Consider the following 55,877-nt stretch of genomic DNA (forward strand, 5'->3'; position numbering starts at 1 on the left):
TTATAAAAAAATATATGAGTGAAGCTTTTTTACTCAGATAGTTCTTCTATCTTTTATGGCTTTTGTCAAAGAGAGCATATCTACGTTTTCTAGACTTACACCGGTTGGAATTCCTTGAGCTATTTTTGTAAAGTTTAAGCTCAAATCTTTTAATTTGTCTTCTATATATAGTATTATTCCATCGCTATTTATGCTGGGTGTAAATGCAAAGATGATCTCGGTTGCGCTATTTTTTGTTATCATTTTTTTGAGAGAGTCTATTTTATCTACATCGTCAAATACAAAATACACTCCATCAAACGAGTCTGATTGCTCTATCGTAAGTATATCTTTTGGAGTCTCTACTATGCAAATGACTTCTTTTTGTCTATCTTCACTGCCGCAGATATTGCAAATTTCATTTTCGCTTATTCCTCCGCATACTGCGCAATGTCTTAAAAAGCGCACGGAATCTTCTATAGTATGGGCTAAATTTAGCCCTAAAAACGAGTCCCCAAGCGACACGCTGTATGCGTATTTTAAAGCTGACTTTTTACCGACTCCTGGTATTTTTTCAAAGCACGATACTAAGGCGTCAAATTTTTCAAGCTTTAGTTTTGGCATCTTCTATCTTTTTAAATTTAATACAAAATATATGATATCCGTCTTCATATTTGTATTCTAAGTTAAATTTATGCATATCGCAAATATGTTCTATGATGTATAGCCCAAGTCCCATTCCAGAATTCTTTGAGCTAGTGTCTCTTATAAATGCTTGCTTGTAATACTCTATAGATTTCTCTAGTTTTGGACCTTTGTTTTTTATCTGAATTCTATCATCATCACATATTATAAACGCATGTTTATCGTCTGAATATTTCAGTGCATTATCTATAAGGTTTTTTATGGCAAGTGAAAATAGCTGAAAATCAACCCTTAAAACTGGATCGGATTTAAGAGTAAGTGTTACATATTTATCAAAATTGTCTAATAAAAGTATATCTTTTGTTTGGTCTAAGATCAGGCTAAAGTGATATTTTTCGTATTGTAAAGAGTAGCTTTTGCTAAGTAGTTGTTCGATCTTAGCAAATTCATTTATTAGTATATTTAGCCTTTCAAATATCGCGATAAGTCTATTTTTTTGTGTTTCATCTTCACACATCTCACTTACTATCCTACCTTTTCCGATAGGAGTTTTTAGCTCATGCATAATGGTTCTTAAAAAGAGCTGCCTAGACATAATGAGCTCTTTTATTTTGCAAGCCGCATTGTTGAACTCATACGCGACTTCCGCGACTTCATCATCTCCTTTGACTATATTTTTACAGCATATACTATCCATATTTCCGGCTGCAAATTTTCTGATATCTTTTCTGAGTTGTTTTAATGGAGTAAGACTTCTAAATATTGATATGTATAAAGAAATAAAAAGTGCAATAGTAAGCAAAAACCCTATGATAAGTGAGTCGTTTCCGCTTTTTAGGGTGTTTTGCAGTATTATTGTCACGCTTTGATTTTTGATCTTTAAAAACAGATCATTATCGTAAAATATCGTTTCTACTCTGCCAAGTGGCGTGTCGGCTCTTTCTATTAGATCACCGTTTGCTAAAATATCTTTTTTTAAATTTAAATCAGTAACGTATGAGAGATTGAAATTTTTAAAATACTCCTCCCAGTCTTCTGGCATATTTGATTTTTTATAAAGTGCAAGCAACCAGTTTATGGCATTGTACTGATTTTCCTTTACTTTATCGAGCATACTTTCATGCTGAAGTTTTGCAAACATCGAAAATAAAATACATATAACACTAAAACCAATAGCAAAAATAACGGTTATTTTTGTACTTAAAGAATATCTCATCCTACTAATTTATAGCCGATTCCACGAACTGAAAATATATGTTTTGGTGATTTTGAACTATCGCCTATCTTTGTTCTTAGACGTCCTATTATTACATCTAGGCTCTTTGAGTCTTTGTCTTTTAGGCTCTTGCAGTGATACACTAGTTGTTCGCGGGATACAGAAAAACTATGTTGCTTTATGAGGTATTCTAGTATTTCGTATTCTGCTGGAGTGAGCGTTAAAACTTCGTTGTTGTATGAAATCTCGTGTCTTTTTTCATCGACTTTAAATGCGCTATCAGTAGCTACTTCTTGAATTTCATTTGTTTTTTTATATCTTCTGATCAAACTTATTATTCTAGCATGCATCTCTTTTGGATCATAAGGTTTTGGTAGATAATCATCAGCCCCTATTTGTAGACCTACGACTCTATCATTTACGTCGCTTCTAGCTGAACTGATAATGATAGGAATGTCGTATTTTTCTCTGATCTCTTTGCATACTTCTAGACCATCCATTCCAGGTAAGGTAAGATCTAAGATAAGCAGATCATAGTTTTTTATACCAGCGCTTATTCCTAAATATGGATCTTCATAATTTGTAACTTTGATATTAAATTTTAAAAGATATTCAGATAAAATTTGAGCAAATTCCGGATCATCTTCTATCATCAACACGTTTATCATTTTGTGCTCCTAATATTTTTAGTAAATATTATATCAAAAAATGGTAACATCTTTTAATTAAATTATTAACTTTAAATAAATTTGAGCAATAATTTTATTTTTTATAAATCATAAGAGGGGATATTATTAAATTAAATTGAACGGTTAGCATTATATAAGTATTTTTTTGATAGAATATGCGATTTAAATTTAGATAAAAGGAAATGATTTGGAGTTTGATTACTACGAAATTTTAGAGATTTCACGTGACGCAGATGCTGAAGTTATAAAAAAAGCTTATAGAAAACTAGCTCTAAAATATCATCCAGATAGAAATCAAGGCGACAAAGAAGCTGAAGAGAAGTTTAAACTCATAAACGAAGCTTATGAGGTTCTAAGCAATAGTGAAAAACGAGATATTTACGATAAATACGGAAAAGACGGATTAAATTCAAATGGATTTAGCGGATTTGACAGTGATTTTGATTTGGGCGATATTTTTAGCTCATTTTTTGGCGGTGGCTTTAGTAGTAGATCTGGAGGTAGAAGAAGCTCGGATAAATACAACTTAGATATCGAAACTATCGTAAATCTTGAGTTTAACGAAGCTGTTTTTGGATGCGAAAAAGAGATAAAGTATAGTTTTAAAACGCCTTGCCAAACTTGCAACGGTACTGGATCAAAAGACGGTAAGAAAGCAACTTGTTCTCATTGTGCAGGACGTGGAAAGATCAGTCATAGACAAGGCTTTATGAGTTTTGTTCAAACTTGTCCGTATTGTAATGGTAGCGGTGAAACTATCAAAGAAAAATGCAAAGATTGTGGCGGCAATGGATTTAAGCAAGAAGAAGATAGTATAAAGATAAGCATACCAGAGGGCGTAGATACTGGGACTCGTATAAGAGTGTCTGGAAAAGGAAACAAAGGACTAGGTGGTACTGGCGATCTTTATGTTAGGGTCAATGTAAAAGATGACGATCATTTTGTAAGAAACGGCGATGACGTTTATATAGAAATACCAGTATTTTTTACTCAAGCAATGCTAGGTGAAACCATAAAAATCCCTACTTTAAGAGGTGATGCGGATCTTAAACTTCCAGTTGGAGCAAAAGACAAACAGCAATTTATTTTTGAGAATGAAGGCGTAAAAAATGCACATACGAAAAAAAATGGTCGTCTTGTAGTCCAAATAGCAATAAATACACCTAAAAAGCTTACTGATGAACAAAAAGAGCTTTTGGAAAAATTACAAAAAAGTTTCGGCGTTAAGAGTGGAACTACTAGTGAAGATGGTATTTTTGATAAGATAAAAAGCTGGTTTAAATAAATTTGGCTCTGATTAATGAGCTAAATTTATAAAAGTTATTAAAATAAATTTTATAAGAAATTTTTGATTTATTAAATTTGATGAAAGTTATAAATTCGGTCGGAGTTTTCGACCGAATTTTGGTATTATAGACCTTCGAAAGGATTTGTTACAACGCTATCACGATCAACTATGTAAGGTATAAGTGCAACGTGTCTAGCTCTTTTTATAGCTTTTTCAACCATCTCTTGATATTTTTTACTTGTACCAGTAAGACGTCTAGGCATGATTTTAAATCTTTCAGATAAACAGTATTTTAAAAGCCCTGTATCTTTGTAATCTATAAACTCAACTTTAGCTTCAGTGTATTTGCAATATTTTTTACTATATTTTCTTTTTTCTGCCATTATTTATCCTTTAAAATGGAATAGTTTCATCATTATCATATTTTTCATCATCTACATTGATGACCGGGATCTTTTCCTCGTAATACTCGCTATTTTGCTCTTTTTTTGGTTGCATAGGAGCTTTGCTGCTGTTACTGTAGTCAAAGTTTTGTCTGCTTCCGACATTCGAGTTTTGTTGGTAGCTATTTTGTGTTTCTTGATAGCTATTATTTTGAGTATTATTTGTTTGAGGATCTTTAAATCCACCTTGATTTCCCCCGAGCATTTCCATATTTTCTACGGTTATACTATGCTTTGAGCGAGGATTGCCTTGCTGATCTTGCCATTGATCAAGTTTTAACCTACCTTCTATAAGGACTTTGCTGCCTTTATTTAGGTATTGGTTTGCGATTTCAGCTTGTCTTCCAAAAAAAGTGATGTCAATAAAGCACGTTTCCTCTCTTTTTTCGCCGTTTGCACCACTAAATTTTCTAGTAACTGCGATACCTGTACTTCCTATGGCTGAGCCACTTTGAGCATATCTAAGTTCTATATCTCTTGTTAGGTTTCCGACTAAAACGACTTTATTAAACATAATCTATCCTTTTTATTCTTCTAAATCACTTGGTTTTTCTGCAGATCTTGTTTCTTTTTTAGCACCTACTAATTTTTGACCTTTGCTTAGTTTTTCCCAAGCAGCAATCTCTCTTTTATTTTCATATTTTACAGTTAAAAATCTTATAACTTCTTCAGTAATTCTTACGTTTCTGACTAGTTCGGCTATAAGCGCTGTTGGAGCTGTGAAGTATATAACTACATAAGTTCCTCTTTCATACTTGTCTATTTTATAAGCAAGTTTGCGAGTTCCCATCTCTACTACGCTGGCGATTTCGCCGCCGTTTTTTGTAATAACTCCTTTTATGAAGTCAACTTTAACTTTAGCTTCATCTTCTGTGAGTGTTGGCTTTAAGATGAATAAAAGCTCGTAATGTTTCATTATTTCTCCTTATGGGTATTTAGCTCTTGATTAAGAGCAAGGATTTGCTTTAAAATAAAAGCAATTTGTATTCTATCATAATCTCACTTAAGATTTTCTGTTTTTTGCTATTAGATTTTGTATGGATAGTATAGAAGATAGTAAAAAACTCTCTTTTTCTATATCTTTTTTTGTTTTTAAATCATACTCGGTTAAATTTAAAAACTGGAAAATTTGCATATAAAGTTCTGTATTTATACCTAAAGCTTGCCTTTTTAGCTGATTTGCAACGTTTGGAGGAGGGAGATATCCGATAGCTTTTTTAAGATCAAATTCGCCATAAATTTTTACATAGGTTTGAATTCTAAAAAGTCTAAAAAATGATGAATATAGTGAGTTTACAAATGCCATTTCATTTAAGTTTGAGTCGCTCACGTAATTCATAAAATCATCTTTTATGTTTTGCAACGATATGATTTTATCAAAAAATGTTTCGAAATTTACTCCGTTTAGGCTAAAGACTAGTTGATTTACTATATTTTCATCAACATTTTTTGTCAAGCTTGCTAGCTTATTTAGTTCGCTACTTGCTAGATATAGGCTTTCATTTTGCAATGTATAAATTTGATAAAGAGCTGCATTTGTAGCATTTACGCCTAGTTTTTGCGCATGATACGAGAGTAAATTTATCGCTTCATTTGGAGTGCCTGGTACAAAAAATCTTGCAAAATTTACTCCAAATGCTTTTTGTGCCTCAAATGAAATTTTATCTTCATTTTCATAAAATTCATAGATGAATGCGCTATTTTCGTTTTTTTTGCATATTTCTATGAGAGTTTTTAGCTCTTTTGTGGGGATATTTTTGTCTGCTTTTATATGTAGCACGTTTGAATTACAAAATAGCGAAGTTTCTGATATATGCGATCTTGCAACGTTAAAATCATACTCGTCAAAATAAATATCTAGTCTATTTTCACCATCAAATTTATCAAGAATCTCTTTAGTAAAAAGCTCAACTTGATAAGCTTCATTTCCAAAAAGTAAAAAATAGTTTGGAAATTTCGGCGAGTTTAATAGGTTTTGTAACTCTTTTTTATACATTTAATTTTTCTACCACTTTTGCGATGATCTTTGCAGAGGCGATATCGACTTCTTTTATCTCTACTAAAACAGGCGTTAAGAGCTCACATGCAAAGCCTTCTATAAATATTTTAGCACCTTTTAATTCATCGTCTAGTTTTGCTATGCTTTCATTTCCTACTTCGCTTATAATGCAGCGGAATTTTTTATTTAAATTCAAAGCCGCCCAGCGAGCAAATTTTCTATCCATAAAGTCCCATGCCACTTTATCTGCTTCACGTTCAAGCTCATTTAATGTTGCGCAAGTGGCTTCTATATCTAAAAGAAGATAATTAAAAAGCTTTATATCATTTTTTAAATTTGCTTTTAAAAGTCTATGCAAAAGTAAATCAGAGTATCTTCTAATAGGACTTGTGAAATGCGAGTAAAGCTCAAATCCAAGCCCGAAGTGTCCTTTTGGCTCACTTGCGTATTCAGCTCTTTTTTGAGCTTTTATGATTAGCTTATCTACATCTTCTCTGATGCCTAGCTCGTCTGCTTTTGTTTGAATTTTAGCGATGAGTTTTACGGTATCGCTTTGATAAGGAACGTCTATGCCTAAAAGCGCTAGATCATCAAGAAGAGTATTTATCTTTTTTAGATCAGCTTGAGCGTGGTTTCTAAATATTCCTTTTTTGATGCGTTTTGCTGCGGCTTTGTTTGCTAAAAGCATACAGTCTTCTATGAGAGCATGAGACTCAGTCTCTTTTTCATAAGAGGTTTGCGTGACTAATCCGTCCGTGAGCTTCATCCGAAGTTCTTTGCTTCTAAAATCAAATCCGTTTTTAAGCCTATTCTCTTTTAGTTTTTTTGTAAGCTCAAAAAGATCAAGTATCCAGCTTTGAATGCTATCTATTGTTTTTGCTCTTAATGCTAATATCTCATCAACTTCATCATAACTAAATCGCTTTTTAGAGTGAATAACTGCTTCAAAAAGCTCTTCTTTGCTAGATTCTAAGTTTTCATCTAGTGTTATTTTAAAAACAAATGCGAGCCTGTCGCAACCCTGTTTCAAAGAGCAGATATTTTCGCTAAGATTTCTTGGTAGCATCGGAATGGCAATATGTGGAAAATATATGGAAAATCCTCTAAATTTAGCCTCTTTGTCGATCGCTGAGTATGGCACTACATACTCGCTTACATCGGCGATAGCTACATATATGGTTCTATTTTTTTTATCAAAATAAATAGCATCATCAAAATCTTTTGCATCTACTGGATCTATTGTGCAAAAAGCAAGCTCAGTTAGATCTACTCTATTTGGATACATACTTTTATCTACATTATCTCCATAGCTCAAAGCCTCATTTTGGCTAGTTTTGCTAAAAGTATCTTTTTTATTGAATATGCCAAGAGATATCTTTTCATCGACATTTGGATCGCTTAGGACGCCTAGGACTTCTGTGATATCATTGTCTAAATTATTTATTTTTAAAACGGTTCCTAGGGGTAGTTCTTTTAGCGATTTTTGGCTAGCTTTTAGGGCTATATTAAGTCCTGTTTTGATGTTTACTCCCATTATGGCCCCGCCAAATTTTTTGGTATAAACTACGCTTGTTTCATTTGCCATTACCAAAACTGCTATAACAACAGCATGAAGTCTTGATTTTTTTGAATTTGTAAGCTTAGCTAGAACTATATCGCCAAAATGAGCGCCGTTTAAATGTCTATTTTCTATGATAAGATCTTGTTTAAAACGCCTATCATAAGAGTATAAAAAACCAGTAGCGTTGCTACTTATGTCTAGTTTTCCACATACATAACCGTCATTCATATAATATCTATTTTTATATTTTTTGACGGCTTTTAGTTGTTCTAATACGCGAAGAATCTCTTTAAATTCGGCTTTTATAAATTTATCATCTACTCCATTTTGAAGAGCTTTTAGGAATTCTTTCACCCTTTGACTTTTTTAACCGCATCTATAAATTTAGCTTGTTCAAAGCCATAAGTATCAAGTAGAGTAAGCGTACTTTCTAAATTTTCATCTGTAAGTTGTCCAAATACATTGATAGCACTTTTGACTATTTTTAGAGCGATAGCACACTCTTTTATAGATTCAGGAGCGTCATCTGGATTGCTTGAATACAATATAGCCTCAACAAGTTCTGTTTCTAGGTTCCATTGCTCAAAAATCTTAGCAGCGACCTCTTCATTTGATATACCAACCATTTTTATTTCTAATTCTGAAAGATCATTTGGACTGCTTATGTTTTTTAGTGCATCTTTAAAAGATGCGTCCTTTTCATGCTCTATTAACTCTTTTGCCACTATGATTTTACCGACTTCCATCATAAAGCTAGCAGGAGATAGTACTTTTAAAAGCTCTCTATTTACGCTTCCGTACCAGTTAAAAATAAGTGCATTTTGAGCGGTTGCCATATTTAAAAATGCTTCACTTGAAATTTTATACGGACTTAAATCTATAGAAAACGTTTTTTTGATAGCTCCGCAGAGCGCAAAGCCTCTTATGGTGGCTAAGCCAAACAACATAACTGCGCGGTTGATATCTGTTATTTCTCTGCTAAATCCATAAAGCGGACTATTTGCTGAGCGTAAAATATTTGCAGTTAGCATAGGATCTGTTTTAATCACTTCTATTAGATCTTTGATATTGCTATCTTCATCACAACAAATTTGTTGTATCTTAGCGACTGTTCCATCAAATGGAGGCAAAGTTTTTATGCTTTTGTATATTGCTTGATTCATATTTTCAACTTTATTGATAAAATTTTTAAGTAATTCTACTACAATGTGCTTTTTATATATCTTAAATTTAGATAATATTTTAAATTTCAGTGATTTTAAATTTCAGTGATAGTATAATTTTAAAATAAATTTTAACAAAGGATAAAGTTATGGCTATAACAGTTTATTATGACAAGGATTGTGATCTAAGTTTAATAAAGTCCAAAAAAGTTGCTATGATAGGTTTTGGTTCTCAAGGTCACGCTCACGCTGAAAACTTAAGAGACAGCGGCGTTGAGGTTGTAGTGGGTTTAAATCCAAAAGGCAAAAGCTGGGCAAAAGCAGAAGCTAAGGGATTTAAAGTAATGAGCGTAAGTGATGCTACAAAATACGCAGATCTTATAATGATACTAACTCCAGATGAGCTTCAAGCAGATATTTTTAAAGCCGAGATAGAACCGAATTTAAGCGAAGGAAACGCTATAGCTTTTGGACACGGTTTTAACGTTCATTATGGTCAAATAGTCCCTCCAAAAGGTATCGACTGCATTATGATAGCTCCAAAGGCTCCTGGTCATACTGTAAGAAATGAATTTATAAATGGCGGCGGAATTCCTGATCTTATCGCTGTATCTCAAGACGCAACAGGCAAGGCAAAAGATCTAGCTTTGAGCTATGCAAGTGCGATAGGTGGCGGAAGAACAGGTATCATAGAAACTACGTTTAAAGATGAAACAGAAACAGATTTATTTGGTGAGCAAGCTGTACTTTGCGGTGGGCTTTGTGCTCTTATAAATGCTGGATTTGAGACATTAACTGAAGCTGGATATGAGCCTGAGATGGCGTATTTCGAGTGCTTACACGAGATGAAGCTTATCGTTGATCTAATCTATCAAGGTGGAATGAGCGATATGAGATATTCTATATCAAATACTGCTGAATACGGCGATTACGTAAGTGGAGTAAGAGTTGTAAATGAAAGCAGTAAAGCTGCTATGAAAGAGATCTTAAAAGAGATCCAAAATGGAACTTTTGCTAAAAACTTTATCTTAGAAAGAAAAGCGGGTTATACAAAAATGAACGCTGAAAGAAAGATCAGCGATGCGAGTTTGCTCAACAAAACTGGCGAAAAACTTCGTGCTATGATGCCTTGGATAAACAAAGGCAAACTTGTAAATAAAGACAAAAACTAATTGGCAAAGTCAAAAAAAAGAAAAAAGCTCCCTAAATTTAAAAAGGGGGCTTTTAAAGTTTATATCGGTATATTTATTTGTATATCTATCATTTTTGCTGTTTTATATCTAGTTACGAACTCAAATAAAAATGTCGTTAAAGATGATCAAAAAACGATTTCCAAGATAGAAGAGTACCTTGATACTCAGAAAAAAAACATATCTAAAAATAGCTCAAAGGATATTAGCACAGCTCATGTTCTTAGCGATTTAAATCTTAGTAAAACTCATAAATCAGAGCAAAATATAAGCACAAACAATACATTTATAAATTTAAAAAAAGATGAAAATGTTAGCCAAAAAGAGACAGGTATAAATTTAAAACAAGACGCAAATATCAGCGATACTCAAAAAGATGTGAATATAAATTTAAAAAAAGATGAAAATCTTAGTCAAAAAGAGACAAAAACGCCAGAAATTTTACATAATAAAGAAAAGCATCAAGCAAATACTAGAGCCAAACTAGCGATCATCATAGATGATGTAGCATACAGAGCTCAAGCAGATAAAATAAAATCTTTAGGCTTAAAAATCACGCCTTCTATATTTCCTCCTACTAAAGCCCATCCAAACACAGTCGCCATCTCTAAAGGTTTTGAGTTTTATATGATACATCTTCCTCTTGAGGCTATGTTTTTTAGTAAAGCCGAGCCAAATACATTAAAAGTAGGCGACTCAAAAAGCAAGATAGAAGATAGGATATCTACTATAAAAAATCAATTTGGCAACGTCAAGTATATCAACAATCACACGGGTAGTAAATTTACTAGCAACTATAAGTCTATGCAGATACTTTTAAGCTCACTTGATAAAATGGGTATATTGTTTGTAGATAGTCTGACTTCAAATACGTCTAAAGTAAGCTATGTAAGTAAGGAGCTTGGGCTAAAATATGTAAAAAGAGACGTGTTTTTAGATAACGATCAAGACGTTTCAAAGATACTAAAACAGCTTAGCTTGGCTATAAAACAAGCAAAAAAAAGAGGGTATGCCATAGCTATAGGACATCCACACGACTCGACATTCGAAGCTTTAAAGATAGCCAAACAAACTATTTTAAAAGATGTAGACGTAGTTTATCTGAAAGACATATATGGACTTTATAACTGAAATTCCAACCAGTCTAAAATTACTCAAAAAACCAGTAGATAAACTTTACTATAAAGGTGATCTTCGGCTTTTAGACTTTCCAAAAATTGCTATAGTTGGTTCAAGAAAATGTTCGCAATACACTAAAAATTTAGTTTATAGCCTAGCTCTTATTCTTAAAAATCATGGTATCTGTGTTGTTAGTGGAGCGGCGATCGGTACTGACTGCGTTGCTCACGTCGGAGCCTATCCTCATACCATAGCAGTTTTTGGCAACGGACTTGAAAATATCTATCCTGCTCAAAATAAAAAAATAATAGAACAAATTTATAAAAACTCACTTGCTCTAAGCGAGTATGAGCCAAGTTTTATAGCAACTCCTTGGAGCTTTTTAGAGCGAAATCGCATCGTAGTAGCTTTAAGTGACGCGGTCGTTGTAGGCGAAGCTGATTTAAAAAGTGGTTCTATGAGTAGCGCCAGACTTGCTTTAGATATGAATATACCTTTATTTGTGCTTCCTCAACGCCTAGGTGAAAGCAATGGGACAAATGAGCTTTTAAAAAATAAAAAAGCTGAGCTAATCACTGATTTTGATGAATTCGCGCTTTTGTTTAAGAGTGAAAAAACATCTGTACAAAGCGGTGATGAGGTACTAAGCTTTATAAAAACTAACTCAAATTTCGATGAATGCTATGCTAAATTTGGCGATATTTTATATGAATACGAGCTTGATGGTAAAATCGTAATAGATGGCATTTACATAAGGATTTTACAATGATAGTCGCGATAGACGTTGGCTTAAAAAGAATAGGAGTCGCTTTTGCTCCTAACAAAGTTCTAGTTTTACCTAGTGAGCCGATACTTCGTAAAAATCGTGTTCAAGCAGCAAATGACACTCTAAAAATGCTAAAAGAAAAAAACGCCAAAACGCTTGTAGTGGGGCTTCCAAAAGGAGGATCTAGCGAAGATGAAATGCAAAGAAGAATAAAGCATTTTATATCGCTTGTTGGATTTGATGGGGAGATAATATATCAAGATGAAGCGTATTCGAGTTTTGAAGCAAGTGCTTTGGTAAAAGATAAAAGAGACGGTAAATTTGATAGTATTGCCGCGATGATAATACTAAAAAGATATTTAGGGATTTTATAAAATGAGTTTTAAAGATGATTTAAGAAATTTGGTTGCAACTGATATCTTTGATAAAGTTTGGGATAGTTTTTTTCAGCCAAAACAAGTTGGATTTTTTATAAATTTACTAAAAACTACAAAACAAGACGCTTTAAATGAGCTTTTAAATTTGGGTGTGGATTTTAGATATAGCGGTTTTGGTGATTTTTACGTTTGTGATTTTAAATTTAAAGAGCTCGTCACAAAATCAGCAGTTTTTAATGAAGGTAGAATTTATTTGCAAAATTTAAGTAGCTATCTATCGCCATTAACGCTAAATCCAAAAACAGGGGATTTTGTCCTTGATATGTGCTCAAGCCCTGGAGGTAAGAGTATAGTTTTAGCAAATTTGATGAGTGGAAGTGGAAATTTGGCTGCGATGGAGGCAAATAAAGAGAGATTTTTTAAGCTAAAGGCAAATTTAAAAAATTACGGCTGCGAATGGGTAAAAACATACAACAAAGACGCTAGAAGCGTGGCTTATACTTGCGCAAATAAATTTGATAAAATCTTACTAGACGCACCTTGTTCGTCGTATTCCTTATATAATGAAAACTTTAAAGAAAAATCCTTTAAAGAGATAAAATCCATAGCTAGACTTCAAAAACAGCTTTTAAATGCGGCCCTTAGTGCTTTAAAAGTAGGTGGAGAGATAGTTTATAGTACTTGTACTTTTTACGAAGAAGAGAACGAAGATGTCATCAAAAACGCTTTGGCTTCTAAATTTGAGATAGAACTAGAAGCTGTAGACTTTGATCTAAAATCATGCGTAAAAAATGAATTTGGAGTTAGGATATTGCCAGATGATCTTATGAGTGCATTTTTCATCTCTAAGATAAAAAAGCTAGGCTAAACTCCACCATTTCCACGCCATAAAGTCTCTTCTACTGTTTTGTTTAATATAGCAAGTAGTGTATCTGAGGTATAAGGTTGCTTTAACGTGTATGTGTCGAATTTTATATCTTCTTGAATTTTATCGAAATTCTCATTATTGCTGATGATGACTACGCTTATATTTTTTCTTTCTTTATATTCTTTAAGCATATTTAATTCTTGAATCGGTAATTTTTTTATAATTTTTGCTTGGATAAAGACTATATTTGGTCTAAAAATAGTATCTGTTATATGTCTTTTGATGATGCTCCAGCTACTGTTTGGCTCTATTTTTATGCCGTAATACTCAAGCTGAGAACGTAGGATATTATAAGAGTTTTTATTGTCTTCTGCTATGATAGCAGTTGTTTGTTTATCTGTGTTTTGGAAATGATATCTTGGTATCTCTTTAGTAGGTGTTAGATTTAGCTCAAAAACAAACTCAGACTCGCTTTTGTTACTTGTATATTTTATATTTGTACCTAGTATCTTTGCTCTGTAGCAAGCTAAAGACAGCTTTTTATAGTATATATTTTTATTTGTTCCTGCTATTGACATTCTTATCATATTGCCATGTCCGGTAAAATCGCCGTGTAATTTTATAGAAACGCTAAATTTGATCTTTCCTTCTATCTCTTCAATATGCTTAAAAACGATAGCTATAGTAGAGTTTTTAGTAGAATTTGTAAGAAACTCGACAATCCCGTGTATCATATATAATATCGTATGATAATCTGCCTTGTAGTTTCTAAAATATCTTATATCATAATCAAACACTACCGTATTATTATTTGTTGCATTGATCTTATGGAGCATTTGAAAATAAAATGATAATTCTTGTACAATATCTCCGTCATGAGGCTTGTGGACGATAGGAGATGTATCGATCTTTGCCATATAAAATGGTTTTTTTATCGTTCGACTGCGCTTAGTCGTAAATAACTTTTTTTGTCTTCTTTTTTGAATTTTTATAAAAATAAAGAACATAAATAAAATAGCTATCATAAGAGATAATAGCACTAATAGTGTACTTTCTAAAGATAAATGAGTTTGTTCGTTTAGTACGGGCGCACCTAGTTTTAAATATTTGTCTATATAGGACTCGGTAGCAAATGCAAAACTCGTCACAAAAACCGCTGCAAATCTCATATTTTTCTCCTAAATTATCAGCATAGAGTCGCCATAAGAGTAGAATTTATATCTATTTTCTACGGCTATTTTATAAATTTCCATTGTTTTTTCAAGCCCTATAAAGCTCGCAACTAGCATTATAAGAGTTGATTTTGGTAGGTGAAAATTTGTAAGTAAATAGTCTTGTCTTTGGGGTCTGTTTTGCGGATGTAAAAATAGATCACAAAAGCCATTTGCTTGTTTTGTTCTAGCGTAGTACTCAATGCACCTTGTAACAGTAGTACCTACGCCTAGAATTTTAGCATTTGAGTTTATGATACCCTCAGTATTTTTTGGTATATCGTAAAATTCGCTATGCATTTTATGATCTCTTATATCATCGCTCCCAACGCCTTTAAAAGTTCCTGCTCCAACGTGCAGTGTGATATAGCTGATCTCGTGATTTTTTTTTAAATTTGTTAGCATTTCAGGACTAAAATGCAAGCTCGCAGTAGGCGCCGCTACGGCTCCTGGATTTTTAGCAAATATGCTTTGATACCAGTTTTCATCGTCTTTGCTGTCTTCTCTTTTTATGTATGGTGGAAGTGGTACATGCCCGATACTTGCTAAGATCTCATAAAGTTCGCTTATTGTTATGACTTTGCCATCTTTTGTGAAACGCACGACTCTGCTAGCATCATCACCTAGCTCTAAAACTTCTGCTTTTAAATTAAGATCGAAATTTAAAATAGTATGAACGCTAGTTTTTCCTTTTATATAACAGCTAAATTTGTTATCATTTAGCGGTGAGTTTAGTAAAAGTTCTATCTTTCCTCCGCTTTGCTTTGTTCCGTAAATTCGCGCTTTTATGACTTTAGTATCGTTAAAGATGATATTACAAGGTGGTAGTATTTTAGCTAAATCTCCAAATTTATAGTGGAAAATTTGATCTTTGTTTCTATCATAAACTAGGAGTTTTCCATCTTCTTTAGGGATAGTTGGAGACGTAGCTATAAGATCACTAGGAAGCTCATAGTCGTAACTACTAAGAGCAAATACTTGATTATTCATCTTCTTGCTCATCTTCTTTTGAGTCCTCTCCATCATCGTCTTTTGGTGCTGGATTTACCATTTTTGCTATCAAAATCGACAGCGCGTAAAGTCCTATTAGCGGTACAGCAAGTAAAAACTGGCTTAAGATGTCAGGAGGTGTCATTATAGCGGCAAATATAAATATAACAACTATGGCGTATCTAAAAAATCCTTTGAGCGTTTTATCATCAACCATTCCTAGCTTTGCTAAGAAAAATGTAACGACTGGAAGTTCAAAGCTTATCCCAAAAGCTACGACTAGCTTAGTAAAAAATCCAACGTAATCGCCTATACTAGGCAATGCTTGAAATAGCTCTCCTCCAAAATTTATCAAAAAATGAAAACCGACTGGAACTACGAAATAATAACAAAACGCAGCTCCTACTAAAAACATAAGAGTTGCGCTAAATACGAACGGTATGACGTATTTTTTCTCATTTTCATAAAGACCCGGTGCTACAAATAGCCAAAATTGCCAAAAAATGATAGGTAAAGATAGGAGTAATCCAGCGAAAAATGCTACTTTCATCGCAGTGAAAAATGGCTCTGCGACTTGAGTAAAGATTATGTTACTTCCTGCTGGAAGAACTGCTTTTAAAGGGGCTGTCATATAAGCTAGGATTGGATTCCAAAAGTTAAAACATACTATAAAACATACTATTAAAGCAAAAACACTTATTAACAATCTTTTTCTAAGTTCAATCAAATGCGGTCTTAAATCTTCAAACATTATGCCTCTTTTTTATTTTCTAAATTTAGGGTAGTTTGGGCTGGTTTTTGCTCTGTTTCATCCTTTAAGATATCGCCACTATTTAGAGAATTTAATGGGCTTTTTATATCGTTTTTGATATTTTCTAGGCTTTCATTTACGCTATTTTTTGTTTCGTTTATGCTACTTTTTAGCTCGTCAAGCTCTTCAAACGTAAGCTTTTTTCTTACTGCATTAGTCGCATTTTGTACGCTTTCTTTATACTTTTTAGCGTCTTCTTTGAGCTCTGCTATCTTGACTTCTTGCTCAAACGTACTTTTTGCTGAATTTATCGTCTGTTTAAACATCTTAAAGAATTTTGCGATCTTTACCATTGCATCTGGTAGTTTATCTGGACCTAAAAAAATCACAGCAACAACGGCTATTATTATTATCTCTGATAAGCTCATTCCAAACATTACTATTTCCCATTAAAAAGTTAGTCTTGCATTTTAGCGTTTTTTTACTAATTGCTAGGTTAAAAACAGAGAAATTTCATCTGCTATGAGAAAATTTGCATTAAATGCTCGTCCGTTTTTTATATAAATTTTATTTTCTTTTTCTAAAAGCTCTACTTTTTCGATCTTTTTCTTGTCTAAATTTGATAGTTTTATCCCGACACAGCTTCTAAGCCCTAAAAAGATATGTTCTTCTAACATATCTTTTTTGCTTAAAATTTCTACCTTTTTTTGCAGTGGATTTGCTATATACTCATCTAAATCACTTGGCGAATAAAACCTTTTATCTGCAATAGTCCCAACTGCGTAAGCTCCAAAACCTAAATAATCTTTTTGCTTCCAATAGCCTAGATTATGAGTGCAAATTTTACCAAAATTTGATATTTCATATTGTTTAAAACCTATATCTTCAAGTCCGTTTATAAGATATCTTGCTAAACTTAAACTATCTTTTTTTAAATTTAGTTTGTCCCAAAAAGGCGTTTTTTCTTCTAAGCTAAGCGAATACGCAGAAACGTGAGAAATGCCTAAATTTGCTATATTTTCAAGCTCACACTTAAGAAGTTTTTTTGTGTCTAGTTTAGTGCCATACATCAGATCTACGTTGATATTTTTAAATTTAGCGATCTTTGCATTTTGCACGGCTTTAAATATCGCGTTTTTACTATGAATTCTACCTAATAATCTTAGCTTTTTTTCATCAAAACTTTGAGCTCCAAAACTTATGCGATTAACGCCAAGTCTCTTCATATCTTCTAGCCATTGTAAATTTGCCGAATTTGGATTTGCTTCACTAGTGATCTCTGCGTTTTTTGCTAATTTTGGTCTTAAGGCTTCAAAAATTTGAGCGTAAAACTCAGCATTTACGCTACTTGGCGTACCGCCACCTATAAATATCGTAGTTATTTTTTCGTTAAGATCCAAAATCGTATTTTGTATTTCATGGTTTAGAGCTAAAAAATATTTTTTGACTTGACTAAATTTATCGCTGTGTGAGCCAAAAGCGCAGTAAGGGCATTTTGACTCACAAAATGGTATGTGGATATATATCTGCAAGTTCTCTCCTAAATTCCGTCTATTTTGATAAAAAATTTACGCGTTTATAAGCTTAATTAAACAGGCATAAAATTTGTTTTGTATTATAAGTTAATTAAACTTTAAAGCCTTTTAGGGTAGCATTTTTCCTAAAAATTTAGGAACAAAAAATGGAGAAAGAAAAAAAATACAGACCAAATGTGGCTGCTGTTATACTCTCTCCTTTATATCCTCTTGAATGCAATATTTTCATTGCACAAAGATATGATATCAAAGGTGCTTGGCAATTTCCTCAAGGCGGAATCGACAAAGGAGAAAAACCTAAAGATGCACTTTTAAGAGAGCTTAACGAAGAGATAGGCACAAACGACATTGAGATACTTTGCGAACATCCTGAGTGGCTTAGCTATGATTTTCCTGAAAATATAGCACAAAAAATGTCGCCATACGACGGACAAATTCAAAAGTATTTTTTGGTCAGATTAAAGCCTAAAGCGAAGATAAACTTAAAAACAAAGCACCCTGAATTTGATGACTATAAGTTTATCAAAGAAAATATGGTTTTAGAAAATGTTAATCACTTTAAAAAAAGTGTTTATCATAAAGTTTTGAAATATTTTAAAGAAGAGGGATATATTTAATGCTTATAGTTCAAAAATACGGTGGTACAAGCGTCGGAACGCTTGAGCGAATAGAAGAAGTATCAAAAAGAGTAATAGATACAAAAAAAGCCGGAAATGATGTAGTAGTCGTAGTTTCTGCTATGAGTGGAGTTACAAATAAACTTATAGAATATGCCGAGTATTTTACTAAAATAGCCCCTGCTAGTAAAGATATGGATATGCTTTTAAGCGCTGGAGAGAGAGTAACTAGTTCGCTTTTATCTATAGCATTAAATGAAAAAGGTTATGAAGCTGTTGCTATGAGCGGTAGAGCAGCAGGGATCATAACAGATGATGTTCATACTAAAGCTAGGATCTTAGAGATAGACTGCACGAATTTGAAAAAAGCTCTTGGCGAGGGCAAGATAGTCGTTGTTGCTGGATTTCAAGGAGTTAGTGTGGATGGCGATGTGACTACTCTTGGTCGTGGAGGAAGTGATCTAAGTGCTGTTGCACTAGCTGGAGCTTTGCATGCTGATTTATGTGAGATCTACACTGATGTAGATGGGGTTTATACCACCGATCCTAGGATAGAGCCAAAAGCCAAAAAACTTGATAAGATAAGCTATGATGAGATGCTTGAGCTTGCAAGTATGGGTGCAAAGGTATTGCAAAACAGAAGCGTTGAACTAGCTAAAAAATTAAACGTAAATTTAGTAACAAGAAGTAGTTTTAATAATAATGAAGGAACATTAATAACAGGAGAAGCAAATATGGAAAATAGCAGTATGGAGCAAGTACTCATCAGCGGCATTGCACTAGATAAAAATCAAGCTAGGGTTACTTTGCGAGGAGTCGTTGATAAACCTGGCGTTGCAGCTGCGATTTTTACTAAACTTGCCGCAAAAAATATAAACGTAGATATGATAATCCAAAATACAAGTCACGAAGATGGCACTACAAGCCTCGGATTTACCGTCCCTCAAAATGAAATGGAAGCAGCTAGAGAAGTGGTGGAAGGAACAGCAAGAAGCGTAGAGATAGATAGCGACGTGGTAAAAGTAAGTGTTGTGGGCGTCGGTATGAAAAGTCATAGTGGTATAGCTAGCCTTGCATTTACTACTTTAGCAGATGAGGGTATAAATATACAAATGATATCTACTAGCGAGATAAAGATCTCTATGATAGTTGCGTCAAAATACGGTGAATTAGCCGTAAGAGCTTTACATAAAGCATACAAACTGGACGCTTAATGAGCGATTTTATGAAATGGAGCTTAGAGGCTATCAGAGATGATAGTCCTCTTATGAGTTGGATGGAAGAAAGGCGCGTGGAGTGGGCGCCACTGCTAGCTTCTAGGATAAAGTACCTTTTAGACGGCTTTACTTTTATCGTGATATGCGATGAAGATAGAGACTGGTTTGAAAGCTATTTTCTAAGAAAAATAAATAGAAAAAATAGCTCTAGACCTATACTTCCTTTCGTATCTTTAAGATCGCTATATCCATCTCTTGGCGAGATCAACTCAAAAGAAGAGATAAGCCTTTTAGAAGATATGCTAAGCATCGCCTTTCCAAATGGATATATATATTTTTACATAGGAAAATCAAACTCTAAATTTGCTAGTTTCGCAAAAGGGAAAGATGATAGCTATATGTGGCTCTTTGATGAGCAAGCGCAAAATAGCTTTTATCTAAGCTCAAGCGATGATATGCTTGATTTTAAGCTACTTTCTATGTTTAGGCTGTTTGATAAAAGTATAGATGACGTGCTTTTTGGCAAAATAACTCTTTAGGTAAAAACTTGCAGAGCAAAATCATAATAGATGAAGATTTCGAATCTATAAAAAGCGAAATTTTAGCTGAGAATGATCCAAATTTTGTAAAAATATTTGAATACGATACTCTTTTAATGGAAAATGCTAAAGAGATAATAAACGAAGCTTATATCGCAGAGATCAGAGAAAAAATCATAGTCATAATAGCTCATAAATTTGGTATAGATCCACAAAATGCACTGCTTAAGATATTAGAAGAACCGCCAAGAAATATAGTTTTTGTAATCGTCGCAAAGAGTAAAAATCTCCTTTTACCAACCGTCAGATCTAGGCTCGTTATGGATAGCAGAGTCAAAAAAAGTATAAAGATCGATATCGGTTTAAATTTAAAAAGGTTAGAGCTTAAGGAAATTTATCTTTTTATAGAAGAGAAAGTAGCGCTTGAAAAGAGCGATAAATTCGGTAAAAAAGAGCTTTTAGCAGTAGTAAAACAGATAATCTTAGATGCGATTACTGCTGGGATCAAATTTGAAAGCGAAGATTACGAATACTTTTATAAAATTTATAGATTAATAGATCTAAACGCGAAATCAGCTAGCGTTTTAACGCCGCTTTTACTTCTTTTGATGCAAAGGACAAGATGAAAGTTTTTAAAGTCAGTAAAGATAATGATTTTGAAGTTTTGTGCAAGGATATAAAACCACATATCGCTGGGCTAAATATAATGAAACAAAAGTCAGCTCTTCACTTTTTTTATATAAAAGATATTAAAAAAGTAGCCGTAAATATCTTAAAACAAGACGCTCTAAGCCTAGGAGCCGAGCTTGTGACTTCAAAAGACAGTATTTTTGGTGGAGACGAGCTAGTAAATGCTCTGCTTATAGTAAATGATAGGCAGCTCGCTCTTTTGAGTAAAAAAGAGGCAAAGCAAGATTTTGGGCTAAAAGATCTAGCTAAATTTATAGAAATAGAGTTTAAAAAGCCAGATATGCCAAGCATAATGGGTGTTTTAAATTTCAATGACGATAGTTTTAACCCTAGTAGCAGAACCACTAAAAACGAGTGCATCTCAAAAATACAAAAGATGATAGAAGATGGCGCTGAGTACATAGATATAGGTATGATTAGCTCACGTCCTAGAAGTGTTTATCCTGGTCCTGGAAGTGTTTATCCTGGGCGTGATGAGGAGTTTAGTAGAGTTAAGCCTGTCGTTGATGAAATTTATGCAAGTAAGATTTATGAAAAAGTTAAGCTAAGTCTAGATAGTTTTGATGAAAAATGCCTTACTTACGCGCTTGAGAGAGGCTTTAGTATGGTAAATGACATAACTGCAGATCTAAGCTTAGCTACTCTAGCTACTAAGTATGACGCAGAGTATTGCTTGATGCACAAAATAGGCGATCCTAAGACTATGCAAAAAGACGTAAAAGACTGCGATATTTTAAGTAATGTTGATGAGTTTTTCGCTAAAAAGCTTGAAATTTGCGAAAGTTTGGGCGTGAAAAAGATATTTTTAGATGTAGGAATAGGCTTTGGCAAAACTCCAAGAGACAATATGATACTCATCAAAAATTTAGAGCATTTCTTACACTTTGGATACCCTCTTTTTGTGGGTGCAAGTAGAAAAAGTGTGATAGATCATTACTGCAAAGCAAGCGTGAGTGAGCGACTTCCTGGAACGCTATTTTTACATTTAAAAGCTTTTGAAAATGGTGCTAAAATCATAAGAGTACATGATGTTTTAGAGCATATTCAAATGTTTAAGATAAATCAAATTTATAAAAATTTAGAAATTTAGAGAAAAACTATGGATAAAAATGAGTACCTAAAAGCAGTCGATACACTAAATTTATGGGCAAAAGCTTACTATACGAATGATGCTCCTATAGCTAGTGACGCCGAATACGACGAACTTTACGCCAAAACGCTTAAGTTTGAAGATGAAAATCCAGAGTTAAAAGTTCCATACTCTCCTACTTGTAGAGTCGGCGGCGAAATTCTAAGCGAATTTCAAAAATCATCGCATTTAGAGCGAATGTGGTCTATGGAAGATATTTTTAGCGATGAAGAACTTGACGCTTGGATACTTAGGGGCGATAAAACGGGGCTTGAATTTTTTGTAGAGCCTAAATTTGACGGCGCTAGTTTAAATCTGCTCTATGAAAATGGAAAACTTGTAAAAGCTGCCACTAGAGGCGATGGAAGCATAGGCGAAGACGTGACTCATAACGCTAGAGTTATCTCATCTATCCCGCTTCAAATTTCTTATAAAGAACTCATAGAGATCAGGGGCGAAGTCGTGATCTCAAAAGAAGATTTTGAGCTTATAAACTTAAAACGTGAAAAAAATGGCGAGCCGCCTTTAGCAAATCCTAGAAATGCGGCTGCTGGTAGCCTTAGACAGCTAGATAATGGCGTAGTAAAACAAAGAAAACTCAAATTTTATCCTTGGGGAGTAGGGCGCAACTCTTTGGACTACGAAAAACATTCGCAGATTATGGACTTTGTGCGAAGTCTTGGATTTTTGCAAGACGAGTTTTGTTTGATCTGCAAAACAAGTGACGAGCTGAAAAATGCCTACAAAGAACTTACAAAAAAAAGAGACGATAAGCCTATCTTAATGGACGGAATGGTTGTAAGGGTAAATGACTTAAGCAAAGCAAAAAGTCTTGGATATACAGTCAAATTTCCAAAATTTATGGTTGCGTATAAATTCCCAGCTATAGAAAAAACGGCTCGCTTGATAGATGTAGCATTGCAAGTAGGGCGAACAGGTGTTGTAACTCCGGTGGGTATTTTAGATGGAGTATGGATAGAGGGCGCTTTTGTACGAAATGTCACGTTGCATAATTTTGATGAGATAAATCGCCTTGGGCTTATGAAAAATGACCTTGTTACAGTCATAAGAAGTGGAGATGTGATACCAAAGATCACTAGCGTGTTTAAAGAGCGTAGAAATGGTGAAGAAAAGGAGATAGTGCGTCCTAAATTCTGCCCAGAATGTGGCATGGAGCTTTTAGACGAAGATGTTTTTATAAAATGTCAAAATTTGAGCTGCAAAGCAAGAGTCGTAAGCTCTATTATATATTTTGCTTCAAAAAAATGTATGAACATAGATGGGCTTGGAGAAAAGGTAGTGGAGCTGCTTTTTAAAAGAGGAATCATCAAAGATGTAGCAGATATTTATAGGCTTGATGAGCTTAGCTTTATGGGATTAGAGGGTTTTAAAACAAAAAAAATATCAAATTTACTAAAAGCTATTGATGATTCTAAAACCCCAAATTTAGAACGTTTTATCACGTCTTTAGGTATAGAACATATCGGGGAGGTTGCCGCAAAAAAAATAGCCGTAACTTACGGTCAAAAGTGGACCTGCTTAAGCCTTGAAGAACTTCTTAGTTTAGATGGTTTTGGCGAAGCTATGGCGTTAAGCTATCTTGAGTTTATAAGGGTAAATTTAGACAAGATCAAAGAGCTTCTTGGTTTTATAACGCCTAAAATAGCCCAAATAGAGCTAAAACAAAATGCTTTTAGCGGTAAGACAGTTGTCATAACCGGATCTTTATCTCGCCCTAGAGATGAGTTCAAAGCCGAGCTTGAGAGTTTTGGGGCAAAGGTAACAAACTCAGTTTCTACTAAAACCGACTTTGTTTTGTACGGAGACGAGGCAGGAAGTAAACTAGAAAAAGCTATGAGTTTAGGTATAAGTTTGATAAATGAAAACGAGTATGAGAGCCTTAAATGAGAGCAGATCTTGCAGTGGCATTGGTGCTTGGTATTAGCAGAAATAAAGCTAGTGAACTGATAAAGCTAGGAAAAATTTATATAAATGATAGGATTTTAGACAAGCCAAGCTTAGAAGTAGATGAGAGCGCTGATATAAAAGCCTTAGATACTATTTATGTTAGCAGGGCGGCTTTGAAACTAAAAGGCTTTTTAGACGAGATCAAATTTGATCCATTTGGCTTAAACGCTCTTGATATAGGAAGTAGCACAGGCGGATTTGTGCAAGTTTTGCTTGAAAATGGAGTAAAAAGCGTGACGGCTTTAGATGTAGGAAGCGATCAGCTTGATAGTACTCTTAGGAACGATGCTAGAGTCATAGTGAGAGAAAATACCGATATAAGGGATTTCAAAGAAGGTAAATTTGATCTAGTAACTATAGATGTTAGTTTTATATCCGTTTTGCTCATTTTAAAAGATATTGATCGTTTGGCTAAAAGAGATATAATCTTGCTTCATAAACCACAATTTGAAGTAGGAAAAGACGTAAAAAGAAACTCAAGAGGCGTAGTCAAAGATAAAAAGCAAATTTTACTTTCACAAAAATATTTTCAGAGCGCTTGCAGCGAGCTTGGCTGGGAATGCCTTGCTAAAAAAGAGTGCGTGATAACAGGTAAGGAGGGAAACCTTGAATCATTCTACCACTATAGAAAAAAATGATATAGATTCTATTGCTATAGGACATTTTGACGGCATTCATAAAGGACATAAAGAACTCATAAAAGAGCTTGGAAAGGGTGGTGCGTTAGTTGTTATAGAGAGCAATAAAGCCTGTATCACCCCAGGCGATAGAAGAGAAGAATACTCAGGCGTCCCTTGCTTTTATTATTATTTAAAAGATATCGAGGATCTAAGAGGAGATGAGTTTTTAAAGCTTTTAGAGGCTGATTTTCCAAATTTAAAACGTATAGTTGTAGGATATGACTTTAAATTTGGAAAAGATAGAGCTTGGGACAAACACGACCTTAAAAATTTATTTCACGGCGAAGTCATTATAGTAAAAGAATTTAGCTTTGATGGTCTTGGTGTGCATAGCTCGGCTATCAGGCGTTTTTTACGCGATGGAGATATATATAGAGCAAATCGCCTTTTAGGTAGAGAGTACAGTATAAAAGGCAGGGTTGTAGGCGGACAAGGTATAGGAAAAAAGAGTATATATCCGACTTTAAATTTAAAAGTCGAACCGTATCTTTTGCCAAAAGACGGCGTTTATGCAACTAGAACAAAGATAGGCGATATAACGTATAGTTCCATAACCTTTATAGGAAATCGCCTTAGTACCGATGGTGCTTTTAGTATAGAAAGTCATCTTTTAGATCTGAATTTACACGAAAAAGTTACCGAAGTCAGGGTTTGCTTTGTAGAGAGGATACGTGATAATATCAAATTTTCTTCGCTCTTAGAGCTAAAAGAGCAGATCGCAAAAGATATACTTATAGCAAGAAACGTAGCAAAAGTTTGCGATCTTAGTCTGCAAGATAACTTTATACATTCAAGGGATTTAGTGTGAGAGATGAGGTTTTTAAAGAGCCTATAAAAAAGCAATTTGAGTTTGATGAGAGCGTGGTAAGTGTTTTTGATGATATGGTAAGTCGCTCAGTGCCTTTTTATGACACGGTACAATCTCTAATAACTGAAATTTTAGTAAAAAATTTACCGACAAATGCTAATGTTTTTGATCTGGGATGTTCGACTGCTACTACGCTTCTAAGACTTTTTAAGCTTAGAAATGACCTTGTTTTAAATGGCGTAGATAGTAGTGAAGCTATGATAAAAACGGCAAAAAACAAAGCTCTTGCTTATGGGGCTAGTCTAAATTTGTTTGCTAAAGATATCTTAGAGTATGACTTTAGCGGGGCAGATGCTGTGATACTTAACTATACTTTACAGTTCATTCGTCCGATAAAAAGAGATGAATTCGTGAAAAAGATCTACTTGAATTTAAACCAAAACGGGCTTTTTGTATTTAGTGAAAAGCTGGTTTTCGAAGATAAAAAATTTACCTTAGATATGATAGAAATTTACGAAGAATATAAGGTAAAGCAAGGATATTCTAAGTTTGAGATATCACAAAAACGTCAAGCCTTAGAAAATATACTCATACCTTATACTCAAAAAGAAAATGAAGAGCTTTGTTTAAACGCAGGTTTTAAAAGAGTTGAAACGCTTTTTAAATGGGCAAATTTCGCTACTTTTATAGCTTTTAAATAACCCCCCCCCCACCCTTTTTTTCACAACCTCCACTCAACCCCAAGTCTACCACTTATTCCTTCATTCTAGTCCCATTACTCCTATATGACTATTTAAATATACAAAATAACTAAATTTATACTATTTTTATAGTGAGTAGTTTGGTAATGAATTTGATATCTGCAAGGCACAAACTAAATTTTTGCAATACCAGTAGTGGCTAGTTTATATATAAATTTAAAGATCGATGTGTTAAACTTTGCTTTGTCTTATAGGATAAGACGATATGCAATGATAAAAGGAATTTGATGAAGTTGTATCTATATGATCTTGACAAAACGCTTATCAAAGAAGATAGCGCCAAGCTTTGGGCGGATTTTATCTATGAAAAAGGGCTTGTCGGGGCTGAGTTCGTAGCAGCTCAAGAGGCTTATGAAGATGACTACGCTAATGGCGTGCTTGATATGGATGAGTACCAAAAGCACTTTTTAGCTCCGATAAAAGGCAAAACAAAGCAGGATATAAAACCGCTTTTGAGTGAGTTTGTGGATAAAAAGATCAAGGGTATAGTCTATGATGATGCTATAAAGCTAGTAAATTCAAACGCGGGTAAGAAGATAGTCATATCCGCAACAAATGATTTTATAGTACAGGCCGTGTGTGAGTTTCTTCATATAGATGAGTTTTTAGCGACGGATAGCCAGATACAAGGCGGCGTTTATACTGGAAATATCGATGGTATTGCAGCGTTTAGAGATGGAAAAGTAAAAAAGATCAAATCTTATGTGTCTAAAGATGAGTTTGAAAATGCGACTTTTTATAGCGATAGCATAAATGATCTTCCGCTTTTAAAAGCTGTAAAAATCGGAGTTTTGGTAAATCCAGATAAGCTTTTGCTAGAAGAGAACGAAAAGTTGAAATTTGATATTTTGAGATTTGAAAAGTAGGCTTTTGCGCTTACTTTTTTATATTATTTTGAACTTATCTAACTCTACAAAGCCTATCATAGCGTTCATTAAAGCGATCTTTTTAGCGTTTAACAGCTCGTTTTTACTTATGTCTTTTGGTTTTAAAAAGCCGTCTTGAAGTAGCCTTTGTCTTGAAGTGCCTTTTAAAAGTGGAGTTTTTGGAGTCAGCCAAAGACCTGAGCTCTCATCAAAAATAGCTAAATTCGCTATGCTAGTGTCTGTTATGAGAGAGTTTTTGACCATAATGATCTCATCAAAGCCGTTTTTGGCTTTGTTTATGTCGCTTCTATCTAGATATTTTTTATCGTAGCTAAAGTTTATATTTATTAGCTTGAACTCGTAAAAATCACGCATTTTGTATGGAAAATACTCTACGCTTACAAGCTCGCCATTTTGATCATATATCACTTTGGCTCTGTAAATGCCCTCTGTTTTTGGCTTTAAAATCTTTGCAAAATCAAATTTAAGCTCATTTAAGACGGAATTTTGAGCTCTTTTGATGTGAAAATCTAAATTTAAAACATTGCCGTTTTGAATTTTTATAGTCTCAAAAAGGAAAATAGACTTTTTGGATGAGTTCATCATACTCCTTTTTTGCCTCACTCATTACCGTGATGCCTCCACCACTGAAAAAATACAGCCCATCAGAGCGCTCTTTGACAAACCTTATCATAACGAAGCTTTGGCAAACTACTCCGTCAAAATATATAAAAACTCCTGTGTAAAATCCCCTAGGCTCTCTTTCACACTCTTTGATGATGCGCATTGTCTCGTGCTTTGGCGTCCCTGTTATGCTACCTGCTGGCAGCAAGCTAGAGAAAATCTCATCAAAACTTATCCCCTTTTTCAGCTTTGCGCTGATGTGCGAGCTAGTTTGATATAGCTGCGCTACTTTTTGTATGTATCTAAAACTCTCTACTTTAACCTCAGTAGAGATAGCGCCAAGATCATTTCTCATGAGATCAAGCATCATAGCTGATTCGCTAAACTCTTTTGGGTCGTTTAAAAGCGTTTCTTTGGCTTTTGGAAGTGCTGCGTTTATCGTGCCTTTCATAGGAAAAGCATGGATAAAACCGTCTTTTATGGTAACAAAAGGCTCAGGCGTAAAGCAGACAAAATCATCTTTTTTATAGATAAGAGCTTCGCCTTTTGTATGCTCAAATATATCTTTTAAACTTAAATTTGTTTCTATCTTAGTAGAAAAACATAAATTTAAAAGATAACTATCTCCGTTTTTTTGATGATTTATGACTTTATCAAAGCTTGTTTTGTATGTATCAAAGTCTATAGGATACTTTTTTATAAAATGATCTATAGGGCTGCTATTTTTTACATTTAGTTTAAATTCTATACCAAATTTCTTTGCGTCTTTGGGATGAGTGATGATGTTTTGCTCTGGAGTATCGTAACTGATAAGAGCTATGAAAGGCTGGTTTTTAGGGAATTCGTAGAGCATGAGAAAAGCCCCAGATAGGGCTCTTTCACTTATCTCTGATGCTAAGCTCAGCTATAAGTTTTGTATAAGATTCGTAGTTTTTAGCTTTTAAATATTTTAAAAGTCTTTTTCTTCTACCAACTAGCTTAAGAAGACCTAGACGAGAACTAAAATCTTTTTTATTTATTTTTAAATGTTCGGTAAGTTCAGCAATTCTTGTAGTAAGAAGAGCTACTTGAACTTCTGGAGAACCTGTGTCTCCGCTTTTTCTAGCGAATTTCGCAACTATTTCTGCTTTTTTAGCCGAATCTAAAGCCATAATTGACCTCCTGAGCGGTATTAAATTTTTGAAGATTGATTTTAGCTAAATAAATCAAAAATATAGCTTAAATTTATATAGAGGCTTTTTGCTAAATTTAAATTCAGACTAACTTAGTCAATATTAAAACAAATTTTGCTAAAATTATGGAATTCAAATAATTAAAGGAGCACAAGTGCTTTTTACAAAAGCTAGTGAATATGCGTTACTCTCTTTGATGTTATTATCGCAAAGTAACTCCCCAAAAGACGTAGATGCGATGTCTTGCGAACTCGGGATCTCAAAAAGTTTTTTAGCTAAAATTCTACAAAATCTTGCAAAAGAGGGCATATTAAATTCATTTAAAGGCGCAAACGGCGGTTTTATACTTGCTGATAAGCCTGCAAATATCAGCATAAGACGAATTTTAGAAAGTGCTGAAAAAAGAAAAGCTTATGTATTTGAGTGCAGCATTGATCGTAAAGACTGCCCGAGTCATAAGGGAAGTGTATGTAAAATGTGGCCTATGTTTAATGCCTTGCAGCTTAAAGTAGATGACTTTTTAAACGGCATTACTTTGGCAGATATCATCAAGAAGTAAATTTGGCAAAACGCAATATCTTAACAATGGTCGCTCCGTTTTTAGCGCCATTTGTAAAAGCTAAAAGTTTAACCGTTGTTTTTGTTATCATAGCTATCTTAGCCATTATCATAGTTCCGCTTCCAAGCGTAGTTTTAGACTTTTTTTTGGCATTGTCGCTTTCTATATCAGTCTTGATCATACTTATATCCATATATATACCAAAGCCTACTGATCTTAGTACATTTCCTACTTTGATACTTATAATTACGCTTTTTAGGCTATCTTTAAATATCGCTACGACTCGTATGATACTAAGTGAAGGTCATAATGGACCAGAAGCAGTTAGCGAGATCATCGCTAGTTTCGGTCAGTTTGTAGTCGGCGGCAACTATGTTATAGGTGTCATAGTATTTTGTATACTTGTACTTATAAATTTTATGGTTGTGACAAAAGGCTCGACAAGAGTTAGTGAGGTTCAAGCTCGTTTTACCCTTGATGCTATGCCTGGAAAACAGATGGCTATCGACGCCGATCTAAATGCTGGACTTATCGATGAGCAAACAGCGCGCTCACGCCGTCAAGAGATCATCTCAGAAGCGAATTTCTACGGTGCGATGGACGGTTCGTCTAAATTTATAAAAGGTGACGCGGTTGCTGGTATTATCATCACTATCATAAATATCATAGGTGGTTTTTTGATAGGCACGTTTCAGCATGATTTAGATATGAGTGCGGCAGCTCAGAGCTATACTATACTTACGATAGGAGATGGCTTAGTAAGTCAAATTCCAGGACTCATCACATCTACTGCAACAGCTATCATCATAACTAGAGCTAGTAAAGACGAAGATAACTTTGCTGAGGGCGTTGTATCTCAGCTACTTGGCGAGTATAAAACTTTGCTTATAGTCGGTTTTATACTGTTTATATTTGCTATAGTACCGGGACTTCCTACGTTTTCTTTGGGTTTTATGGCTGTATTGTTTTTAAGCATAGGGTATCTTATGAAGCAAATTCAAGACGGAAATCTTGATTTTTCAGCTACACAAGATAATACGAAAAAACAACAAGATCCAAACTCGAAAAGCGAAACATCTGAAAAACCTATCAAAAAAAGCGACGAAGAAGTAGCAAGAGAAGAGCAAAGCAAAATAGATGATATACTAAAGATCGAGATCCTAGAACTAGATCTTGGTTATGGGCTGTTAAAGTTGGCTGATAGTGATCTTATAGAGCGGATAAGGGCTATGCGTAGAAACATAGCTTCGATGCTTGGCTTTTTGATGCCTAAGATCAGGATACGCGATAACTTGCAGCTTCCGCCAAACGAGTATAGGTTTAAGCTAAAAGGGGTCGTGATAGCTAGTGGAACCGTTTATGCAGATAAGTTTTTAGCTATGGATAGTGGCTATGTAAGCAACGATATAGAGGGAATCGCTACAAAAGAGCCTGCTTTTGGGCTTGACGCTTTATGGATAGATGGGAGTGTAAAAGAGGACGCGATCTTAAGCGGTTATACGGTCGTAGATCCTGCTAGCGTGATCTCTACTCATATGAGCGAACTCGTTAAACAAAACGCGAGTGAGCTTCTAACAAAACAAGAAGTTCAAAATATACTAGAAAAGCTCAAATCAGACTATCCAGTCGTTGTAGAAGATACGCTCAAAGTCGCAACCGTAGGTCTCATCCAAAAGATACTAAAAGCATTGCTTAAAGACAATATCCCTATAAAAGATATGTTAAGCATACTTGAAGCAACAAGCGACGTCGCAGAAGTAAGTAAGAATTTAGATATGATAATAGAACACGTCAGAGCTGCGCTTTGCAGGGTTATAACAGCTCTTTACGCAGATGAAAAAGGACAGCTGAATTTTTATATATTTGACGCTTCGGTACAACAAAAGCTAGTCGATAGTCTAAGCTACAAAGACGGCGCTTATCATCTTATGATAAACGTAGCTCAAACTTCGGCTATAGTTACTGCTTTAAGAGAAAAAAGAGCAAACAGAAGCGTGAGCGAGCAAGGCGCTATGCTGCTTTGCGTAGAGCCTAGTCTGCGTAAATTTATAGCAAATATAGTGCAAAACTTCGGTATAGATATAGTTGTTCTTAGTTTTGCAGAGATCGCGCCAAATACTCAGTTTGAGACTCTTGGTGTGATAGAAATACCAGAAATTTAAAAGGAAAAATATGAAAATTTATCATCTTAGTCATACTGATTTAGATGGATATTCGTGTCAATTTGTAAGTAGTTTTTATCTGAAAAATGTTAAATTCTATAATTCAAACTACGGAAAAGAAATCGACGAAAAATTTAGTCAAATACTAAAAGATATAGATGAACAAAAAGCCGTTATCTTGATAACTGATCTAAACTTGAGTCTAGCTCAATGTGCTAACTTTGAAAATGCTATAAGAGGAAAAGATATCAAACTTATGCTATTAGATCATCATCAAACTGGGCTTGAGTGTTCAAACAAATTTAAATGGTACTATTTAGATAGTTCTAGAAGTGCTACAAAGATCACGTATGATTTTTTTAGCTCTTTGTTTGGTAAAGATGATGGGCTTGGTGCTTACTGTGATGTAGTAAATGCCGTAGATATCTGGCTAAAAGATAGCGAAGATTTCGAGCTTGGTAAAGTCTGTATGGGCATCATATCAGGAGCAAAAGAGATAAATAAAGTACTGTTTGAAAACGAGCATATTCAGTATGTTTTTTATCTTATGAACTCTTTTATGAACTATATCGGACTAAATAACGCCCATATCGCTTTAGATAATGACACGCATAAGATCAAAAAAAACTTTTTTAAATTTAAAAATGACGATACTTTGAGCAACCTAAACTCTGCGTATTTAGTTAGACTTTTGAGCGATGCAAAAGAGAAATTTACAGTACTTTACAGAGGTCATAAAGGCATACTAACTCACAATATAGGAAGTACTTCTGTTATAGGTAATGACTTTTTGAGCGCAAATGATGATTATGATTTCTTTTTAGATATTACTAGTAAAAAGACTATGAGCTTTAGAGCAAACGGCAAACTAGATGTTAGTAAAATGGCAGCAGAACTTGTAGGTGGAGGAGGGCATATAAATGCTAGTGGAGGTCTATTTGTAGGATTTAAAGACGGCTTTGCTTATGAGCCTATAAAAGCTCAAATAGTTGAACTTATAAATAAAAAAACAGGAGAGTAAAATGAAAGATTATGAAAATGAAATAACACCAGAAGAGATGAGCTATGAGCTTGACTTGATGATGCAAGGTATGCTTTATTTCGCAGGAGTTAAAAAAGATAGACTTTTAGATGCTTGTGATATCTATATAGAAAATATAGATGATGTCTTAGAAAACTCTAAATCAGAGGGCGTTGATGAAGTCATAGAGGTAGTTGAGTTTATGAAGAAAAACTACAAAGAGCTGTTTAAATAAAAACAGCCTACCTCTTTTTCGAGAGGTTTTTAAATTTAAATAATTTTATCTTCTTATAAAAATCACGATACAATTGCTTATAAAAGCTCATAAATTTAGAATTATTATCTCTATAAATAGCTGCAAAAACCGCTTCTAAGTCGTTTCTTTCTTTATTGGTTAGTCTATCCAACTTTATCTCCTATAACTTTTTTTAGTTTATTTACCGTATAGATCAGTTCATCATCATCTAATTCACAAAGCATTTTACACACAGCAAGAGCTGCTTGTGGTTTAGCAATACCTAGCTTCCAATCTTGATATGTTCTCATAGAAACTCCGAGTTTCTCTGCCATTTGTGCTTGAGATATCTTTTTACCTAAATTATTACTTTCAACAGCGTTATGTAAAATATTAAAAATATTGCTGATTTCTGCCATAGGTGTAATTATACATTTAATTGTATTAAATATATATTAAACATTATATAATATCTATTATAATTTATTTAATATAAAATATATATTATATTTAAACTAATAAAATATATAAATTATACGGAAAAACGTATAAATATATTTTATTTTTGCTAAAATATGAAATTTTATAAACTATATCTAAAGTTTTATACTTAAAAGACTTGACAAATATAGGCTCAATGTTGTATAATTCTTTTAGCAATTGAATAGGAAGAGTGCTAAGAGTGAAAGTAGATAAAAGAGATTTGATACTAGAGTCTATCATACAAGCTTACCTTGAAGCAAATGAGCCGATCGGCTCAAGTGAGCTAGGTATCCGTATGAACGTTAGTATCCCAGCATCAACTATCAGAGTATATTTTAAAAAGCTCAGTGATGAGGGAGCTATAACACAGCTCCACATAAGCGGTGGGCGAATTCCTACATTTGCTACTATGAAACTTTATTGGCAAGATAGACTTAAATTTAATAGTCCTATAAATATCATAAACAGTGATGTTTTGAATTTTTTGGTTTATGATTTCGGTCTTTATTGTATGATTTTTGGAGTTAGTAAACTAGTTCTAAGTGAAGTTTTAAATGTAGAAAATAGATTTTTGATTCTTGATTTTGTCGGCGAGAGTATTGTTTTAAAGTACAACCCTAAAGTAGAAAAATTTCTAAATAATATAATAGGCATTAGCCTAGAAGATTTAGACAAAGTTTCTATGCAAGTTGGATTAAGCGAGCTTAGAAGTAAGATAAAAGAGCTAAAAAGAAATCGCATATATTTTCAAGAAAATGAAAAAGTTGCGTTTGAAATGTTTAAAGACGATAGAATAAAAAGTATATTAGAACCGTCGTTTGAGCATATTTTTAGAACAAATTTAGCGTTTAATCCAGTGTTTGAGCCTGGTTTTATGGGCTTAAAAACAGATGTGATATTTGAGGGAAAAAGTGCAGTAATGATATGCGCCGGTAGTGTTTATAGTGATTATGAAAAATTTTTAACCAGCATAAAGGAGGCAGCGTGAGCGAAGAGCTAAAAGAGCAGAGCGTAGAAGATACGGAGATACAAAACGACAATGAAGAACAAATTTGCGACGCTAAAGATGAAGAGATAGCGGCTCTTAAAGAAAATTTGATAAGAGCTACTGCGGATTTTGAAAATATCAAAAAGCGCTTAGAGCGAGAAAAAGGCGAAGCTGTTAAATTTGCAAATGAGAGCTTTGCAAGAGATCTGCTTCCAGTCATCGATGCTTTGGAGATCGCTTCAAATTTGCAAAGCGGTGATGATGAGATAGCAAATAAGATAAAAGATGGTATAAACTTAACTATAGATCAGTTTAAGAAAAGTTTTGAAAAATACGGGATCAAGGAGATTAGTACCGATACAGAGTTTAATCCAGAAGTTCACAACGCTATAAATTATATAGAAACAGATGAGGTAGAAAGCGGTAAGATAGCTGCTGTTTATCAAAAAGGTTATTTGTATAATGATAGGGTTTTAAGACCGTCTATGGTCGTAATTGCCAAGTAAATTAGAATTAAGTAAATTAAATTTAAAAGGATAAAAAAATGAGTAAAGTAATAGGAATAGACTTAGGAACAACAAATTCATGCGTAAGCATATATGAAAGAGGCGAAAGCAAAGTTATACCAAACAAAGAGGGTAAAAATACAACTCCTTCAGTAGTAGCTTTCACAGATAAAGGTGAGATCTTAGTAGGCGATACTGCAAAACGTCAAGCAGTAACAAACCCTGAAAAGACCATATTTTCTATAAAAAGAATTATGGGTCTTATGATGAACGAAAAAAATGCGCAAGAAGCAAAAAGCCGTCTTCCATACCATATAGTAGATAGAAACGGTGCGTGCGCCGTCGAGATAGCTGGTAAAACATATACTCCGCAAGAAATTTCTGCTAAAGTTCTTATGAAACTAAAAGAAGATGCAGAGGCGTTTTTAGGCGAGAGCGTTGTGGACGCCGTTATCACTGTGCCTGCGTACTTTAATGATAGTCAAAGAAAAGCTACAAAAGAGGCAGGAACTATCGCAGGACTAAATGTACTTCGTATCATAAACGAGCCTACAGCCGCAGCTCTTGCTTATGGTCTTGATAAAAAAGAGGCTGAAAAAATCGTAGTTTATGACTTAGGTGGTGGAACATTTGACGTAACTGTGCTTGAAACAGGCGATAGCGTAGTTGAAGTTTTAGCAACAGGCGGTAACGCGTTTTTAGGTGGTGATGATTTTGATAATAGACTTATCGACTTTTTAGTAAGTGAGTTCAAAAGTGAAACTGGAATCGATCTAAAAAGTGATGTAATGGCTCTTCAAAGGCTAAAAGAAGCTGCTGAAAATGCAAAAAAAGAGCTATCAAGTGCTATGGAAACAACTATAAATCTTCCGTTTATCACAGCTGACGCGACTGGTCCAAAACACCTTACAAAAACTCTTAGCAGAGCTAAATTTGAAGGTATGATAGACGACTTGGTAGGCGAAACTATCACAAAAATAAATGAAGTCGTAAAAGACGCTGGTATAAGTAAAAGCGATATAAAAGAAGTAGTTATGGTAGGTGGTTCGACTCGTGTTCCGCTAGTACAAGAAGAAGTCAAAAAAGCATTTAGCAAAGAGCTAAACAAATCAGTAAATCCTGATGAAGTAGTCGCTATCGGAGCTGCTATACAAGGCGCTGTTATAAAAGGTGACGTAAAAGACGTGCTTTTACTAGATGTTACACCTCTTAGCCTTGGTATCGAGACTCTTGGTGGAGTTATGAGCAAGCTTATAGAAAAAGGAACTACGATCCCTACTAAAAAGTCTCAAACTTTCTCAACTGCTGAAGACAATCAAAGCGCGGTTACTATTAACGTGCTTCAAGGCGAGCGTGAGTTTGCAAAAGACAATAAAAGCTTAGGTAATTTCAATCTTGAAGGCATAATGCCAGCACCTCGTGGCGTACCTCAAATCGAAGTTACGTTTGATATAGATGCAAACGGAATTTTAACTGTTTCAGCAAAAGATAAGGCTAGCGGTAAAGCTCAAAACATCACTATAAGTGGTTCAAGCGGTCTTAGCGAAGAAGAGATAAATAAAATGGTAAATGACGCCGAAGCACATAAAGAAGAGGATAAAAAGAGAAAAGAAGCCGTAGAAGCTAGAAACGGCGCTGATAGCTTAGCACATCAAACTGAAAAATCTCTAAGTGAAATGGGTGAGAAAATCCCAGCCGAAGATAGAGCAAAGATCGAAGCGGCTTTGAATGATCTAAAAGAGATATTGAAAGATGAAAATGCTTCAAAAGAGCAAATTGACGTAAAAGTAAAAGCTCTAAGCGAAGTTAGTCATAAGCTAGCTGAAGCTATGTATAAAGAGCAAAATGCAGGTGCGACAGGCGGCGAGCAAAAGAAAAAAGATGATGACGTCATAGACGCAGAAGTCGAATAAGCCTTCTATAAATTCTGCAAATGGAGTTGCGATTAAATTCGTAACTCCAAATTCAAAAAATATTCATAAATTTACTTGTAATTCTTATAATTTAGATATAATTTTATTATCAAACTCAACAGTTTGATTAAATTTAATAATATAATCTAGGAGCTAAAAATGAGCAATAAAATAATATTAGCCATTTGCGCTAGTTCGGTGTGTATCGGTCTATTTTGTATCTGCTTAAAAGCTTTTACAAATGAATGGATAGATACTAATGGCGTTTTGCATGAATATTTCTTTTTATTGCCGATCGGCTTTTTCTTTATTATTTTTGGGATTTTTTTATCTGTTATTTTGCTTTTAAAAATGATCATAACGGCTTTTAAAAACCGTTGATTTGCTTAAGTTCATATCTAATTTTGGTTTAAGTGCCGATTGCTTGGCACTTAAATTTACTCAGCCGTGCATCTGTTTTAAATTTTCACTTTTTAGATTTTCTTCCATAAGTTTTATCTCAGTAGATCCGCTTTTAACGATTTTTTCATCGATCTTTATCTCTTTGGCCTCAATCTTTTTTGGATAATCGACTTTGTTTAGTAGGTATCTAAATGCGTTTAATCTAGCTTTTTTCTTATCGTCGCTTACTATGATAGTCCATGGTGAGTAAGGTGTATTTGAAGCTAGCAGCATCGAGTATTTTGCTACTGTGTATTGATCCCATAGCTCTTGACTTTTTTGATCTACTGGAGATAGTTTGAACTGTTTTAAAGGATCTGTTTTTCTATCTTTGAAACGTTTTTTTTGTTCGTCTTTTGAAACTGAGAAGTAGAATTTAAATAGTAAAATTCCAGAACTTACCAACATTTCTTCAAATTTAGGTACTTGCCTTAAAAACTCTTTATGCTCTTCTTGCGTACAAAATCCCATCACAGGCTCAACTCCTGCACGGTTATACCAGCTCCTATCAAATATCACGATCTCACCGGCACTTGGAAGATGATCTGAATATCTTTGAAAATACCACTGAGTTCGCTCAACGTCACTTGGCTTTTCCAAAGCGACGACTCTACAGCCTCTAGGATTTAGATGTTCGGTAAGTCTTTTTATGACTCCGCCTTTTCCTGAAGCATCTCTTCCTTCTATAATAATTAGTACTTTTAAACCGGTTTCTTTTACGTGGTTTTGAAATTTTAAGAATTCTATTTGTAGTTTTCTAAGCTCTTTTTCATACTCTATTTTACTTTTTTTGACCTTGATGGTCACAAAATCATCATCTTTTTCCATACGACTTCCTTAAAATATAATTATATTATTGTATAGTTTATTAATTAAAATTCTGTTTAAATAAAAATAATAAACATAAATTTAATAAAAATTTACCGACTTAAATTTTATTATTTAAAATTTGATTTACGTTTGGGATAAAGTATGTTTATAAATATAAAGTACAATTTTGCTTATTTTTTAAAGGAAACGTAGTGTATAGGTTTTTAGTTTTGCTATTTTTATTTTTTAGCTTTAGTTTTGGTGCCGTACTTAGTGTAGATGATGCTTTTAAGATCAATGCAAGTAGTGATAAAACTCAAGGTATAAATTTAAACTTTAAAGTCGATGAGAGTGTTTATCTGTATAAAGATAAACTCAAAATTACCGTTTTGGGAAATGACATAACCGAGTATTTAAATTTGCCAAATTATGAAAAATATGATGATTATGAGATATATAAAGGCGAGTTTGATCTGTTTGTGCCATTTGGTTTGCTTTCAAACTTTACTACTAAAAATAAGCTAACTCTAGACCTAAAATATCAAGGCTGTGCTTATAGTGGATTTTGCTATCAGCCTATGGAGGTTACTTATGAGGTGAGTAACACTGGTGGCGAACTAAAAATATCTAAAATACAAAGATCAGAAACTCCGGTCAAAGTAGCTGTTTCCAATCAAGATAAAATAGCAAATTCATTTGCAAACGATGGCAAACTTATGACTATCATAACATTTTTTGGGTATGGACTTTTGCTATCACTTACGCCTTGTGTGTTTCCTATGATACCTATCGTTTCAAGTATAATCATCGCAAAAAGTGGCGAGAAAAGATCTATAAAAACCGGGCTTTGGATAAGCTTTGTTTATCTGTTTTTTATGTCTTTGGCCTACGCTATCGCAGGTGTTTTGGCAAGCGTATTTGGCGCTAGCGTTCAAGGTCTTTTACAAATCCCTACTGTTATTATAGGCTTTAGTATTATATTTGTGTTGCTTTCTTTATCTATGTTTGGGCTATACAATATAGAGCTTCCTAAAAAATTTCAAAGCTATATAAGTTCAAAAAGTGAGAAAAAAGGCGGAATTCTTGGTGTGGCTATAATGGGATTTTTATCTGCTCTTGTTGTTGGGCCTTGCGTTGCAGCGCCTCTTGCTGGAGCTCTTTTATATATAGCAAATAGCGGAGACGCACTGCTAGGCGGTATCGCTTTGTTTGTTATGAGTATGGGTATGGGCGTTCCTCTCTTGCTAGTAGGTATAGGTAGCTCACGCCTACTTCCAAAGCCTGGATTTTGGATGGACGAGATAAAAAGGGCATTTGGATTTTTGATGCTAGGTATGGCTGTTTGGATGCTTAGTAGGGTGATAGGAGATGAGATAAGCTATTTTCTTTACGGAGTTTTAGGAATATTTTGGGCGGTAGGTCTTGGTGCGTTTGAGCCAGCCAGCACGAATGGACTTAAATTTATAAAAGCTTTTGGACTGTTTATATTTATAGTTTCATCAGTGCTTGTAGTAAATTTCAGCGTAAACAAATTCGCTCCAAATTTGATAAATAAAAATGTAGCCATAAAACAAGATAATATAGAATTTATAAAAGTATCAAATTTAAAAGAACTTGATAATATCTTGGCTTCAAGTGATAAGCCAGTAATGATAGACTTTTGGGCTTCTTGGTGTGTAAATTGTAAAGAGCTAGATGAGATAACATTTATGGATCCAAAAGTTTTACTAAGACTAAAAGACTTTACTTTGATAAAAATAGACGTAACAAATGGTAGCCCAGACGATGCTGCTTTGATGAAAAAATACTCTGTTTTCGGACCGCCGGCTCTGATTTTTTACAAAAATACTAAAGAGTTAAAAAACAAGCAAATAGTCGGATTTATAGGTGCTAATGAGTTTTTAGAACATATAAAAGATATTTGAAATTATCTCAAATAAAGGTAAAAGATAGAGCTATCGTAATCTGAGTTTATGTATCAACGAAATAAATGGGGGGGGGTGGATCCATCATCACTTGATACGACGCAGTTTTTAGTGGATCTTTTGCCTTTATAAAGCCTTTCATCGGCTTGCTTTATAAGCGTTTCTTTATCATCGCTTCTATCAGATACTCCAAAAGTCAAAGTACAATTTACAATGCCATTAGGTGTATTTACGCGTATTTTTTCTGCCTGGCTTCTCATTTTTTCAATTTTATCTAAAAAGATCTCTTTTTTTGTGTCAAATGATACTATGAAAAATTCCTCTCCGCCCCAGCGTGATACTATGTCACTTTTTGCAGAGTTTTGTGTGAGTATATCTGATATACGCTTTAGTATCTCATCACCTACGTTGTGTCCGTATTTGTCGTTTATCTTTTTAAAATTATCTATATCGCAGATTGCGACTATCATATCGCAATATCTAGTTTCATTCATAATAGAAGTTAAAGCTCTTTTATTTAAAAGCCCTGTTAGATAATCAGTTTGTGACATATTTTTAAATTTATTCTCTTCATTTTGTAGTTTGTGAAAATGCACAATATCTGTTATCCTAAGAGTTTTGGATAAGAGTAGCAGAAGAAACATCAAAAATGCAAAATTTATTAAAAACAAAGGTGTATCATGAAAGTTTCTATCTTCAAACTTAAAAATATAGAGTAGCACGTAAATTGCTGATTCTAATGAAGCGACCAAATAAGATACAGATCTGTTTTTAAATACGTCTATATATATGATAGAAAGTAACGCTATAAATATAAGGTCAAATCCGCAGTTCCATCCGAGCTTGACTATACATATAGATATATAAAGCGTTATTTGGATATGCAATAGCAAAAATGCGTTATTTATACTGTCTTTTCTAGATAGATATAAGCAGATCATATAAACAAATATGTTAAATACGCTTAAGATCAGCAGATCATACTGGGCTCTTATAAAGAATATAAATATATATACTCCAGACATTATACAAAATACGTCTATGATCTTTTGTAAATTTCTAGTTATATTGTCGCTATTGTTCTGATTCATAATGTTTGAAAACCAATCTATTTTTACCTTCTGTTTTACCTTGATACATAAGCTGATCTACGTCATGTATCAACATTGATAGATTTATATCAGGCCTTATATCAGTTATATACAAAGCCCCAAAAGTTGCAGTTACGTTTAATGCATTAGGTTTTAAATTTTCTATTTTTGTCCTTGCTAAATCTATGATCTCTTTTAGATATGCTTCATCTATATCTTTTATGGAAATAAGAAATTCCTCTCCACCCCAGCGCCCCAGCTCGCCGTATTTTGAAAAACTACTTTTTAGCGAAGAAGAGACACTTTTTAGGATATTATCGCCAAAAATATGCCCAAACGTATCGTTTATTGTTTTAAAATTATCAAGGTCGCAAAGTATAATGCACATTGACTTTAGCTTGTGATTTTTTAATAGCGTAAGATTTTGATTTATGATCTCTTGGATAGGAATTCTATTATAAAGTCCAGTTAAAAAGTCGTGTTTTGCTATCTTTTGGTAGTTGTTTTTATTTTTTTCTAAATTTATTATCTTTATAGCTTGGACTATGTTTAAATTTTTATGAAGATATAAAAGCGAACAGCTTATGATGATAAAATTTAGTATATAAATAGCTTCTTTAAAGTTAGCATCCCCATAAATCATTTGTTTATCTCTAGTCATAAAATATAGAAATAGATACAATAAACATTGAATCGTTATAAATATTATCTCTAGTTTTTGATTTCTAAATATATAAAAATAATAAACTACAACAAAGCCTATAAAATACAGTTCAAATCCATATCCCCAACCAAATACGATAATATCGCAAGATATGTTGTATGCGATGCCAAACTGCATCCAGATATTTATGAGTTTAGAATATTTCGGATTATGGAGTGCTATATAAATAAAATTTGAAATCATAAAAGTAACGATTGTGTTAAATGCTAAAAACGTTATCCCATAATATAAATATATAATAGAAAATACAAATGATATAAGAACGTAAATAATAATGAATTCGCGATATATTTTATTTGACGTAAGGGTCTCTATTTTTTGCATAAACTAACTTTAACTTTTTTATTTATCCTACCTAAAAATGGCTTAATTTGATATATAAAATTATGACTTGATAAAAAATGATTTTAATTTATTTAAGCCTAGTTTCATTCCGCTGCTTTTCATAATCTTAACTATATATTTTAGCTCATTTTTATCATAGCAGATATGCGGACATTTTCTACATTTTGGTTTTTCTCCGTGTGGGCAGTTTTGTAGTCTTTCGTTTGCATACAAAAGAAGATGCTCACACTCTTTGCACAAGTTGTATTTTATAAATTTATCTAAATTTACGCCTTTATAAACGATATCTAGTTTGGAACTGTTTTTTGGCTGAGCTTTGTGGTGATCGTCGCAGTAAATTTGTGTAAATTTAGCTATGCTCAAGAGTTGCTCTATGAATTTTTCATTTGTCATGGCAGACAACAGTATAATTGATAGTTGATTCTTGATCTGATGCCTCTAGCTTGAAAATAACCGGCCTTAGACCATCATTGCAGCTACAAATAGCAACTCCTGGTTCTTTGATCCAGTCGCCGTAGTAAAATAGTTCATTTTTCGCACCATGGGCTAGTGCAAATACGTATTGATAAATAGCTTTCCACGCTTCATCACAAAAACCTTCTGGTTTGGCATAGTCGGCCCAAAACACCTGTCCTACTTTTAACATTGGACAAGATCCTAAACCAGGGACTCCATACTGCTGAGCTAGATCTTTATCTAATGTAGTTTTTAGTACTGTTATTTTTACTTTTTTCATTTTTTATCCTATAGCAAAGCCAAATTTAAGAGCTGCGGCCTCAAGATCTTCTTTTGTGTCTATCCCGATACTCTCTGTTTGTATTTGCATCATTTTGATTTTTTTGCCGCTTTGCAAAGCACGCAGTTGCTCTAGTTTTTCTATATTTTCTAATTCTTTTGTTTTAAGAGTGCAAAACTCTTTTAAATTTGCTACGCTATATGCATAAATTCCTATATGCGCTTTAAAAATGTCACATACACTTCTAGGATATGGTAAAAGCGAGCGTGAAAAATACAGAGCGTTGTCCTCAGCGTCAAGTACGACTTTTACTAAATTTGGATTTTGAGCATCGTCTTTTTTGACTAGTTTAAAACAGCTAGCCATAAATGATCCATTTTCAATGGCTTGTTTTGCAAAGTTTTTAAATTTGGTTAAATTTTCTACTTCAAAAAACGGCTCGTCGGCTTGAACATTTATGATGATCTCGTCATCTTTTAGTTTAAATTTAGTCGACGCTTCGTTTATACGATCAGTTCCACTTTCGTGATTTGCACTTGTTAGAACAGCGTCTAAGCCGTAATTTTTTGCGATATTTACTACTTTTTCATCATCGCAAGCCACTAGTACGCTATCTGCATTTTTGGCATTCATCGCAGTTTTTACAAACATAGGAACACCATCGATCGTTCTTAAAATTTTATGCTCAAAACGAGTTGAAGCAAGGCGAGCCGGTATAATTATCATTTTTTTAGCCATCCCAAAATAGTTTCTTTTATCTCGCCTGTATTTACTATATCTTTGTGAACTTCTTTTTTATCAAAAAGCTTTAAGATAGAACTTGGAATTTCGCTTTTAAACTCGTTACTTAAACTTTTCATATCTTTAAGTTCGTTTTTGCTCTCTTTGTTTTTGATAGCTTTTATCATACTTGGAGTAAATTTAACCCACTGTGCCGTTGAAGTTATAACGTTTATACGGTTTTTACTAACTTGTTTAAAGCAAGTAGCCGTGTGAGGATCGATGAGTTTGCCTTTTTTAGCTACTTTTTTTATAAATTTTTCACACTCTTCGTCTATACAAAAATCAGCTTCAAAATCTTCTTGTAAAAGTGCTAGTTCTTCTTTATCAAGCTCGTAGAATTTTTGTGACGCAAGACTATCCATAAGCTCTTTCGTGCGTTTATATCCAAATTTATCAAACAATAATCTTTCTACGTTTGAGCTTATCAAGATATCCATAGCAGGACTTATGGTTTGTACTAAAGTCCTATTTCTAAGATCATAAATTCCATTAGTAAAAAGCTCGGTTAGGATATTATTTGAGTTTGATGTGATTTTGATCTTAGCGATATTTGCACCCATTTTTTTAGCATAATACGCACCTAAAGCATTGCCGAAATTTCCGCTTGGTACGATGATATCTATAGGCTTTTTATTTTTGGTTATATGTATGCAAACATAAATGTGATAGATGATTTGAAATAAAATTCTACCGAAATTTACGGAATTTGCCGCACTTAAATTTAGATCTAGTTTTGTAAGTTCGTCTTTGAAATCATCATCGTTAAGTAGCGTCTTTAAAGCTCTTTGAGCATCATCAAAGTTTCCATTTATACCAATAACTTTTAAATTTGAGCCGCTTGCATTTACCATTTGCAGTCTTTGAACCTCGCTAGTACCGTCTTTTGGATACAAACAAACTACTTGTATATTTTTTGCTTCGCTAAAGCTTTGGAGTGTTGCAGGTCCTGTATCTCCGCTAGTAGCGCACATTATGAGATATTTTTTACCGTTTTGTTTTGCTAAGCTTTTTAAAATAGCTCCAAAAGGTTGAAGCGCCATATCTTTAAATGCTCTTGTTGGTCCATGCCAAAGCTCATTTATATATAAATTCTCGTCCAATTTTTTTATTTCCACTGGTTCTTTGTCGAATTTTTCATATCTTTTTAGAGCTTTTTTAAACGTATCCATAGGTATATCAAAGTCGAATTTTTCTATGATCTTAAGAGCTATTTTCGTGTAACTTTTATCTTTTGCCCATTTGAAAAACTCTTTATCTAAAGTCGGAAGTTTTTGACTTACGTATAATCCGCCGTGCGATGCAGATGGGTTTAGTAAAGCGTGCGAGAGTGTGACTAAGTCATCTTTTGATCTTGTTCCTATAAACATATTTTTACCTTTTAAGTTTTGTTTTAACCATTTTTTGTAATTTTTTTCTATCTTTTTTGGTTTTAGAGCGATAATTTCTGGAAGCTCATAAGTATGATATTTTAGTAAAATGTCTTTTACTTTTTTATATTTTCCTTTTATGATAAGCATAGTTTCATTTGAGTATGTTTTTTGACCTTGCCAGACATAAAAACTTTTGCAACCCTTTATTAAATTTACGCAAGTTGCAGATCTTTGCTCTAGTAGTTTTTCTGCTAAAACTTGAGCTGATTTTTCGCTACTAGTAGTGCTTAATATGATCATTTTATAACACTTCCTATGCCTTCATCTGTAAATATCTCAAGCAAAAGTGAGTGAGGTACTCTACCATCTATGATATGAGCTGCTCCTACACCATTTTTTACGCATTCTAAACAAGCATCTAGTTTAGGAATCATACCGCCATTTATAGTACCGTCGTTTTTTAAATTTTGGATTTTAGACTCGTTTAGATTGCTTATAAGCTCTCCGTCTTTACTTAAAACGCCTTTTATATCGCTTAGAAATATAACCTTTTTCGCTTTTAGTGCGTTTGCGATCGCGCTAGCGCAAAGATCAGCATTTATATTATAAGTATCGCTAAAATCATCGCTGATCGCTATAGGTGCGATGACTGGTATAAGTCCGCTTTGTAAGGCTGCTGTGATGACACTGGGATTTACCTCAGAGATCTGTCCTACAAAGCCGTATTTGCCATCAGAGTAGCTTTTGGCTTTTAGCATATTGTCATCTTTGCCACTAAGCCCTATGGAGCGAGCTCCGTGTTTGTTTAGTAAATTTACTATCTCTTTGTTTATAAGCCCACTTAGAGTCATCTCTACGACTTCCATAGTTTCATCATCAGTGACTCTTAATCCGTCTATAAATTTACTTTGTATGCTTAGTTTGTCTAAAAATGAGTTGATCTTTTTTCCGCCGCCATGCACTATAACGACTTTTATGCCTACTAGCCAAAGCAAGAGAGCATCTCTAGCAAAATCGTTTTTGAGCTTTTCATCGATTTGGGCTGCACCGCCGTATTTTATGACAAAAATTTCATCACGGAATTTTTGTATATATGGTAGAGCACTTAGTATGATCTCAGCAGTTCTTGAACTCTTAAGCATATCTTGATCCTAATATTTTTTAAATAATTGTATCAAATTTAGTTGTAATTTTGTATAAAATTAAACAGTTCTTTTTTAAATTTAGTTGAAATTTCGGTCTTAAGTTCGAGTAGTGAGATATTTAGCCCAAAATCTTTTATCTTTACGTAATCTTTCATTGTCACTAATAAGCTATCTGCGTTATAGCTTTTTATAAGTTTTTCTAACTCTTCTTTTTTAAATTTATAATGATCTTTGAAAAATCTAATTCCTATACATTCTCCAAAGACATTTTTTAGTCTCATAGGGTTTGCTATGGCTGTGACTAAAAGCATATTTTGAGTGCGATTTGAAATATACATTGTTTTAATAATATCGCTTTGATCTGGGATAAAATCGGCGTATTTATAAAAGCTAATGGGATAGCGATAAGCTCCGCTTGGAATAGGTAGTTTGATGATCGGCTCTGGGTTTGGCTTTAGCAAGATGCTAAATTTAAATATATCAAATTTACCAAAACCGTCATCTAAGATTATAAGTTTTGCTCCTAAATTTATAGCTTCATTTATAGCTGTTTTGCGGTTTTCACTTACTATTACGTTTGCATTTTTTAGGCTTAGTGCGTATTCCATAGCTTCATCGCCGCTTGCTTGTACGCTGGATAATATCTCTCCTTGTAGAGCTACTTTTAGCATACCTTTTGAGCTTCTTTTATATCCTCTTAAGATTATAAAAGTTTTAAAATCGTTAGAAAATTCGTTAAATATAGCTTTTACAAGCGGAGTTTTGCCAGATCCACCAAGCACTAAATTCCCGACGCTTATAACTGGCACTTTGAATTTTTCCGGTTTTGATAGTTTTGGTTTTATGTATACTATTAAAGTATAAATTAGTGTAAAAGGACTTAAAAGCATAGAGATAAGCATCTCTTTATATCTAGGTCTATAAAAATACTTATCTATCCAAAAGTCAAATGTGCTTTTAAACACGGGTCTTTGCCACTGATTTTATAGTGTCACAGATATATTTTATCTCACTCTCTTCTAGGGCTGCATATATTGGTAAAGATAAAACTTGTTGATATACTTTTAAAGCGACAGGGAAGTCATTTACTCTAAGATTGTATTTGTTTTTATAATAGCTAAGCAAGTGAAGAGGTATATAATGCAATCCGATGTTTATACCAGCGTCTCTAAGCTCTCTAGCAAATCCATCTCTATTCTTATCTATTTTGATAATATACTGCGTAAATACACTATCTCTTTTTAATATCGGAGTAGTGACGTGAGGGCAACCTTCTAACTCTTTTGTATATATAGCGGCTATCTCTTTTCTTTTTTTGATGAGCGTTTCTAGCTTCTCGAACTGCGCCATACTAAATGCAGCGCAAATAGAATTTAGATCATATTTTTGTCCTACGTCTATGACGTCATAAACATATCCTAAATTTCCGTCTTTATCAAAGCTGTCATTTACTATAGCGTGACTTCTTATAAGTTTGGCACGCTTTGCCATTTCATCGTTATTTGTAAGGATTATACCTGTTGATGCGAGTGCATTTTGAATTTGTGGATTTACTTGGAAGCAGGACATATATGATCCGTTCATAGTTCCAAGGAGTTTTGAGTTGTATGTAGCGCCCATAGCGCGACTTGCGTCGTCTATGATTTTTATATTATGTTCTTTTGCAAGAGCGTAAATAGCGTCCATATCAGCAGGCTGTCCAGCAACGTGAGTGATAAATGCGGCTTTTAGCTTCTTATGTTTTTGCTCTATTAAAACTTTTTTTAACTGTTCTGGATTGATATTGAAATCATCTTCATTTATATCTACAAATATAGGTTCAGCGTCAAAGTGGCGAATCACTTGTGCTATACTAGGAAAAGCATTTACCGAACAGATGATTTTGTCGCCACGTTTAAGATCCATAGCACAAAGCGCTAGATGATTTGCAGCAGTGCCGTTGTTTGTGGTAATAGCATGTTTTACGCCGAAATATGATTTTATTTTATTTTCTAAATTTGTAACCATATAGTTTGCATTTTTATCTATGCTTTCTTTTACTAACTCGTATTCGCGTTCGTCGGTGTATGGTCTAAAAAACGGTATTTCTTTCATATTTGATCCCTGCTACTGTATATTTGCTATCAAAGGCAAATTTAGTTTAAATTTATTTTTTTCTATTCTATCATAAACGGTATTTACTAAATTTTTATCAAAGCTTTCTTCTAGCTCTTTTTTTGTTTTACCGCGTTCAATCTCTTTTAAAATAATATCTAATTGTTCGTACGTATATCCTATCTCGTCTTCGTCTTTTTGCCCTTCCCAAAGATCGGCGCTTGGGGCTTTATCTATGATATTTTTATCTATGCCTAGGTATTTTGCAAATAAAAATAGATCGCTTTTATATATCTCTCCGATAGGATTTAACGCACAAGCTGTATCCCCGTAAATAGTACCATATCCAAGCATTCTTTCGCTTTTGTTGCTGGTACCAACTACTAGAGTTCTAAATTTTGCCGAATGATCGTATAATATACTCATCCTAACTCTTGCGGCTAGATTGCCGATCCTGAGCTTATCTGCGTCTTTGATCGCACTCAAAAAAGATTGGATAATAGGCTCGATATCTATGATTTCGTATTTTATACCCAAAGTTTTGCATAAATTTAGGGCATCGTTTATATTTACTTTGTTTGAATTTTTTGTAGGCAATAAAATGGCATAAGTAGGCGCTATTTTTGAGCATAAAGTAGCTACTATAGCAGAGTCTAATCCGCCGCTAACTCCTATAGTAAAGCCCTTTGCATACGAAGTTTCTAAGTAGTTCGTTAGAAAATTTAGAAGTTTATTTTCTAAAGATTTTAAATCTATCATTAAATTTACCTATGAAAAAAATATTATATTCAAAAAAACTACTATATTATATCTAAAAAATGATAAAATATAACTTTTAATGTAGCATTAAGGATCAAATATGCAAATACATTCAAGAGCGTTTGGCGATTTCGCTACAAATTGCTATATAGTCGAAAATAACGGCAAAGAAGTTATCATAGATCCAGGCGTTGGAGCTTATGAATACGTAGTAAAAATTTGTAAAAACCCAGTTGCGATCTTAAATACGCACTGTCATTTTGATCATATACATGATGACTTGGTATTAAAAAATAAATTCAATATCCCTATCTACGTTCCAAAAGATGACGCATTCTTGTGTAAGACAGATCCATTTGGTGTAGTAAAAGATAAATTTACTCCAGATTTCTTGGTTGATCACGATGAAACGATAAATTTAGCAGATCTAGAGTTTAAATTTCTTCATTTTCCAGGGCATACTCCTGGGTGTTCGATGATAGAAGTTGATGACGTTATGTTTAGTGGGGATTTTATATTTAAAGGGAGTATTGGAAGATGCGATTTTCCTTTTTCAAATCCCGAAGATATGAAAAAAAGTCTTATAAAAGCCCTAAAATTAAAAAATTATACGATTTATCCAGGACATGGTTTTGCTACTAGTTTAGATGAAGAGAGGCAGAATTTATCTAAATTTCTTAATCATTTTTAGACTCTCTTTTAGTGGCTTGCGTTTCAAGGGCTTGTTTTTGTAGTTTTAGGATGTGATCTTCTAAAACTACTATCTGAAAATTTCCTTCAAAGATCTTTATCTCTTTGATCTTTCCGATGACTTTTACCTCTCTCTTTTTTGATTCTTCAAAAAACGCATTTGCTTCAAGCTCTATCGTGTCTCCTATTTTTGCAGGGGCAAAAAAGCTAACTTTTGATCCTATCGTTACAAGATATGGTAAATTTACGGCGGCTTGAGCGGCGTAATCAGCAGCTAAAAATATAAAACTGCTATGAGCCAACCCGTCATCGTCATATCGCATATCTCCGCTAAGTTTTATTGATGTTTTTGCGTAGTTTTTCTTTAGATCTACGATACGACCGCAAAATGCATTGTTTATATTTTGATAAATTTTAAGTGACGCGTCAAATGGATTTGTAGCGTCAAGCATTACATTTTCATCAGGTTTGTTGTTCTCGTAAATATTTTCGTTTTCAGCCATATTTTACCTTTTAAGTTAGTCTTACATAAACTCGTTTTGGTGCTGGATAGCCTTCTATAGTGAGGCTAGGGTCGTTTGGATCTAAAAAATTATTTAAACTTTCGCCTTCTATCCACATAGTTTTTCTTTGTTCGTTTAGATCAGTATCTTTTATCGCCAAAATTTCAAAATTATTAAATTTAGCTCTCTCACACCAGTTTTGTAAAGCCTTGATACTAGGAACAAAATAGATATTTGTTATCTTAGAATACCTGTTTTTAGGGCTTAGGACAAACTCGTCGTCTCGCTCGATAAACATAGTATCTAAAAAAACTTCGCCACCCAAATTCAGACTAGTCCTTAGCTCTTTTAGCATTTTTATCGGATCGCTTCTATGATAGATCACGCCTAGGCAAAAAATAGTATCGAATTTAGTCTTATAGCTGGGCAGATCTTGCACACCTAAAAGTTCATAGTTTATATTTGATTTTACAAAATGATTTATAAAACTAAATTGTAAAAAGCAAAGCACACTAGGATCAAATCCTGTTATGCTTTTAGGATAAAAATCAAGCATTCTAAACATATAATATCCGTTATTGCAACCGACGTCGGCGACTATTTTGTCTTTTAAATTTAGATATGGTTTTAGAAGGTTGAATTTGATAAAACTCTGCCATTCGCTATCTATAAATAGATCATTTATCTGAAACGGACCTTTGCGCCACGGTTTTAGATCTAACGCTAAGTTTAGAATTTCGCTAGAGAAATCATCTAAGTTTATCTCTATTTTATCACTAAATTTTACTTGTGAATTTGTTTTTTGGAGTGCGTTTATACGAGCAAAAAGCTGTGCGTTGCGTTCATTTATCAAATTCATTTTGACCAATCTATAAGGTTTTTATCACAATCTTTATGGTAAATTCCAGCCCCGTCATAGTACTCTTTGCAGTCGTTGTAATATTTATTTGAAATTCCTCGCTCATTCACCCAAAGACAACCTTGTAACAATAAAACTAAAATAATAAAGCTAACTATTTTTTTCATAGTGTTAATCTTACCATTAAAATGCTATAATTTTTGTTAAAAAATGTAAAAGCAAAGGATATGGGATTGAAAGTCATAGAATATTTTAAGGAAATTTGTAAAATTCCTCATTGTAGCTACGAAACTGATGAGCTTAGGGTCTATCTCGCTGATTTTGCAAGTAAAAATGGCTTCAAAGTAGATATTGATAAATTTGGTAATATCCACGCCATAAAAGGTCATCCTAAGGTTTGCTTGCAAGCTCACTATGATATGGTTTGCGTCGGACTCGCTCCAAAAATAGAGCTTATAAACGAGGGTGGATTTTTGAGTGCTAAAAACTCAAGTTTGGGTAGCGATAATGGTATAGGAGTAGCTATCATTATGGATGCTATGAGCGAATTTTGCGATTTAGAAGTTTTGATCACAAATAATGAAGAAGTAGGGCTGCTTGGAGCAAACGGTTTTAGCGGTAGTCTTGTCAGCAAATTTATGCTGAATTTAGATAGCGAAGATGAAAATGGCGTCTTTATAGGATGTGCTAGTGGCGTTAGTATCTTTGCAAGTTTAAATTTAAAAAGAACGTCTTGTGAAAAAAATCTGTATGAAATAAGCGTAAGTGGACTTCCTGGTGGACATAGCGGTATAGAGATTATCAAAAATATACCAAATGCGATTAAAGTTTTAAATGAGTTTTTGTTAAAAAATGGCTGCGAATTAGTAAGCTTTGATGGAGGCGAGAGAAACAACTCGATCCCAGTCAGCGCTAGAGCTATCGTTGTGAGCGACCATGCTTTGATGAGCGATGAGATTTGCAAGGTTAAAGACCTTGGAAAACAAAAAGTTAAAGTTATGCAAAGCAGCGAAGTACTAGACTTTATAAATGCATTTTCACAAGGTATCAGAAGCTATGACGAAGAGCTAAAAATCGTAAATGAGAGCATAAATTTATCTATCATAAAAACAGGCGAAGATATTTTAGAAATAGAGTTTTTTGCTAGAGCGATGAGCGATGATGGGCTAGAGCGTATAAAATCACAAATGCAAAGCTTGGCTAATCTGGCTAAATTTAAGCTTAGATACGCCGAACAAACAAGCGCTTGGAAGCCTAAAATCACGGATTTTGCAAAAGTAGTTTTACAAAGTATGCAAAAATTTAATAAAAATGCTAAATTTGAAGCCGTCCATGCTGGACTTGAATGCGGCGTTTTGCTAAATAAAAGTGGAAATAAGATCGATGCTTGCTCTATAGGTCCAAATATATTTTCGCCTCATAGCATAAATGAAAAGTGTGAGATAAGATCAGTAAATTTAATAAGTAAAGTGGTGAGAGAGATTTTAAAATCAGTATGATCCGGGAAAATCCCGGATTTGTGTATCAATACAAGCCAAATTTGCCGTCGCTTCTTTTATATAAAACTCGCATTTTTGCATCTATATCGTTAAATACGTAAAACTGCATATCTGAGTTTTTTAGTTTTTCTATAGCTTCTTCTATCTCCATAGGCTTGTAAAGCTCAAGCTCGGTTCTTACTATCTCATCTGCGCCATCTACTATATCATCTTTTAAATTTGCTAAATTTGCTTTTTCGTCATCTTTGTTTTTGTGAGTCGTAAGTTTGTCGTGGTGACGGCGAAGTACCTTGCTAGCACGATCCACTGCTAGATCCACTGCTGCGTATAAGTCTTTATCTTTTTGTCTGATGACAATCGTGTCTTTGTGTGCTAAATTTATAGCGAAATCAACATCAAAGCCTTTTCTACCTTGTCTTTCATCGGCTGAGATTATAACCCTACCAGAAATAATGTCTAGATTATATTTTGCAAGTGTTTCAAATGCTGCATCAACGTAGTTTTTGATAGCATCTGTAAGTTCGAATTGTTTTCCTACAATACTTGTATTCATCGTATGCTCCTTTGCATTATTGTATAGTAATTATACCATAAAATCAGGGCTTTTGCGTGGTTATACGAACGTATCTGATATTTTGATCTTTTATAATATTTGGATTGCTCTCTACTATGGTTGTTAAGATTACGGCTCTGATTTTATTGTCTTGGCTTAGATCTGTAGCTTCAGAATTATATGAGCTTTTTGTTGTACCGATGTAGTTTATATTTACCGTTGCTATTAAATAAGGATTTTGCTCATTTGGATAGGACATAGTTATTTCTCTTAAAAAATTTTGAGAAAAATCATGTTTTTGAATAGCTAAAATAGCATACTCAGAAGCACTCATAGCTAAAGCTTCTGCTTGTTCGCTTAGATACTGCTCTGTTGTCTGTTTTACGCTTGTGTTTGAAAGTGTAAAAGATAGCATACCTATAGTTATGATGACTACTATAAAAACTATCGCCATTATAAGACTAAAGCCGCGTTTCATATTATAGCCTTTACTTTGCATACTTCAAGATGTTGGTCATTTTCTTTTTTACCGACTTTTAAATTTGGATCTTTTATGCAAATTTTAAGTATAAGTCCATTGCTACCCACAAAGTTGTTTTCGCTGGCAAAATTCGTAAATCTTAGCGTAGTGACGTTTTTTGCTATGATATAACTATTATTTTTATTTGCTTTAGTAGATGGCGATGCGGCTGGTATCACGTCTAGTTTTAGGTTTTTATCGCTATCAATATAAATTCTATTTATCGTGTGTGAGAGATAGTATAGGTCTTCTAACTTATCTCCTTTATTTTTATTTTTTTTATCTATATCTATTATTATATTGTTGCCACTAAAATAAGCTTTATATACTTTATTTGTATTACCATTGTAGTAATTTTCGGACGCTTTATCTTCGCTTTGTTTAAATATCAGTGCTATAGGGTTTTCTTTTGATACTTCGTTTGATGTTATATTTTTTATGATGTCTTTTACTTTTTCTAAATTTTGTACATTGTCATCATCATCATATCCTAGGCTTAAATTTATTTCATTTCCTACTATCGTTGCTTTGTTTATTACGCCACTCCAGCCGATTTTATTTACTTCGCCAAGGCGTCTAGATTCGTAGCTTTGCATATACCACGCTATGCCACAATCTTCTTTGCAATCAGTTATGTCTTTATACTCATTTTTATTTTTTTCATAGCCGACTAAAGTCTGTTTTATGCGGTATTGTAGTCTTTTTGAAATTTGGGTTATGGCTAGTTCGGTTTGAGCTTCTAGTTTTGTTATGCTTCTAGTTTGTATATAGTTTTGATATACGGTGCTGATTATTTCAGTACCTATAGAAGCAAGTATAGCTGTGATAGTTATGGCTATGACTAGTTCTATTAACGTAAATGCTTTTTTCATGGATTACTCGATTGTTATTTGTCCGGCTTTTGGTTCGCCTATATTAAAACTGTAGCCAGTTAAAACTATTTTTTGATCTTCGCCTTTTATATCTTTATAAGTCGTTTCTACTTTAATCATTTTTGTATCACTTGATGTTTTGTAGTTATTTTTAAAAGGATAACAATTGCATTTTCTATCAAATTCTGGATCTTCTACGTAATTTTTTGTTATTGTATATTCTAAATTTAATATATTTTTATCGGTTGATGCACCTTTTTCTATTTTGATTTCACCTTGTGATTTTTTGTCTTCATCAGACATAGTTTTTGTGTTATAAATTTTTCGTTTGTTCTCTATTTTATCTAAGCCGATTCTGGTTATCTCTTCTGTATCGGTTTGGAATTCTTTTGACATTTCATTTGTTAAAATAGTTTTTGTCGCCAAAACAGCTTCTTGTAAAAGTGCTTGAGAGTTGCTTTGAGATGTTGATAAAACGATGGAGGGCACGACAGAAACCGCGATAGCTATGATGACTATCGCGAGTATAAGTTCTAATATGGAAAAGGCTTTTTTCATAATGAAAAATGGCTGAAAACCACTATTAATCTTTTTTGATAAAGCTGCTTATTTTTTCAGCTTGGCTGTATTTTGGATAATTAACAGGGTCTAAAATGACTTGAGAAAGAGTCATATTTGTCATATTACAAACTATAGGCGCTATAAAATTTACGCTAGATTCTTCTATAGGACTGCTGATGACTAGCATATTATAAACTTTAAGTTCGCTTTTATCGTTTATTTGCATTAATTCTTGGTAGTATGTCGGGATTTCAAATTCATACTCTCTTAATGCGTAAGGGTTTATCATCGTAAATGAAGTGTCGCTATCTAGGCTTTGCATTTTAACGAAAAAATCATCTATCTGAGTTATCTCCACGCTTTTTATATCCTCAAATCCAAGTATCGGACTTTTGATTGTAAATTTCATAACATACTCCTTTTTGATTTAAAGTTTGTGTATTTTACCATTTTTTAATGTAAATTCAAATATTTTCGGCAAAATTATTAATTAAATTCATTATAAATGGGTGTATTTATGATAAATTTATAATTTTAACGTGCATATATGGCTCATTTAACATTATATTCACAAAAAATTTGTAAAATCACGACATAAAAAATACAATAAAATACAATAAATTTAAGAGAGTTTCAATGAAAAAATGGGCAATTTTAGCAGTTATTTTAGTGGTCGTAGGAGCAATATTTTATTATAATAACTCTAACAAACCACAAGACGAATACCTAACTACTAAAGTTAGAAAAGGCGATTTGGTTCAAAGTATAGAGGCCGTTGGAGAAGTATTTGCTTCAAATTTAGTTGATGTCGGTGCTCAAGTTGGTGGTCAGATCAAGCAATTGTATGTAAAAGTAGGTGATAGGGTAAA

General features: G+C 33.6%; 66 protein-coding genes (2 of these 66 cut by a window edge). 29 read left to right on the forward strand and 37 right to left on the reverse strand.

Annotated elements, in window-relative coordinates:
• On the forward strand, positions 1-41 hold the 3' end of the coding sequence (locus tag CHHT_RS03060) for a shikimate dehydrogenase (RefSeq protein WP_034962844.1). It extends 745 nt beyond the left edge of the window; 41 of the gene's 786 nt are visible here — the last part of the coding sequence; its start codon lies off the left edge, out of view; its stop codon occupies positions 39-41.
• Here CHHT_RS03060 and recR read toward each other — a convergent pair.
• Genes recR through CHHT_RS03075 form a run of 3 tightly spaced genes read right to left on the reverse strand, consistent with a single transcriptional unit; the run spans position 34 to position 2,508 of the window.
• Complete coding sequence (gene recR, locus CHHT_RS03065; RefSeq protein WP_034962666.1) at positions 34-603, reverse strand: recombination mediator RecR; 570 nt, start codon at positions 601-603, stop codon at positions 34-36. The two genes, CHHT_RS03060 and recR, sit on opposite strands and share 8 nt — an antisense overlap.
• Entirely contained in the window at positions 584-1,840 is a 1,257-nt protein-coding gene (locus CHHT_RS03070) for an ArsS family sensor histidine kinase (RefSeq protein WP_034962667.1), read from the reverse strand. The genes recR and CHHT_RS03070 overlap by 20 nt, the downstream gene beginning before the upstream one ends.
• Complete coding sequence (locus CHHT_RS03075) at positions 1,837-2,508, reverse strand: response regulator transcription factor (protein ID WP_034962668.1); 672 nt, start codon at positions 2,506-2,508, stop codon at positions 1,837-1,839. The genes CHHT_RS03070 and CHHT_RS03075 overlap by 4 nt, the downstream gene beginning before the upstream one ends.
• Positions 2,509-2,716: 208 nt before the next feature.
• Between CHHT_RS03075 and dnaJ the strand changes: the two genes are divergently transcribed.
• Complete coding sequence (gene dnaJ / locus CHHT_RS03080) at positions 2,717-3,814, forward strand: molecular chaperone DnaJ (protein ID WP_034962669.1); 1,098 nt, start codon at positions 2,717-2,719, stop codon at positions 3,812-3,814.
• 125 nt (positions 3,815-3,939) lie between these two features.
• On the opposite strand, the gene rpsR is transcribed toward dnaJ, so the two are convergent.
• From rpsR to CHHT_RS03110, 6 genes are all read right to left on the reverse strand, one after another.
• Positions 3,940-4,200: a 30S ribosomal protein S18 gene (rpsR, locus tag CHHT_RS03085; RefSeq protein WP_034962670.1), complete on the reverse strand. Its 261-nt coding sequence runs from the start codon at positions 4,198-4,200 to the stop codon at positions 3,940-3,942.
• 10 nt (positions 4,201-4,210) lie between these two features.
• On the reverse strand, positions 4,211-4,774 hold the full coding sequence (locus CHHT_RS03090) for a single-stranded DNA-binding protein (protein ID WP_034962671.1): 564 nt from the start codon (positions 4,772-4,774) through the stop codon (positions 4,211-4,213).
• 12 nt (positions 4,775-4,786) lie between these two features.
• Entirely contained in the window at positions 4,787-5,176 is a 390-nt protein-coding gene (gene rpsF / locus CHHT_RS03095) for a 30S ribosomal protein S6 (RefSeq protein ID WP_034962672.1), read from the reverse strand.
• An 87-nt stretch (positions 5,177-5,263) separates the two neighbouring features.
• Positions 5,264-6,256 carry a DNA polymerase III subunit delta gene (locus CHHT_RS03100; RefSeq protein ID WP_034962673.1) on the reverse strand — a complete coding sequence of 331 codons (993 nt, stop codon included), beginning with the start codon at positions 6,254-6,256 and terminating at the stop codon, positions 5,264-5,266.
• On the reverse strand, positions 6,249-8,174 hold the full coding sequence (locus CHHT_RS03105; RefSeq protein WP_034962674.1) for an RNB domain-containing ribonuclease: 1,926 nt from the start codon (positions 8,172-8,174) through the stop codon (positions 6,249-6,251). The genes CHHT_RS03100 and CHHT_RS03105 overlap by 8 nt, the downstream gene beginning before the upstream one ends.
• Positions 8,171-8,983 (reverse strand): HDOD domain-containing protein, encoded by an 813-nt coding sequence (locus CHHT_RS03110; RefSeq protein ID WP_034962675.1) that lies wholly within the window; start codon positions 8,981-8,983, stop codon positions 8,171-8,173. Before CHHT_RS03110 ends, CHHT_RS03105 begins: the two co-directional genes overlap by 4 nt.
• Before the next feature lie 149 nt (positions 8,984-9,132).
• On the opposite strand from CHHT_RS03110, the gene ilvC reads away from it, so the two are divergent.
• From ilvC to CHHT_RS03135, 5 genes are read left to right on the forward strand one after another with little or no spacing between them, the layout of a single operon-like run.
• Positions 9,133-10,155, forward strand: coding sequence for a ketol-acid reductoisomerase (gene ilvC, locus CHHT_RS03115; protein ID WP_034962676.1), 1,023 nt, complete (start codon positions 9,133-9,135; stop codon positions 10,153-10,155).
• The gene (locus CHHT_RS03120) at positions 10,156-11,304 is read left to right on the forward strand and encodes a divergent polysaccharide deacetylase family protein (protein ID WP_051663747.1); all 1,149 of its coding nucleotides are present in this window, start codon (positions 10,156-10,158) and stop codon (positions 11,302-11,304) included.
• Complete coding sequence (locus CHHT_RS03125) at positions 11,288-12,061, forward strand: DNA-processing protein DprA (protein WP_034962677.1); 774 nt, start codon at positions 11,288-11,290, stop codon at positions 12,059-12,061. Before CHHT_RS03120 ends, CHHT_RS03125 begins: the two co-directional genes overlap by 17 nt.
• Positions 12,058-12,432, forward strand: a complete 375-nt coding sequence (gene ruvX, locus CHHT_RS03130; protein WP_034962678.1) for a Holliday junction resolvase RuvX — start codon at positions 12,058-12,060, stop codon at positions 12,430-12,432. The genes CHHT_RS03125 and ruvX overlap by 4 nt, the downstream gene beginning before the upstream one ends.
• Position 12,433: 1 nt before the next feature.
• Complete coding sequence (locus tag CHHT_RS03135; RefSeq protein WP_051663748.1) at positions 12,434-13,303, forward strand: RsmB/NOP family class I SAM-dependent RNA methyltransferase; 870 nt, start codon at positions 12,434-12,436, stop codon at positions 13,301-13,303.
• Here the strand turns inward: CHHT_RS03135 and CHHT_RS03140 are convergent.
• Genes CHHT_RS03140 through hemW form a run of 5 tightly spaced genes read right to left on the reverse strand, consistent with a single transcriptional unit; the run spans position 13,300 to position 17,787 of the window.
• Positions 13,300-14,472 carry a hypothetical protein gene (locus CHHT_RS03140; protein ID WP_051663749.1) on the reverse strand — a complete coding sequence of 391 codons (1,173 nt, stop codon included), beginning with the start codon at positions 14,470-14,472 and terminating at the stop codon, positions 13,300-13,302. The two genes, CHHT_RS03135 and CHHT_RS03140, sit on opposite strands and share 4 nt — an antisense overlap.
• Positions 14,473-14,481: 9 nt before the next feature.
• Complete coding sequence (gene queA / locus CHHT_RS03145; RefSeq protein WP_370510320.1) at positions 14,482-15,504, reverse strand: tRNA preQ1(34) S-adenosylmethionine ribosyltransferase-isomerase QueA; 1,023 nt, start codon at positions 15,502-15,504, stop codon at positions 14,482-14,484.
• Entirely contained in the window at positions 15,497-16,255 is a 759-nt protein-coding gene (gene tatC / locus CHHT_RS03150; RefSeq protein ID WP_034962680.1) for a twin-arginine translocase subunit TatC, read from the reverse strand. The genes queA and tatC overlap by 8 nt, the downstream gene beginning before the upstream one ends.
• Positions 16,255-16,692 carry a Sec-independent protein translocase protein TatB gene (tatB, locus tag CHHT_RS03155; RefSeq protein ID WP_034962681.1) on the reverse strand — a complete coding sequence of 146 codons (438 nt, stop codon included), beginning with the start codon at positions 16,690-16,692 and terminating at the stop codon, positions 16,255-16,257. Before tatB ends, tatC begins: the two co-directional genes overlap by 1 nt.
• 54 nt (positions 16,693-16,746) lie before the next feature.
• Positions 16,747-17,787: a radical SAM family heme chaperone HemW gene (hemW, locus tag CHHT_RS03160; RefSeq protein WP_034962682.1), complete on the reverse strand. Its 1,041-nt coding sequence runs from the start codon at positions 17,785-17,787 to the stop codon at positions 16,747-16,749.
• A gap of 149 nt (positions 17,788-17,936) precedes the next feature.
• Between hemW and CHHT_RS03165 the strand changes: the two genes are divergently transcribed.
• The 10 genes from CHHT_RS03165 (at position 17,937) to CHHT_RS03210 (ending at position 27,065) form a co-directional block, all read left to right on the forward strand.
• Positions 17,937-18,407, forward strand: coding sequence for an RNA pyrophosphohydrolase (locus CHHT_RS03165; RefSeq protein WP_034962683.1), 471 nt, complete (start codon positions 17,937-17,939; stop codon positions 18,405-18,407).
• Positions 18,407-19,621, forward strand: a complete 1,215-nt coding sequence (locus tag CHHT_RS03170; RefSeq protein ID WP_034962684.1) for an aspartate kinase — start codon at positions 18,407-18,409, stop codon at positions 19,619-19,621. The genes CHHT_RS03165 and CHHT_RS03170 overlap by 1 nt, the downstream gene beginning before the upstream one ends.
• Positions 19,621-20,163: a HobA family DNA replication regulator gene (locus tag CHHT_RS03175; protein WP_034962685.1), complete on the forward strand. Its 543-nt coding sequence runs from the start codon at positions 19,621-19,623 to the stop codon at positions 20,161-20,163. Before CHHT_RS03170 ends, CHHT_RS03175 begins: the two co-directional genes overlap by 1 nt.
• 8 nt (positions 20,164-20,171) lie before the next feature.
• Complete coding sequence (locus CHHT_RS03180) at positions 20,172-20,789, forward strand: DNA polymerase III subunit delta' (RefSeq protein ID WP_034962686.1); 618 nt, start codon at positions 20,172-20,174, stop codon at positions 20,787-20,789.
• Entirely contained in the window at positions 20,786-21,943 is a 1,158-nt protein-coding gene (gene folP, locus CHHT_RS03185; RefSeq protein WP_034962687.1) for a dihydropteroate synthase, read from the forward strand. Before CHHT_RS03180 ends, folP begins: the two co-directional genes overlap by 4 nt.
• A gap of 9 nt (positions 21,944-21,952) precedes the next feature.
• Positions 21,953-23,890 (forward strand): NAD-dependent DNA ligase LigA, encoded by a 1,938-nt coding sequence (ligA, locus tag CHHT_RS03190; RefSeq protein WP_074898800.1) that lies wholly within the window; start codon positions 21,953-21,955, stop codon positions 23,888-23,890.
• Positions 23,887-24,588, forward strand: a complete 702-nt coding sequence (gene tlyA / locus CHHT_RS03195) for a 23S rRNA (cytidine-2'-O)-methyltransferase TlyA (RefSeq protein ID WP_034962688.1) — start codon at positions 23,887-23,889, stop codon at positions 24,586-24,588. The genes ligA and tlyA overlap by 4 nt, the downstream gene beginning before the upstream one ends.
• A complete protein-coding gene (locus CHHT_RS03200; RefSeq protein WP_034962689.1) occupies positions 24,557-25,438 on the forward strand; it encodes a bifunctional riboflavin kinase/FAD synthetase in 882 nt (293 codons plus the stop codon). Before tlyA ends, CHHT_RS03200 begins: the two co-directional genes overlap by 32 nt.
• Positions 25,435-26,139 carry a carboxy-S-adenosyl-L-methionine synthase CmoA gene (cmoA, locus tag CHHT_RS03205; protein ID WP_034962690.1) on the forward strand — a complete coding sequence of 235 codons (705 nt, stop codon included), beginning with the start codon at positions 25,435-25,437 and terminating at the stop codon, positions 26,137-26,139. The genes CHHT_RS03200 and cmoA overlap by 4 nt, the downstream gene beginning before the upstream one ends.
• A gap of 287 nt (positions 26,140-26,426) precedes the next feature.
• On the forward strand, positions 26,427-27,065 hold the full coding sequence (locus CHHT_RS03210) for an HAD family hydrolase (RefSeq protein WP_034962691.1): 639 nt from the start codon (positions 26,427-26,429) through the stop codon (positions 27,063-27,065).
• Between the two features lie 18 nt (positions 27,066-27,083).
• Here CHHT_RS03210 and CHHT_RS03215 read toward each other — a convergent pair whose 3' ends face one another.
• The 3 genes from CHHT_RS03215 to rpsO are packed head-to-tail and all read right to left on the reverse strand — an operon-like array spanning position 27,084 to position 28,840.
• Positions 27,084-27,668, reverse strand: a complete 585-nt coding sequence (locus tag CHHT_RS03215) for an aminotransferase class IV (protein ID WP_064019695.1) — start codon at positions 27,666-27,668, stop codon at positions 27,084-27,086.
• The gene (locus CHHT_RS03220; protein ID WP_034962692.1) at positions 27,634-28,542 is read right to left on the reverse strand and encodes an aminodeoxychorismate synthase component I; all 909 of its coding nucleotides are present in this window, start codon (positions 28,540-28,542) and stop codon (positions 27,634-27,636) included. The genes CHHT_RS03215 and CHHT_RS03220 overlap by 35 nt, the downstream gene beginning before the upstream one ends.
• A 25-nt stretch (positions 28,543-28,567) precedes the next feature.
• A complete protein-coding gene (gene rpsO / locus CHHT_RS03225; protein WP_034962693.1) occupies positions 28,568-28,840 on the reverse strand; it encodes a 30S ribosomal protein S15 in 273 nt (90 codons plus the stop codon).
• A 175-nt stretch (positions 28,841-29,015) separates the two neighbouring features.
• Between rpsO and CHHT_RS03230 the strand changes: the two genes are divergently transcribed.
• Genes CHHT_RS03230 through CHHT_RS03245 form a run of 4 tightly spaced genes read left to right on the forward strand, consistent with a single transcriptional unit; the run spans position 29,016 to position 32,838 of the window.
• On the forward strand, positions 29,016-29,420 hold the full coding sequence (locus tag CHHT_RS03230) for an Rrf2 family transcriptional regulator (RefSeq protein ID WP_034962694.1): 405 nt from the start codon (positions 29,016-29,018) through the stop codon (positions 29,418-29,420).
• Between the two features lie 2 nt (positions 29,421-29,422).
• On the forward strand, positions 29,423-31,582 hold the full coding sequence (gene flhA / locus CHHT_RS03235) for a flagellar biosynthesis protein FlhA (RefSeq protein WP_232051102.1): 2,160 nt from the start codon (positions 29,423-29,425) through the stop codon (positions 31,580-31,582).
• 10 nt (positions 31,583-31,592) lie between these two features.
• Entirely contained in the window at positions 31,593-32,603 is a 1,011-nt protein-coding gene (locus CHHT_RS03240; RefSeq protein WP_034962695.1) for a DHH family phosphoesterase, read from the forward strand.
• Between the two features lies 1 nt (position 32,604).
• Entirely contained in the window at positions 32,605-32,838 is a 234-nt protein-coding gene (locus CHHT_RS03245; RefSeq protein WP_034962697.1) for a hypothetical protein, read from the forward strand.
• A 164-nt stretch (positions 32,839-33,002) separates the two neighbouring features.
• Here the strand turns inward: CHHT_RS03245 and CHHT_RS03250 are convergent, their stop codons facing one another.
• Positions 33,003-33,257, reverse strand: coding sequence for a helix-turn-helix domain-containing protein (locus tag CHHT_RS03250; RefSeq protein ID WP_034962699.1), 255 nt, complete (start codon positions 33,255-33,257; stop codon positions 33,003-33,005).
• Positions 33,258-33,520: 263 nt separating this feature from the next.
• Here CHHT_RS03250 and CHHT_RS03255 point away from each other — a divergent pair, with 263 nt between their 5' ends.
• From CHHT_RS03255 to CHHT_RS03270, 4 genes are all read left to right on the forward strand, one after another.
• Positions 33,521-34,309 (forward strand): HrcA family transcriptional regulator, encoded by a 789-nt coding sequence (locus tag CHHT_RS03255; protein WP_034962704.1) that lies wholly within the window; start codon positions 33,521-33,523, stop codon positions 34,307-34,309.
• On the forward strand, positions 34,306-34,815 hold the full coding sequence (locus CHHT_RS03260; protein ID WP_034962705.1) for a nucleotide exchange factor GrpE: 510 nt from the start codon (positions 34,306-34,308) through the stop codon (positions 34,813-34,815). The genes CHHT_RS03255 and CHHT_RS03260 overlap by 4 nt, the downstream gene beginning before the upstream one ends.
• Positions 34,816-34,853: 38 nt before the next feature.
• The gene (dnaK, locus tag CHHT_RS03265; RefSeq protein WP_059425222.1) at positions 34,854-36,728 is read left to right on the forward strand and encodes a molecular chaperone DnaK; all 1,875 of its coding nucleotides are present in this window, start codon (positions 34,854-34,856) and stop codon (positions 36,726-36,728) included.
• Positions 36,729-36,887: 159 nt separating this feature from the next.
• A complete protein-coding gene (locus CHHT_RS03270) occupies positions 36,888-37,109 on the forward strand; it encodes a DUF3955 domain-containing protein (RefSeq protein WP_051663750.1) in 222 nt (73 codons plus the stop codon).
• Between the two features lie 60 nt (positions 37,110-37,169).
• On the opposite strand, the gene ppk2 is transcribed toward CHHT_RS03270, so the two are convergent.
• Positions 37,170-37,997, reverse strand: a complete 828-nt coding sequence (gene ppk2, locus CHHT_RS03275) for a polyphosphate kinase 2 (protein WP_034962707.1) — start codon at positions 37,995-37,997, stop codon at positions 37,170-37,172.
• 194 nt (positions 37,998-38,191) lie between these two features.
• Between ppk2 and dsbD the strand changes: the two genes are divergently transcribed.
• Positions 38,192-39,904 carry a protein-disulfide reductase DsbD gene (dsbD, locus tag CHHT_RS03280; protein ID WP_051663751.1) on the forward strand — a complete coding sequence of 571 codons (1,713 nt, stop codon included), beginning with the start codon at positions 38,192-38,194 and terminating at the stop codon, positions 39,902-39,904.
• Positions 39,905-39,957: 53 nt separating this feature from the next.
• On the opposite strand, the gene CHHT_RS03285 is transcribed toward dsbD, so the two are convergent.
• The 10 genes from CHHT_RS03285 to CHHT_RS03330 are packed head-to-tail and all read right to left on the reverse strand — an operon-like array spanning position 39,958 to position 48,948.
• Positions 39,958-40,995, reverse strand: a complete 1,038-nt coding sequence (locus CHHT_RS03285; RefSeq protein ID WP_051663752.1) for a GGDEF domain-containing protein — start codon at positions 40,993-40,995, stop codon at positions 39,958-39,960.
• Positions 40,979-42,043: a GGDEF domain-containing protein gene (locus CHHT_RS03290; RefSeq protein WP_176318065.1), complete on the reverse strand. Its 1,065-nt coding sequence runs from the start codon at positions 42,041-42,043 to the stop codon at positions 40,979-40,981. Before CHHT_RS03290 ends, CHHT_RS03285 begins: the two co-directional genes overlap by 17 nt.
• Before the next feature lie 60 nt (positions 42,044-42,103).
• Complete coding sequence (locus CHHT_RS03295; protein ID WP_034962709.1) at positions 42,104-42,457, reverse strand: nitrous oxide-stimulated promoter family protein; 354 nt, start codon at positions 42,455-42,457, stop codon at positions 42,104-42,106.
• On the reverse strand, positions 42,447-42,800 hold the full coding sequence (locus CHHT_RS03300; RefSeq protein ID WP_034962711.1) for a TIGR04076 family protein: 354 nt from the start codon (positions 42,798-42,800) through the stop codon (positions 42,447-42,449). Before CHHT_RS03300 ends, CHHT_RS03295 begins: the two co-directional genes overlap by 11 nt.
• A 3-nt stretch (positions 42,801-42,803) precedes the next feature.
• The gene (gene kdsB, locus CHHT_RS03305) at positions 42,804-43,526 is read right to left on the reverse strand and encodes a 3-deoxy-manno-octulosonate cytidylyltransferase (protein WP_034962860.1); all 723 of its coding nucleotides are present in this window, start codon (positions 43,524-43,526) and stop codon (positions 42,804-42,806) included.
• Complete coding sequence (thrC, locus tag CHHT_RS03310) at positions 43,523-45,253, reverse strand: threonine synthase (RefSeq protein ID WP_074898801.1); 1,731 nt, start codon at positions 45,251-45,253, stop codon at positions 43,523-43,525. Before thrC ends, kdsB begins: the two co-directional genes overlap by 4 nt.
• A complete protein-coding gene (argB, locus tag CHHT_RS03315) occupies positions 45,250-46,095 on the reverse strand; it encodes an acetylglutamate kinase (RefSeq protein WP_034962713.1) in 846 nt (281 codons plus the stop codon). Before argB ends, thrC begins: the two co-directional genes overlap by 4 nt.
• 38 nt (positions 46,096-46,133) lie before the next feature.
• Entirely contained in the window at positions 46,134-47,063 is a 930-nt protein-coding gene (locus tag CHHT_RS03320) for a tetraacyldisaccharide 4'-kinase (RefSeq protein WP_034962715.1), read from the reverse strand.
• Positions 47,056-48,192: a DegT/DnrJ/EryC1/StrS family aminotransferase gene (locus tag CHHT_RS03325; RefSeq protein ID WP_034962717.1), complete on the reverse strand. Its 1,137-nt coding sequence runs from the start codon at positions 48,190-48,192 to the stop codon at positions 47,056-47,058. The genes CHHT_RS03320 and CHHT_RS03325 overlap by 8 nt, the downstream gene beginning before the upstream one ends.
• 12 nt (positions 48,193-48,204) lie before the next feature.
• Entirely contained in the window at positions 48,205-48,948 is a 744-nt protein-coding gene (locus CHHT_RS03330; protein WP_370510338.1) for an NAD+ synthase, read from the reverse strand.
• 103 nt (positions 48,949-49,051) lie between these two features.
• Between CHHT_RS03330 and CHHT_RS03335 the strand changes: the two genes are divergently transcribed.
• Positions 49,052-49,642: an MBL fold metallo-hydrolase gene (locus CHHT_RS03335; RefSeq protein WP_034962721.1), complete on the forward strand. Its 591-nt coding sequence runs from the start codon at positions 49,052-49,054 to the stop codon at positions 49,640-49,642.
• Here CHHT_RS03335 and CHHT_RS03340 read toward each other — a convergent pair.
• The 3 genes from CHHT_RS03340 to CHHT_RS03350 are packed head-to-tail and all read right to left on the reverse strand — an operon-like array spanning position 49,629 to position 51,170.
• A complete protein-coding gene (locus CHHT_RS03340) occupies positions 49,629-50,144 on the reverse strand; it encodes a thioesterase (RefSeq protein ID WP_034962724.1) in 516 nt (171 codons plus the stop codon). The genes CHHT_RS03335 and CHHT_RS03340 overlap by 14 nt on opposite strands.
• Positions 50,145-50,154: 10 nt before the next feature.
• On the reverse strand, positions 50,155-51,003 hold the full coding sequence (gene cmoB / locus CHHT_RS03345) for a tRNA 5-methoxyuridine(34)/uridine 5-oxyacetic acid(34) synthase CmoB (RefSeq protein WP_064019699.1): 849 nt from the start codon (positions 51,001-51,003) through the stop codon (positions 50,155-50,157).
• On the reverse strand, positions 51,000-51,170 hold the full coding sequence (locus CHHT_RS03350; RefSeq protein WP_172506181.1) for a hypothetical protein: 171 nt from the start codon (positions 51,168-51,170) through the stop codon (positions 51,000-51,002). The genes cmoB and CHHT_RS03350 overlap by 4 nt, the downstream gene beginning before the upstream one ends.
• Before the next feature lie 66 nt (positions 51,171-51,236).
• Between CHHT_RS03350 and CHHT_RS03355 the strand changes: the two genes are divergently transcribed.
• Positions 51,237-52,502, forward strand: a complete 1,266-nt coding sequence (locus CHHT_RS03355; protein WP_370510323.1) for a zinc-binding metallopeptidase family protein — start codon at positions 51,237-51,239, stop codon at positions 52,500-52,502.
• 25 nt (positions 52,503-52,527) lie between these two features.
• On the opposite strand, the gene hpf is transcribed toward CHHT_RS03355, so the two are convergent.
• The 5 genes from hpf to fliW are packed head-to-tail and all read right to left on the reverse strand — an operon-like array spanning position 52,528 to position 55,417.
• Positions 52,528-53,055 (reverse strand): ribosome hibernation-promoting factor, HPF/YfiA family, encoded by a 528-nt coding sequence (gene hpf, locus CHHT_RS03360; protein WP_034962729.1) that lies wholly within the window; start codon positions 53,053-53,055, stop codon positions 52,528-52,530.
• A gap of 43 nt (positions 53,056-53,098) precedes the next feature.
• Positions 53,099-53,533, reverse strand: coding sequence for a hypothetical protein (locus tag CHHT_RS03365; RefSeq protein WP_034962731.1), 435 nt, complete (start codon positions 53,531-53,533; stop codon positions 53,099-53,101).
• Positions 53,530-54,447 carry a PulJ/GspJ family protein gene (locus CHHT_RS03370; protein ID WP_034962733.1) on the reverse strand — a complete coding sequence of 306 codons (918 nt, stop codon included), beginning with the start codon at positions 54,445-54,447 and terminating at the stop codon, positions 53,530-53,532. The genes CHHT_RS03365 and CHHT_RS03370 overlap by 4 nt, the downstream gene beginning before the upstream one ends.
• Positions 54,448-54,450: 3 nt before the next feature.
• Complete coding sequence (locus CHHT_RS03375) at positions 54,451-55,005, reverse strand: prepilin-type N-terminal cleavage/methylation domain-containing protein (protein ID WP_034962735.1); 555 nt, start codon at positions 55,003-55,005, stop codon at positions 54,451-54,453.
• A 25-nt stretch (positions 55,006-55,030) separates the two neighbouring features.
• Positions 55,031-55,417, reverse strand: a complete 387-nt coding sequence (gene fliW, locus CHHT_RS03380; RefSeq protein WP_034962737.1) for a flagellar assembly protein FliW — start codon at positions 55,415-55,417, stop codon at positions 55,031-55,033.
• A gap of 227 nt (positions 55,418-55,644) precedes the next feature.
• Between fliW and CHHT_RS03385 the strand changes: the two genes are divergently transcribed.
• On the forward strand, positions 55,645-55,877 hold the beginning of the coding sequence (locus CHHT_RS03385; RefSeq protein ID WP_034962738.1) for an efflux RND transporter periplasmic adaptor subunit. The gene runs 949 nt beyond the window's last position; the window shows 233 of its 1,182 coding nt (coding positions 1-233); it begins with the start codon at positions 55,645-55,647; the stop codon falls past the right edge of the window.

Origin of the sequence: Campylobacter hyointestinalis subsp. hyointestinalis, assembly GCF_013372145.1 — a bacterium.
Taxonomy (GTDB): Bacteria; Campylobacterota; Campylobacteria; order Campylobacterales; family Campylobacteraceae; genus Campylobacter; species Campylobacter hyointestinalis.

What these genes read in the sequence shown, in the direction of transcription:
- recR (WP_034962666.1), bottom strand. Translation starts at nt 603, where the DNA reads ATGCCAAAACTAAAGCTTGAAAAATTTGACGCCTTAGTATCGTGCTTT.
- CHHT_RS03070 (WP_034962667.1), bottom strand. Translation starts at nt 1,840, where the DNA reads ATGAGATATTCTTTAAGTACAAAAATAACCGTTATTTTTGCTATTGGT.
- CHHT_RS03075 (WP_034962668.1), bottom strand. Translation starts at nt 2,508, where the DNA reads ATGATAAACGTGTTGATGATAGAAGATGATCCGGAATTTGCTCAAATT.
- rpsR (WP_034962670.1), bottom strand. Translation starts at nt 4,200, where the DNA reads ATGGCAGAAAAAAGAAAATATAGTAAAAAATATTGCAAATACACTGAA.
- CHHT_RS03090 (WP_034962671.1), bottom strand. Translation starts at nt 4,774, where the DNA reads ATGTTTAATAAAGTCGTTTTAGTCGGAAACCTAACAAGAGATATAGAA.
- rpsF (WP_034962672.1), bottom strand. Translation starts at nt 5,176, where the DNA reads ATGAAACATTACGAGCTTTTATTCATCTTAAAGCCAACACTCACAGAA.
- CHHT_RS03100 (WP_034962673.1), bottom strand. Translation starts at nt 6,256, where the DNA reads ATGTATAAAAAAGAGTTACAAAACCTATTAAACTCGCCGAAATTTCCA.
- CHHT_RS03110 (WP_034962675.1), bottom strand. Translation starts at nt 8,983, where the DNA reads ATGAATCAAGCAATATACAAAAGCATAAAAACTTTGCCTCCATTTGAT.
- ilvC (WP_034962676.1), top strand. Translation starts at nt 9,133, where the DNA reads ATGGCTATAACAGTTTATTATGACAAGGATTGTGATCTAAGTTTAATA.
- CHHT_RS03125 (WP_034962677.1), top strand. Translation starts at nt 11,288, where the DNA reads ATGGACTTTATAACTGAAATTCCAACCAGTCTAAAATTACTCAAAAAA.
- ruvX (WP_034962678.1), top strand. Translation starts at nt 12,058, where the DNA reads ATGATAGTCGCGATAGACGTTGGCTTAAAAAGAATAGGAGTCGCTTTT.
- CHHT_RS03135 (WP_051663748.1), top strand. Translation starts at nt 12,434, where the DNA reads ATGAGTTTTAAAGATGATTTAAGAAATTTGGTTGCAACTGATATCTTT.
- CHHT_RS03140 (WP_051663749.1), bottom strand. Translation starts at nt 14,472, where the DNA reads ATGAGATTTGCAGCGGTTTTTGTGACGAGTTTTGCATTTGCTACCGAG.
- queA (WP_370510320.1), bottom strand. Translation starts at nt 15,504, where the DNA reads ATGAATAATCAAGTATTTGCTCTTAGTAGTTACGACTATGAGCTTCCT.
- tatC (WP_034962680.1), bottom strand. Translation starts at nt 16,255, where the DNA reads ATGTTTGAAGATTTAAGACCGCATTTGATTGAACTTAGAAAAAGATTG.
- tatB (WP_034962681.1), bottom strand. Translation starts at nt 16,692, where the DNA reads ATGTTTGGAATGAGCTTATCAGAGATAATAATAATAGCCGTTGTTGCT.
- CHHT_RS03165 (WP_034962683.1), top strand. Translation starts at nt 17,937, where the DNA reads ATGGAGAAAGAAAAAAAATACAGACCAAATGTGGCTGCTGTTATACTC.
- CHHT_RS03170 (WP_034962684.1), top strand. Translation starts at nt 18,407, where the DNA reads ATGCTTATAGTTCAAAAATACGGTGGTACAAGCGTCGGAACGCTTGAG.
- CHHT_RS03175 (WP_034962685.1), top strand. Translation starts at nt 19,621, where the DNA reads ATGAGCGATTTTATGAAATGGAGCTTAGAGGCTATCAGAGATGATAGT.
- folP (WP_034962687.1), top strand. Translation starts at nt 20,786, where the DNA reads ATGAAAGTTTTTAAAGTCAGTAAAGATAATGATTTTGAAGTTTTGTGC.
- ligA (WP_074898800.1), top strand. Translation starts at nt 21,953, where the DNA reads ATGGATAAAAATGAGTACCTAAAAGCAGTCGATACACTAAATTTATGG.
- tlyA (WP_034962688.1), top strand. Translation starts at nt 23,887, where the DNA reads ATGAGAGCAGATCTTGCAGTGGCATTGGTGCTTGGTATTAGCAGAAAT.
- CHHT_RS03210 (WP_034962691.1), top strand. Translation starts at nt 26,427, where the DNA reads ATGAAGTTGTATCTATATGATCTTGACAAAACGCTTATCAAAGAAGAT.
- CHHT_RS03215 (WP_064019695.1), bottom strand. Translation starts at nt 27,668, where the DNA reads ATGAACTCATCCAAAAAGTCTATTTTCCTTTTTGAGACTATAAAAATT.
- CHHT_RS03220 (WP_034962692.1), bottom strand. Translation starts at nt 28,542, where the DNA reads ATGCTCTACGAATTCCCTAAAAACCAGCCTTTCATAGCTCTTATCAGT.
- rpsO (WP_034962693.1), bottom strand. Translation starts at nt 28,840, where the DNA reads ATGGCTTTAGATTCGGCTAAAAAAGCAGAAATAGTTGCGAAATTCGCT.
- CHHT_RS03240 (WP_034962695.1), top strand. Translation starts at nt 31,593, where the DNA reads ATGAAAATTTATCATCTTAGTCATACTGATTTAGATGGATATTCGTGT.
- CHHT_RS03245 (WP_034962697.1), top strand. Translation starts at nt 32,605, where the DNA reads ATGAAAGATTATGAAAATGAAATAACACCAGAAGAGATGAGCTATGAG.
- CHHT_RS03250 (WP_034962699.1), bottom strand. Translation starts at nt 33,257, where the DNA reads ATGGCAGAAATCAGCAATATTTTTAATATTTTACATAACGCTGTTGAA.
- dnaK (WP_059425222.1), top strand. Translation starts at nt 34,854, where the DNA reads ATGAGTAAAGTAATAGGAATAGACTTAGGAACAACAAATTCATGCGTA.
- CHHT_RS03270 (WP_051663750.1), top strand. Translation starts at nt 36,888, where the DNA reads ATGAGCAATAAAATAATATTAGCCATTTGCGCTAGTTCGGTGTGTATC.
- ppk2 (WP_034962707.1), bottom strand. Translation starts at nt 37,997, where the DNA reads ATGGAAAAAGATGATGATTTTGTGACCATCAAGGTCAAAAAAAGTAAA.
- CHHT_RS03285 (WP_051663752.1), bottom strand. Translation starts at nt 40,995, where the DNA reads ATGAATCAGAACAATAGCGACAATATAACTAGAAATTTACAAAAGATC.
- CHHT_RS03290 (WP_176318065.1), bottom strand. Translation starts at nt 42,043, where the DNA reads ATGCAAAAAATAGAGACCCTTACGTCAAATAAAATATATCGCGAATTC.
- CHHT_RS03295 (WP_034962709.1), bottom strand. Translation starts at nt 42,457, where the DNA reads ATGACAAATGAAAAATTCATAGAGCAACTCTTGAGCATAGCTAAATTT.
- CHHT_RS03300 (WP_034962711.1), bottom strand. Translation starts at nt 42,800, where the DNA reads ATGAAAAAAGTAAAAATAACAGTACTAAAAACTACATTAGATAAAGAT.
- kdsB (WP_034962860.1), bottom strand. Translation starts at nt 43,526, where the DNA reads ATGATAATTATACCGGCTCGCCTTGCTTCAACTCGTTTTGAGCATAAA.
- thrC (WP_074898801.1), bottom strand. Translation starts at nt 45,253, where the DNA reads ATGATCATATTAAGCACTACTAGTAGCGAAAAATCAGCTCAAGTTTTA.
- argB (WP_034962713.1), bottom strand. Translation starts at nt 46,095, where the DNA reads ATGCTTAAGAGTTCAAGAACTGCTGAGATCATACTAAGTGCTCTACCA.
- CHHT_RS03325 (WP_034962717.1), bottom strand. Translation starts at nt 48,192, where the DNA reads ATGAAAGAAATACCGTTTTTTAGACCATACACCGACGAACGCGAATAC.
- CHHT_RS03335 (WP_034962721.1), top strand. Translation starts at nt 49,052, where the DNA reads ATGCAAATACATTCAAGAGCGTTTGGCGATTTCGCTACAAATTGCTAT.
- CHHT_RS03340 (WP_034962724.1), bottom strand. Translation starts at nt 50,144, where the DNA reads ATGGCTGAAAACGAAAATATTTACGAGAACAACAAACCTGATGAAAAT.
- cmoB (WP_064019699.1), bottom strand. Translation starts at nt 51,003, where the DNA reads ATGAATTTGATAAATGAACGCAACGCACAGCTTTTTGCTCGTATAAAC.
- CHHT_RS03350 (WP_172506181.1), bottom strand. Translation starts at nt 51,170, where the DNA reads ATGAAAAAAATAGTTAGCTTTATTATTTTAGTTTTATTGTTACAAGGT.
- hpf (WP_034962729.1), bottom strand. Translation starts at nt 53,055, where the DNA reads ATGAATACAAGTATTGTAGGAAAACAATTCGAACTTACAGATGCTATC.
- CHHT_RS03365 (WP_034962731.1), bottom strand. Translation starts at nt 53,533, where the DNA reads ATGAAACGCGGCTTTAGTCTTATAATGGCGATAGTTTTTATAGTAGTC.
- CHHT_RS03370 (WP_034962733.1), bottom strand. Translation starts at nt 54,447, where the DNA reads ATGAAAAAAGCATTTACGTTAATAGAACTAGTCATAGCCATAACTATC.
- CHHT_RS03375 (WP_034962735.1), bottom strand. Translation starts at nt 55,005, where the DNA reads ATGAAAAAAGCCTTTTCCATATTAGAACTTATACTCGCGATAGTCATC.
- fliW (WP_034962737.1), bottom strand. Translation starts at nt 55,417, where the DNA reads ATGAAATTTACAATCAAAAGTCCGATACTTGGATTTGAGGATATAAAA.